This is a genomic window from Candidatus Dactylopiibacterium carminicum (genome assembly GCF_014736495.1).
Lineage (GTDB): Bacteria > Pseudomonadota > Gammaproteobacteria > Burkholderiales > Rhodocyclaceae > Uliginosibacterium > Uliginosibacterium carminicum.
On the sequence record NZ_MDUX01000008.1, the window covers coordinates 1 to 53,823 of the forward strand.

At 64.7% G+C, this 53,823-nt stretch carries 61 protein-coding genes and 3 pseudogenes (1 of these 64 only partly in view); 38 read left to right on the forward strand and 26 right to left on the reverse strand.

Annotated elements, in window-relative coordinates; all coding sequences use genetic code 11:
* Positions 1-597 (reverse strand): annotated as a pseudogene (locus BGI27_RS03660) (hypothetical protein); the annotation flags it as partial.
* Between the two features lie 34 nt (positions 598-631).
* Here BGI27_RS03660 and BGI27_RS03665 point away from each other — a divergent pair.
* A complete protein-coding gene (locus BGI27_RS03665) occupies positions 632-799 on the forward strand; it encodes a hypothetical protein (protein WP_172425478.1) in 168 nt (55 codons plus the stop codon).
* Positions 800-831: 32 nt separating this feature from the next.
* Here the strand turns inward: BGI27_RS03665 and BGI27_RS03670 are convergent, their stop codons facing one another.
* The 6 genes from BGI27_RS03670 to BGI27_RS03695 all read right to left on the reverse strand — a co-directional run bounded on the left by BGI27_RS03670 (position 832) and on the right by BGI27_RS03695 (position 3,232).
* Entirely contained in the window at positions 832-1,140 is a 309-nt protein-coding gene (locus tag BGI27_RS03670; protein WP_095523556.1) for a hypothetical protein, read from the reverse strand.
* Positions 1,137-1,358 carry a DUF7940 domain-containing protein gene (locus BGI27_RS03675; RefSeq protein WP_095523557.1) on the reverse strand — a complete coding sequence of 74 codons (222 nt, stop codon included), beginning with the start codon at positions 1,356-1,358 and terminating at the stop codon, positions 1,137-1,139. Before BGI27_RS03675 ends, BGI27_RS03670 begins: the two co-directional genes overlap by 4 nt.
* Positions 1,355-1,903, reverse strand: a complete 549-nt coding sequence (locus BGI27_RS03680; protein WP_095523558.1) for an N-acetylmuramoyl-L-alanine amidase — start codon at positions 1,901-1,903, stop codon at positions 1,355-1,357. The genes BGI27_RS03675 and BGI27_RS03680 overlap by 4 nt, the downstream gene beginning before the upstream one ends.
* Before the next feature lie 245 nt (positions 1,904-2,148).
* Positions 2,149-2,499 carry a hypothetical protein gene (locus BGI27_RS03685; RefSeq protein WP_141239697.1) on the reverse strand — a complete coding sequence of 117 codons (351 nt, stop codon included), beginning with the start codon at positions 2,497-2,499 and terminating at the stop codon, positions 2,149-2,151.
* Positions 2,472-2,879 (reverse strand): hypothetical protein, encoded by a 408-nt coding sequence (locus BGI27_RS03690; RefSeq protein ID WP_095523560.1) that lies wholly within the window; start codon positions 2,877-2,879, stop codon positions 2,472-2,474. The genes BGI27_RS03685 and BGI27_RS03690 overlap by 28 nt, the downstream gene beginning before the upstream one ends.
* Complete coding sequence (locus BGI27_RS03695; RefSeq protein WP_095523561.1) at positions 2,876-3,232, reverse strand: helix-turn-helix domain-containing protein; 357 nt, start codon at positions 3,230-3,232, stop codon at positions 2,876-2,878. The genes BGI27_RS03690 and BGI27_RS03695 overlap by 4 nt, the downstream gene beginning before the upstream one ends.
* 36 nt (positions 3,233-3,268) lie before the next feature.
* On the opposite strand from BGI27_RS03695, the gene BGI27_RS03700 reads away from it, so the two are divergent.
* The 8 genes from BGI27_RS03700 to BGI27_RS03735 all read left to right on the forward strand — a co-directional run bounded on the left by BGI27_RS03700 (position 3,269) and on the right by BGI27_RS03735 (position 8,393).
* The gene (locus BGI27_RS03700; protein WP_223871580.1) at positions 3,269-3,493 is read left to right on the forward strand and encodes a DNA-binding protein; all 225 of its coding nucleotides are present in this window, start codon (positions 3,269-3,271) and stop codon (positions 3,491-3,493) included.
* Positions 3,493-4,833, forward strand: coding sequence for a DUF3164 family protein (locus tag BGI27_RS03705; RefSeq protein ID WP_095523563.1), 1,341 nt, complete (start codon positions 3,493-3,495; stop codon positions 4,831-4,833). The genes BGI27_RS03700 and BGI27_RS03705 overlap by 1 nt, the downstream gene beginning before the upstream one ends.
* Positions 4,834-4,863: 30 nt before the next feature.
* Positions 4,864-5,232 carry a hypothetical protein gene (locus BGI27_RS03710; protein ID WP_095523564.1) on the forward strand — a complete coding sequence of 123 codons (369 nt, stop codon included), beginning with the start codon at positions 4,864-4,866 and terminating at the stop codon, positions 5,230-5,232.
* 196 nt (positions 5,233-5,428) lie between these two features.
* Positions 5,429-5,827: a hypothetical protein gene (locus BGI27_RS03715; RefSeq protein ID WP_095523565.1), complete on the forward strand. Its 399-nt coding sequence runs from the start codon at positions 5,429-5,431 to the stop codon at positions 5,825-5,827.
* Between the two features lie 2 nt (positions 5,828-5,829).
* A complete protein-coding gene (locus BGI27_RS03720) occupies positions 5,830-7,215 on the forward strand; it encodes a pyocin knob domain-containing protein (protein WP_095530330.1) in 1,386 nt (461 codons plus the stop codon).
* A 9-nt stretch (positions 7,216-7,224) separates the two neighbouring features.
* Positions 7,225-7,797, forward strand: coding sequence for a hypothetical protein (locus tag BGI27_RS03725; protein ID WP_095523567.1), 573 nt, complete (start codon positions 7,225-7,227; stop codon positions 7,795-7,797).
* 146 nt (positions 7,798-7,943) lie between these two features.
* Positions 7,944-8,027: a Com family DNA-binding transcriptional regulator gene (locus BGI27_RS18815; protein ID WP_095523568.1), complete on the forward strand. Its 84-nt coding sequence runs from the start codon at positions 7,944-7,946 to the stop codon at positions 8,025-8,027.
* A 186-nt stretch (positions 8,028-8,213) separates the two neighbouring features.
* Positions 8,214-8,393 carry a DUF6900 domain-containing protein gene (locus tag BGI27_RS03735; protein WP_095523569.1) on the forward strand — a complete coding sequence of 60 codons (180 nt, stop codon included), beginning with the start codon at positions 8,214-8,216 and terminating at the stop codon, positions 8,391-8,393.
* Between the two features lie 117 nt (positions 8,394-8,510).
* Here BGI27_RS03735 and BGI27_RS03740 read toward each other — a convergent pair whose 3' ends face one another.
* From BGI27_RS03740 to BGI27_RS03765, 5 genes and pseudogenes are all read right to left on the reverse strand, one after another.
* A complete protein-coding gene (locus tag BGI27_RS03740) occupies positions 8,511-8,831 on the reverse strand; it encodes a hypothetical protein (RefSeq protein ID WP_223871581.1) in 321 nt (106 codons plus the stop codon).
* A gap of 266 nt (positions 8,832-9,097) precedes the next feature.
* Positions 9,098-10,072 carry an aliphatic sulfonate ABC transporter substrate-binding protein gene (locus tag BGI27_RS03745; protein ID WP_223871582.1) on the reverse strand — a complete coding sequence of 325 codons (975 nt, stop codon included), beginning with the start codon at positions 10,070-10,072 and terminating at the stop codon, positions 9,098-9,100.
* Positions 10,073-10,388: 316 nt separating this feature from the next.
* Positions 10,389-11,381, reverse strand: a complete 993-nt coding sequence (locus BGI27_RS03750; protein ID WP_095523570.1) for a TRAP transporter substrate-binding protein — start codon at positions 11,379-11,381, stop codon at positions 10,389-10,391.
* A gap of 159 nt (positions 11,382-11,540) precedes the next feature.
* Positions 11,541-12,452, reverse strand: a pseudogene (locus BGI27_RS18820) (TRAP transporter substrate-binding protein).
* A gap of 15 nt (positions 12,453-12,467) precedes the next feature.
* Positions 12,468-13,715: a methyl-accepting chemotaxis protein gene (locus BGI27_RS03765; RefSeq protein WP_170942907.1), complete on the reverse strand. Its 1,248-nt coding sequence runs from the start codon at positions 13,713-13,715 to the stop codon at positions 12,468-12,470.
* Between BGI27_RS03765 and BGI27_RS18455 the strand changes: the two genes are divergently transcribed.
* The 12 genes from BGI27_RS18455 (at position 13,714) to BGI27_RS03820 (ending at position 22,259) form a co-directional block, all read left to right on the forward strand.
* Positions 13,714-13,842, forward strand: a complete 129-nt coding sequence (locus BGI27_RS18455; RefSeq protein WP_263406602.1) for a hypothetical protein — start codon at positions 13,714-13,716, stop codon at positions 13,840-13,842. The genes BGI27_RS03765 and BGI27_RS18455 overlap by 2 nt on opposite strands.
* A 13-nt stretch (positions 13,843-13,855) precedes the next feature.
* A complete protein-coding gene (gene ccmA, locus BGI27_RS03770) occupies positions 13,856-14,482 on the forward strand; it encodes a cytochrome c biogenesis heme-transporting ATPase CcmA (protein ID WP_095523574.1) in 627 nt (208 codons plus the stop codon).
* Entirely contained in the window at positions 14,479-15,144 is a 666-nt protein-coding gene (ccmB, locus tag BGI27_RS03775; RefSeq protein WP_095523575.1) for a heme exporter protein CcmB, read from the forward strand. The genes ccmA and ccmB overlap by 4 nt, the downstream gene beginning before the upstream one ends.
* 183 nt (positions 15,145-15,327) lie before the next feature.
* Entirely contained in the window at positions 15,328-16,080 is a 753-nt protein-coding gene (gene ccmC, locus BGI27_RS03780) for a heme ABC transporter permease CcmC (protein ID WP_095523576.1), read from the forward strand.
* The gene (gene ccmD / locus BGI27_RS03785; RefSeq protein WP_223871583.1) at positions 16,077-16,259 is read left to right on the forward strand and encodes a heme exporter protein CcmD; all 183 of its coding nucleotides are present in this window, start codon (positions 16,077-16,079) and stop codon (positions 16,257-16,259) included. Before ccmC ends, ccmD begins: the two co-directional genes overlap by 4 nt.
* On the forward strand, positions 16,256-16,906 hold the full coding sequence (locus BGI27_RS03790) for a class I SAM-dependent methyltransferase (RefSeq protein WP_095523577.1): 651 nt from the start codon (positions 16,256-16,258) through the stop codon (positions 16,904-16,906). Before ccmD ends, BGI27_RS03790 begins: the two co-directional genes overlap by 4 nt.
* A gap of 18 nt (positions 16,907-16,924) precedes the next feature.
* On the forward strand, positions 16,925-17,368 hold the full coding sequence (gene ccmE / locus BGI27_RS03795; protein WP_095523578.1) for a cytochrome c maturation protein CcmE: 444 nt from the start codon (positions 16,925-16,927) through the stop codon (positions 17,366-17,368).
* Between the two features lie 6 nt (positions 17,369-17,374).
* Positions 17,375-19,321, forward strand: coding sequence for a heme lyase CcmF/NrfE family subunit (locus tag BGI27_RS03800; protein WP_095523579.1), 1,947 nt, complete (start codon positions 17,375-17,377; stop codon positions 19,319-19,321).
* Positions 19,318-19,845, forward strand: a complete 528-nt coding sequence (locus BGI27_RS03805; protein ID WP_095523580.1) for a DsbE family thiol:disulfide interchange protein — start codon at positions 19,318-19,320, stop codon at positions 19,843-19,845. Before BGI27_RS03800 ends, BGI27_RS03805 begins: the two co-directional genes overlap by 4 nt.
* Before the next feature lie 7 nt (positions 19,846-19,852).
* Positions 19,853-20,425: a cytochrome c-type biogenesis protein gene (locus BGI27_RS03810; RefSeq protein ID WP_223871584.1), complete on the forward strand. Its 573-nt coding sequence runs from the start codon at positions 19,853-19,855 to the stop codon at positions 20,423-20,425.
* Complete coding sequence (gene ccmI / locus BGI27_RS03815) at positions 20,422-21,591, forward strand: c-type cytochrome biogenesis protein CcmI (protein WP_095523581.1); 1,170 nt, start codon at positions 20,422-20,424, stop codon at positions 21,589-21,591. Before BGI27_RS03810 ends, ccmI begins: the two co-directional genes overlap by 4 nt.
* A 386-nt stretch (positions 21,592-21,977) precedes the next feature.
* Positions 21,978-22,259: a hypothetical protein gene (locus BGI27_RS03820; RefSeq protein ID WP_095523582.1), complete on the forward strand. Its 282-nt coding sequence runs from the start codon at positions 21,978-21,980 to the stop codon at positions 22,257-22,259.
* Positions 22,260-22,262: 3 nt separating this feature from the next.
* Here the strand turns inward: BGI27_RS03820 and BGI27_RS03825 are convergent, their stop codons facing one another.
* The 8 genes from BGI27_RS03825 to BGI27_RS03855 form a co-directional block, all read right to left on the reverse strand.
* A complete protein-coding gene (locus BGI27_RS03825; protein WP_095523583.1) occupies positions 22,263-22,940 on the reverse strand; it encodes a hypothetical protein in 678 nt (225 codons plus the stop codon).
* A gap of 3 nt (positions 22,941-22,943) precedes the next feature.
* Positions 22,944-23,588, reverse strand: coding sequence for a YceH family protein (locus BGI27_RS03830; RefSeq protein ID WP_095523584.1), 645 nt, complete (start codon positions 23,586-23,588; stop codon positions 22,944-22,946).
* 162 nt (positions 23,589-23,750) lie between these two features.
* Complete coding sequence (locus BGI27_RS17885) at positions 23,751-24,137, reverse strand: pseudouridine synthase family protein (RefSeq protein WP_223871585.1); 387 nt, start codon at positions 24,135-24,137, stop codon at positions 23,751-23,753.
* Complete coding sequence (locus BGI27_RS17890; RefSeq protein WP_223871586.1) at positions 24,138-24,479, reverse strand: pseudouridine synthase; 342 nt, start codon at positions 24,477-24,479, stop codon at positions 24,138-24,140.
* Positions 24,472-24,651 carry a hypothetical protein gene (locus BGI27_RS03840; RefSeq protein WP_141239696.1) on the reverse strand — a complete coding sequence of 60 codons (180 nt, stop codon included), beginning with the start codon at positions 24,649-24,651 and terminating at the stop codon, positions 24,472-24,474. The genes BGI27_RS17890 and BGI27_RS03840 overlap by 8 nt, the downstream gene beginning before the upstream one ends.
* Positions 24,652-24,712: 61 nt before the next feature.
* Positions 24,713-25,543 (reverse strand): bifunctional hydroxymethylpyrimidine kinase/phosphomethylpyrimidine kinase, encoded by an 831-nt coding sequence (gene thiD / locus BGI27_RS03845; protein WP_095523585.1) that lies wholly within the window; start codon positions 25,541-25,543, stop codon positions 24,713-24,715.
* On the reverse strand, positions 25,540-26,043 hold the full coding sequence (locus BGI27_RS03850; protein ID WP_170942906.1) for a DUF2062 domain-containing protein: 504 nt from the start codon (positions 26,041-26,043) through the stop codon (positions 25,540-25,542). Before BGI27_RS03850 ends, thiD begins: the two co-directional genes overlap by 4 nt.
* Before the next feature lie 59 nt (positions 26,044-26,102).
* A complete protein-coding gene (locus BGI27_RS03855; protein ID WP_095523587.1) occupies positions 26,103-28,064 on the reverse strand; it encodes a peptidase U32 family protein in 1,962 nt (653 codons plus the stop codon).
* A gap of 237 nt (positions 28,065-28,301) precedes the next feature.
* Between BGI27_RS03855 and nifV the strand changes: the two genes are divergently transcribed.
* The 4 genes from nifV (at position 28,302) to nifM (ending at position 31,119) form a co-directional block, all read left to right on the forward strand.
* Positions 28,302-29,441, forward strand: coding sequence for a homocitrate synthase (nifV, locus tag BGI27_RS03860; RefSeq protein WP_095523588.1), 1,140 nt, complete (start codon positions 28,302-28,304; stop codon positions 29,439-29,441).
* Positions 29,442-29,461: 20 nt separating this feature from the next.
* A complete protein-coding gene (gene nifW / locus BGI27_RS03865; protein WP_095523589.1) occupies positions 29,462-29,791 on the forward strand; it encodes a nitrogenase-stabilizing/protective protein NifW in 330 nt (109 codons plus the stop codon).
* Entirely contained in the window at positions 29,785-30,267 is a 483-nt protein-coding gene (locus tag BGI27_RS03870; RefSeq protein ID WP_223871587.1) for a nitrogen fixation protein NifZ, read from the forward strand. Before nifW ends, BGI27_RS03870 begins: the two co-directional genes overlap by 7 nt.
* Positions 30,268-30,390: 123 nt before the next feature.
* Entirely contained in the window at positions 30,391-31,119 is a 729-nt protein-coding gene (gene nifM, locus BGI27_RS03875; protein WP_223871588.1) for a nitrogen fixation protein NifM, read from the forward strand.
* 24 nt (positions 31,120-31,143) lie between these two features.
* Here nifM and BGI27_RS03880 read toward each other — a convergent pair whose 3' ends face one another.
* The 5 genes from BGI27_RS03880 to BGI27_RS03900 form a co-directional block, all read right to left on the reverse strand.
* Positions 31,144-31,614 carry a DUF3828 domain-containing protein gene (locus tag BGI27_RS03880; protein WP_170942904.1) on the reverse strand — a complete coding sequence of 157 codons (471 nt, stop codon included), beginning with the start codon at positions 31,612-31,614 and terminating at the stop codon, positions 31,144-31,146.
* 7 nt (positions 31,615-31,621) lie between these two features.
* Positions 31,622-32,014 (reverse strand): hypothetical protein, encoded by a 393-nt coding sequence (locus BGI27_RS03885; protein WP_223871589.1) that lies wholly within the window; start codon positions 32,012-32,014, stop codon positions 31,622-31,624.
* A 106-nt stretch (positions 32,015-32,120) separates the two neighbouring features.
* Positions 32,121-33,374 (reverse strand): HD domain-containing protein, encoded by a 1,254-nt coding sequence (locus BGI27_RS03890; RefSeq protein ID WP_095530329.1) that lies wholly within the window; start codon positions 33,372-33,374, stop codon positions 32,121-32,123.
* 165 nt (positions 33,375-33,539) lie between these two features.
* Positions 33,540-33,899: an endonuclease domain-containing protein gene (locus BGI27_RS03895; protein ID WP_223871590.1), complete on the reverse strand. Its 360-nt coding sequence runs from the start codon at positions 33,897-33,899 to the stop codon at positions 33,540-33,542.
* Positions 33,900-34,034: 135 nt separating this feature from the next.
* Complete coding sequence (locus tag BGI27_RS03900) at positions 34,035-34,931, reverse strand: LysR family transcriptional regulator (protein WP_095523638.1); 897 nt, start codon at positions 34,929-34,931, stop codon at positions 34,035-34,037.
* Positions 34,932-35,043: 112 nt separating this feature from the next.
* On the opposite strand from BGI27_RS03900, the gene metE reads away from it, so the two are divergent.
* The 6 genes from metE (at position 35,044) to BGI27_RS03930 (ending at position 44,975) form a co-directional block, all read left to right on the forward strand.
* On the forward strand, positions 35,044-37,338 hold the full coding sequence (gene metE, locus BGI27_RS03905) for a 5-methyltetrahydropteroyltriglutamate--homocysteine S-methyltransferase (protein ID WP_095523594.1): 2,295 nt from the start codon (positions 35,044-35,046) through the stop codon (positions 37,336-37,338).
* A 66-nt stretch (positions 37,339-37,404) separates the two neighbouring features.
* Complete coding sequence (gene glyA, locus BGI27_RS03910) at positions 37,405-38,652, forward strand: serine hydroxymethyltransferase (protein WP_095523595.1); 1,248 nt, start codon at positions 37,405-37,407, stop codon at positions 38,650-38,652.
* A 428-nt stretch (positions 38,653-39,080) separates the two neighbouring features.
* Positions 39,081-39,455 (forward strand): dihydroneopterin aldolase, encoded by a 375-nt coding sequence (locus BGI27_RS03915; protein ID WP_170942903.1) that lies wholly within the window; start codon positions 39,081-39,083, stop codon positions 39,453-39,455.
* 105 nt (positions 39,456-39,560) lie between these two features.
* Positions 39,561-43,001, forward strand: coding sequence for a hybrid sensor histidine kinase/response regulator (locus BGI27_RS03920; RefSeq protein ID WP_095523597.1), 3,441 nt, complete (start codon positions 39,561-39,563; stop codon positions 42,999-43,001).
* Positions 42,988-43,929 carry a response regulator transcription factor gene (locus BGI27_RS03925; protein ID WP_095523598.1) on the forward strand — a complete coding sequence of 314 codons (942 nt, stop codon included), beginning with the start codon at positions 42,988-42,990 and terminating at the stop codon, positions 43,927-43,929. Before BGI27_RS03920 ends, BGI27_RS03925 begins: the two co-directional genes overlap by 14 nt.
* A 143-nt stretch (positions 43,930-44,072) precedes the next feature.
* Positions 44,073-44,975, forward strand: coding sequence for a DMT family transporter (locus tag BGI27_RS03930; RefSeq protein ID WP_095523599.1), 903 nt, complete (start codon positions 44,073-44,075; stop codon positions 44,973-44,975).
* Between the two features lie 50 nt (positions 44,976-45,025).
* Here the strand turns inward: BGI27_RS03930 and BGI27_RS03935 are convergent, their stop codons facing one another.
* Positions 45,026-46,369 carry a diguanylate cyclase gene (locus tag BGI27_RS03935; protein ID WP_095523600.1) on the reverse strand — a complete coding sequence of 448 codons (1,344 nt, stop codon included), beginning with the start codon at positions 46,367-46,369 and terminating at the stop codon, positions 45,026-45,028.
* A gap of 288 nt (positions 46,370-46,657) precedes the next feature.
* Here BGI27_RS03935 and BGI27_RS03940 point away from each other — a divergent pair, with 288 nt between their 5' ends.
* The 7 genes and pseudogenes from BGI27_RS03940 to urtD form a co-directional block, all read left to right on the forward strand.
* Entirely contained in the window at positions 46,658-47,689 is a 1,032-nt protein-coding gene (locus BGI27_RS03940; protein ID WP_095523601.1) for a zinc ribbon domain-containing protein, read from the forward strand.
* Between the two features lie 104 nt (positions 47,690-47,793).
* On the forward strand, positions 47,794-48,780 hold the full coding sequence (locus BGI27_RS03945) for a bile acid:sodium symporter family protein (RefSeq protein WP_095523602.1): 987 nt from the start codon (positions 47,794-47,796) through the stop codon (positions 48,778-48,780).
* A 100-nt stretch (positions 48,781-48,880) separates the two neighbouring features.
* Positions 48,881-49,354 (forward strand): SRPBCC family protein, encoded by a 474-nt coding sequence (locus BGI27_RS03950; protein ID WP_095523603.1) that lies wholly within the window; start codon positions 48,881-48,883, stop codon positions 49,352-49,354.
* Positions 49,355-49,466: 112 nt separating this feature from the next.
* On the forward strand, positions 49,467-50,741 hold the full coding sequence (urtA, locus tag BGI27_RS03955) for an urea ABC transporter substrate-binding protein (protein WP_095523604.1): 1,275 nt from the start codon (positions 49,467-49,469) through the stop codon (positions 50,739-50,741).
* A 261-nt stretch (positions 50,742-51,002) separates the two neighbouring features.
* Positions 51,003-52,526: an urea ABC transporter permease subunit UrtB gene (urtB, locus tag BGI27_RS03960; protein WP_095523605.1), complete on the forward strand. Its 1,524-nt coding sequence runs from the start codon at positions 51,003-51,005 to the stop codon at positions 52,524-52,526.
* A 237-nt stretch (positions 52,527-52,763) separates the two neighbouring features.
* Positions 52,764-53,657 (forward strand): annotated as a pseudogene (gene urtC, locus BGI27_RS03965) (urea ABC transporter permease subunit UrtC).
* A protein-coding gene (gene urtD, locus BGI27_RS03970) for an urea ABC transporter ATP-binding protein UrtD (protein ID WP_095523606.1) crosses the window boundary here: on the forward strand, positions 53,654-53,823 show its 5' portion. 685 nt of this gene lie beyond the right edge of the window; 170 of the gene's 855 nt are visible here — the first part of the coding sequence; it begins with the start codon at positions 53,654-53,656; the stop codon falls past the right edge of the window. The pseudogene urtC and the gene urtD overlap by 4 nt, the downstream one beginning before the upstream one ends.

A 53,823-nucleotide genomic window follows, 5' to 3' on the forward strand; every position in this document is an offset into this window, starting at 1 on the left:
CAGGCCAGGGTGATTTACTCGCTTGTAGAAGGCGCCGCCAATATTGAGCGCCTTGTTGGCCTGGTAAAAGGCCAGCGCTTCCGCTTCGGCGGCTTCCTGCGCCCCGTCTTCATCGTTGGTCGATGCCGAGGTATAGATGCCTTCCCACTGATCCCACAGGTCCATGCGATCCGGCCAGCGCATGATTGACTTGAACACCTTGCGCCGCCATCCAGGCTTGCGCGAGACACGGTTGATCGCCGCGTCGTAGTGCAGCGAGGTGCCCGGCCAGAATATGTCCATCCCACCTGCCGGCCCTGCCAGCCCAACGATGGCCTTGAGCACGAACGACTCCACCTTGTCGCGCACGTTGTCGTCGTTCTCCAGATCGTCCAGGAAGATCAGGTCCGGGCGATGCGGGCCGTGCTTCATCCCGCGCATCTTCTTGCCGGTACCGCCCACACGGATCTTGATGTTGTTGGCCGTGATGACGGTCGTGGCCTGCCAGATGCGGCCCTGGCCAACCGCTTTCGGAAAGTCCGCAGCCAGGCGCGGATTGCTGTCCAGCTCGGCCTTGATTGCCTCCAGCATCTCCGCCGATTGCTCCAGCGTGTTCATGATGATGCCGATCAGATGCTTGCGCGCTTTCTGGTTGGCCGATCTGCGCGGTCAGGTTCTCCTCGATGCGGTTCATCCGCTCGCTCTGCGCGGCCTCCAGGCGCCGGATGTCGCCCTTGATATCTTTGATGCGTTGCGTCAGCCCCGTATGCATGGCCTGCACCGCGCCAGTCAGCTGGCCCAGGCTATGCATGATCTGTGAGTTGTCGCGGCGATCACCGTCGCTCTTGTCCATTACTGCTCCCCTTCCGGATGATGAAAATCGATCAGCGCATTGAGCCGTTCTGCACACTTTGCGTATCGGGCTTTGGCGTCGGCTGCCCAATGCCCGACGTCGGTATCGGTGGCAGCGCTGGTGGCATCTTCTCCAGCAGGTAGGCCGGTGGCGCTGGGCACACCTGGGGCACTGCCACTAGGGAGTAGCGATCCCCAGAGGATGTTGTCCGGCACCGTCTTCGCGTGGACCAAGATCACGCACATGGCGCCAAACACTGCCAGCAACAGCAGAATCATCCAGATAAAAAAACGTAGAGCGAGGATCATTGCCCGCTCCCGTCCTGCGCATCCTGGAGATTCTTCTGCTTGATCACCCGGGCCAGGATGATTGCGGAAGCGATCCACTTCACCCAGCCTTCGGGAAGGTATTGCTGCACGGCCGGCAGGTAGTCGTAGGCAAAGGAAATGAGCGTCATCAGCGCCGCCAGCTGCACGCTCAGGAACTTGTGGGCCTCGCGCCAGTTCTCGATCAGCTTGATCTTCATGGCGCCACCTCTTCATACAGGTGGTTCGCCAGAGGCCGCTTTCCGCCCGCCAGCCAGGCACTCACATCGAAGCCAGGGCACACTTTCAGCCATTCAAACGGCTCGACGATGCCATTGCGGTTCTGATCCGGGCTCATATCCCGATGTCCCTTCCAAGCGGCATTCGGGTATTTCCCGGCCAGAGACGTCTGCAGGTACGCGAGAGACTCCCACTGGGCGCGGGTGAACTTGTCGGTGCCAATCAGGCAGATACCCAGGCTGCGCTGGTTGTAGCCCTGGCAGTGCGCACCAATTTCATCCGTGTGCCTGCCAGTGACGATCTGGCCATTCGTGTAGATCAGGAAGTGATAGCCAATGCTGCGCAAAGAAGGGTTCAGACGCGGCAGTGCTGCGGGATCGCGCCTGAACCCGCGTTGCGCATGCCATCCGTCGATAGCTTCTGCCGGCGTCTGAAACCCGGGCTCGCCGGCCTTGCCGCGAAACAGGCTCTTACCATTCGGCGTAGCCGCGCAGTGGATGAGGATGAGATTGATCGGGCGGGCCATGATCAGGCCGCCCCAAGGGTGGATTTGCGCATCGCCGTAAGCTCCAGAAAAGAAAAAGGGCCTCGAAATCGAGACCTCAGCTTACGCAGGCGCGCGAAGCGCGATTACCCGTGAAACGTTTCCAGCCCTACGCCGTTGCCTTCAGGGATATCCAATGCCCCCGGACAAACACCAGGAGCGTTTCATGAACAGCATGGCAGCAAATCAATGGCTACGACAATGGGCTCAACACCACCGCAGGGCCTTCAAGATAGCGACGGACACGCCATCGCCACAAATGCCACCCACAGCACCAAGGATGCGGCCAAACTGGCGTAGCAGCATTTCTCGGCTGCTCGCACGATCCAGGCGGGCTGCGCGAAAATTGGCTCGCCTGGTTCGTCTTCGCCTTCCTCAAGAGTGCTGCTTATTCGTGCGGCCAGATCTATCGCCAATTGCCGCTGCACGGATACTTCGCCGTATAAAGCGACTGCGCCGGCTAGGATACCTGCCGCATTTGCTGCCAATGCCAGTTGCAAAAACAGCAACTGAGCCGGAGCAAAGTGCCGCCCAGCCAATTGCCCCGCCATCAGGGAAAAGAATCCGGCTGCCAGCAAGACCAGGCTGCTGCACTTTCCCCATAGGAGAAAGCCATGTGCATCGGATTGGTTACAGCCGCCCAGTCCAGCTGTGTCGATATGCGCCCCTCAAGACGATTTGCGAAATCATGCAGATGGCCAATGTATTCACTTCTCATGTTGGCTGCGCTGTAACACTGGCTGGAGGCACCGAACATCTTCTCCACTCGGTCGCGAAGCACCATCGCAGCCTTAACGTAGGCTGCCCGCTCCTGAAACGGTTTTTTGTAGAACAGGCTGGTGTCGTAGAACGGCTGCTTGATCTGGTCATACAGTGCACTGGCCTCCTTGTAGGAGGGCTGTTTTGCCAGTGCAGGCACACTCAATAGCGCTGTCATCAGGATCAGTAGTGCTTTCATTTCTCTTCTTCCTGACCCAACTCCACCCCATAGGCTTTCCTGAGCGCAACCAAGCCGGTCAGACCGGCCTGGCGAGCCTCCGCATTCGGTAGCGCGCGGCAGTTCCTCAGATAGGCCAGCTCTGTCGGGGTGGTTGCTACGTTCCCGGAGCGTATGCCCGAGATGACGAACAGGACGTCGACCCCGATATCAGCCTTGACCAGCGCATCGAAGTACGCCGCGTCTGGCTGGCGCTCTCCGCTCTCGTAGTTGATCTGAGACCGTTTACTTACTCCGCATGCCTCACCAAAGGCCGTCTGACTGAGCTTCAGACGCTCGCGTTCGAATTTTAGACGCTCTCCTGTGGTACTCATTCATCCCCCAAAAAACAAGTTTCAAGGTGCAAATTCATGCACTATGATGAATTACCGATTACGATAGTTGGGATTAGACACATGACACCGGAGCAAGTAAAGAAACGCTTTGAACGCGAAGGTAAAACCTTCACTGGCTGGGCGCGCGAGAACGGTTTTGATCCACGTACCGTGATTGCCGTGGTGAATGGCGTGAATAAAGAACGGTACGGCCGGGCGCACGAAGTGGCTGTTGCCCTTGGCATCAAGGAGGTGGCTTGATGAGCACGCCTGCTGATGTGAAATACCGCAACCCGGAATACCCCTCGCAGACGTGGTCAGGCCGTGGGCGCATGCCCAAGTGGGTCGATGAATACGTAGGGAATGTCGGCCCGATTGAAGACCTGCTGATTTCTGCCAGTGACACCAAGGCCGCCGAAGAAGAAGGGGCCATTGATCTCGGCATCGGGGATGCCGCCACGCCGACGCTCGGCGAACGCTTGTATGCAGACCGGATCGCCGCTGGTACCGCCTCGATGCCGGATGACAATTCGCCGTCCCTCACGCCGGGCACCCTCCTGGCGCTGACCCAAATGGGTATTCCGCACCGCACAGTCATCGACACCCAGTATCAGCCTGGCACGGTGGCGCATGACAGCACCCAAGCGCAACCCGGGGCAGGAAATGCAAAACCGCTACCGGGTAGCGGGTTTAGAAGCAGCAGCGAGGCGACGACGATGCCGGTAGCTGTTTCTGGTGCGGAACTGGACGGGATCACCACAGCAGAACGCGCCCTGGCCGAGTTTCTGGAAGTCGACCTGTCAGCCAGCACGGAGGTGCTGCTGTTCCGCGTCCGCGAGAATTCCCGCGTTCTGCTGGTCGAGGAAATCCGCATGGGTTTGCGCTTGGCTGCCCTCAAGGAACGGCTGAGGCATGGTGAATTCCTGCCCGCCGTCGCTGAAATCGGCATCCCGGAGCGGGCCGCACAGAAGGCCATGCAGACCGCCCGCGCCTTTGCTGCCGAGGGCGATGCCCGGCGGCGTCAGCAATTGCTGGACATGGGCAAAACCAGGGGGGCAGCACTACTGGCCACCAAGCCCGAAGTCCGCGAGCAGATTCTGAGTGATCCCGAACTCTCCCTGGAGGCGATGGAGGCCACCTTTGGCGATATCGAGGCTTTTGTGGATCTCTCCGCAGAGCAGTACGGCACAACCCTACGGGGCGTCGCGGGCAAGGGCAATCTGAGTCTCCTCACCTTCGATGGTCGGTACAAGGTTCAGCGCGCCATTTCCGAGTCGATTACCTTCGACGAGCGCTTACTCGCAGCGAAGGCGCTCATCGATGAATTCATCAATGATCTGACCTCCAAGCCCGGCGTGCCTTCGGACCTGAAGGTGCTGGTCAATGACGCGTTTCAGGTCGACAAGAGCGGCAACCTCAGTGTTGGCCGTGTGCTAGGCCTGCGCCGCTTCGATATCTCCGATCCCCGCTGGCTCTCGGCTATGAAGGCTATCGGAGAGTCCGTCCAGGTCATCGGCAGCAAGTCCTATTTGCGGGTGTACGAGCGCGTTGGCGATACCGACCAGTTCCGTGCGATTCCCCTTGATGTTGCGGGGGTGTGAGATGGGTACGCGCTGCGCAGCAAGCTGTGGGTGCGGGCACATACCTGGTCGGTGCGCGAGAGTACCGACAAGGGTGGTTACTGCACGGTGACCATCGAATTCGTGCCAGGTGGCGAGACTGCGCAGCCGACGCCCGACCGCGTGGATGTGGCAGCAGGCTGCATCACGACGCTGACCGATGGGGTGGTGGATGTGCGCCGCCAGGCGCTCACCAGCGCGGCCAGGCTGGAGGCGCTGGATATGGTGCGCACGGCGCTAACGACACGCGCTCCTGCGCTGACTGACGTCGAGGTGCAAGAGGTGACGCCCGACGATCCGGCTGGAAACGTTTCCAGCGTGTTGATTGAGATTAGCGGTTTGCACAATGGGCGAAAGTTCATTGTGCGAGTCGCTTTGTGACCTATTCCCGTCCCACTTACTCAGACCTGCTGACGCGCATCCAGGCGGACCTGGCCGATGTGCCGGCAGCGCTGCGTTTGCCACTGAGCGCAGCCTGGGGGCGTGCCTGCCATGGCCAGCATGGCCACCTAGAGTGGATAGACGCGCAGTGCTCGCCTCTGACATGCGAAGAGGCGCGTCTGGCCGACTGGCCGCCTTGCTGCCTCCTGGGAAGGCATGGGAATGGCCGGAAGGCAGTTTTGGCGATGACCTGCTTGTGGCCACGGCCACAGAGTTGGCGCGCATCGAATCCGAGGCTTTGAGCCTGCTGGATGCGGCAATCGCGCTCTACAAGCCTCGATACCGTGGCTGGAGTCTTGCGGACTATCAAGACGTCGCCGGTGCGGCGGTCGGCGTTGGAGTTGCGACCGTTGATGGTGGTATCGCGCCCCCTTGCGCGGGACTAAGCCGCGTTGGCGCGCGCACCTGGAGCGAGCGCAGCCGCTACATCCTGCGCGTTCGCTACAGCGGCGGCGCCTCGGTACTGGCTGCCTTGCGGGCGGCACTGGACCCATTCAAACAAGGCCATATCTGGCTGCTGTACGTCGAGGGGTAAGCATGAAAAGAACGCAAGGGGCTGGTAATGTCGCAGGCTTGTTTGTCGAAGAAGATGTTGCGGCTGGACGTCAGCCGACGGTGATCACTGCAGAATTCTTGAATGATCTGCAGGAAGAAATCTGCAATGCCATTACGGCCTATCTAGCGCTCGATGGGGCCAGCCGCACCCAGCTCCGGCAGGTGCTGGCACTCAAGGCAAACCTACTCAGTCCGGCTTTGTCCGGCACGCCTACTGCGCCCACTGCAGCCGGCGATGCCGCGACAACACAGATCGCGAACATGGCTGCAGTGCGTGGCGCGATGGCCCTCTTTGGGCTGGGGCAAGTATCAAGGCAGGTCACGGGCGATCTGAACGACCTGGATAAAAACGGCTTCTATATGGGCCAAAGCCTCGCGAACGCACCGCTCAACTCTACGGCTTGGTTTTATGTGCTGCACCAGCGCCACAACGCAAGCTACGCGTCCCAGACCGCCTGGATGTTCGGCCTGAATGCCACGCGAGTCTTCTTCAGGCAAAGCTCTAGCGGAGTGTGGGGGGCGTGGGTAGAAAACGCCCTGCTGGATTCCCCCGCGTTCGCCGGCATGCCTACAGCACCAACTGCCGCTGCCGACGCGCAGACCGCCCAGCTCGCGAACATGGCTGCAGTGCGCGGCGCGATGGCGCTATTCGGCGTAGGCAACATCAGTGCAGCGGCTACCGATCTGAACGAGATCACGCTGAACGGGATGTACAAAGCTGCGGGCACGGCGCTGAACACGCCACTTGCGCAACCTGTGACCGTCTGGCACCAGCGGTATGACGGCAACTTCTCGGCACAGATCGCTGTGTCGTACAGCGATGGGGGGCGTCTGTTCGTTCGCCGTACCAGCGCTGGAACCTGGCAGGCATGGCAGGAGATTGCAACGTCCGCAGCAGTGGCACTCAAGCAAGACGCACTCGGCTATACGCCTGTGCGACAGGGCACGGGCGTTGGCCAGACCACGAATACGATCCACATCGGCTATTCAGCCGAGGGGAAAATCAAAGCGACGGTTGGGGTAACTGATTTTGGCCCGATCTGGACGGGGTCACACGCCCAGCTTCTGACAGGAGCCAACGGTTATCAAAAACTCCCCAGCGGGCTGATCATTCAGTGGGGCACGATCGCCACGGCAACGCGCCCAATGGAGTCCGGCTTCGGCACGCAGACCTTCTCCGTCGCATTCCCCACGGCGTGTGCTGGAGTCGTCGCGCAAGCCAACAGTGACGCGGCAGTGGGCCTGCATGATCTCTTCACGCAGGTCGGCAGCATTAGCCAAAGCTCTTTCATGCTGGGCACAGACTCCAACACTTCCGGAACCGACCCTAGAACCTTCGGCGTGCGCTGGTTCGCTATTGGCTATTGAGAGGTGCTCATGTTCTATTCCCCATCCTTGCGCGGCTTCTACACCCCAGATCTCCACGGCGCCCTCGTGCTCCACATCGATGACCCTCTATGGGTGCGCCCAACGATCAACATTACACTGCAGCCCGGCGAGTCGTTCCCGACCTCCGATGGCACGATCAAAAACGATACTGAAGTGCCGCTCGATCTAGCCGACATTGAGGACTGGCGAATCGAGCATCCGCAGGTCGAGGTGCCCAACCCGGCATGCCAGATCCCTGCTGACGCGGTGGAAGAAAGCCTTTGGCCTGCCCCTTACAACGATCTCATGGCTGGCCAGGCTGCTGGCCAAAACATCGTGCCCGACGAAAACGGCTTCCCCGTGCTCGTCGCACTCGATCAGCCCACCGCCGCCGAACTGCGGAGTAAAGCCATCCTCGTCGAGTTGGCAACACTGGACGCCGCCGGCGCCCGCCCGGCACGCGCCATTGCCCTGGCCGTGGCCTCTGGCGCGGCGCCCGCTGCGGAAGACCTCACCCGCCTACAGGAGATCGAAGCTCAGGCGGTCGCACTGCGCGAAGAACTTGCAGCGCTTGAAATATAAGCAGTAAGGAAGACGGCGCCGATCCGGGATGCGGGAACATCCCGAACCGGCACCGACCCGCTGACACATCCAGCGAGCCAGCCAAGGCCGCCTGCTCCGTCGACAGAGCGCGGGCAGCCTAGCACACGAAAAAAAGAAGGCTCCTGATGCAAACCATCCGTTGTGGCGCTTGCCACCGCAAACTCGCAGAGGCCGACTACACGGCCCTGAACATCAAGTGCCCCCGCTGATGCGTCAGGCCTTCGCCGGACTGCATATGGATCGCGTAGAAATCAACTACCAGGTCGGTGGCGCTGGCCGGTCAAAGGGCTGCGCTGGGGAACTGATCATTCGCAACTGGTAGGCGGTATCGACTCGACTCGCTGGCCGCGTGGAGCGTTACTGGAGCCATCACAACACCAGCAGGAACCCAAAAGATGGCACCGCAACTAGACACCCTGGCCCAAGCCGAAATCGCCCACATCGCACGCACTCAGTTGCAAATCGAGGCCCTGGCTTCGGACAGCCTCGACTTCCACGACCTGAGCGCGACCAGCATCAAGGCCGCCCTGGAAGCAGCCTACATCTTTGGGATGGTGGATCACATGAAGCGTTGATCATCGGGAGATCCAAAGCAAAGGGCCGGGTAACCCCCGGCCCTTTTTTGTCTTAAATGCCCCATCTGGAAATCATCCAGTTCCACGGATAATTCGCATCCGGTTTTCAAAGCAGTTTCATCCGGAATTCAAAGCCGCTTTACTCCAGGGGCCCAGCAGGTCGTCCGAGAAATCGATGAAGGATTTGTACGAGAGATTGGAGAGCAGCAGCTCACCCATCGCCCGCATCACGAAGAACAGCATCACGCCGATGATCGTATAGACGAACACGATGGAGGGGCCGGCGAGGCTGATGGTCTTGCCCGAGCCCATGAAGAGCCCCGTGCCGATGGCTCCGCCGATGGCGATGAGCTGGATGTGGCGGTTGGTGAGATTGCGGCGCAGGTCTTCCTGGCCGTGCGTTGCCGCAGGGGCGGTGTCGGATGCTGTGCGTGTCATGAAAGAGAGCGGGGGCTGCCCGTCGCACAGACTGCTCGCCGGGCCGGCCCGAACGGGCTGGTCAAGGGAAAAGGGAGCGGAGCATAAACCATCTGTTGCGATATGGCGGTCATCCGTCGATACGAATGGGCCATGTTGTACAGATGTTTTCCCTGATTGCGCCCATCGCTGAAGTCGGCCGGCGAGCAATGGCGGGGATGAGAAGACCGATCCTTGGTCGGTCTTCTCCCGGGATCAGTCTCCTGTTTCAGGAGAAGGGCGCTTGACTATCGGCCCCTTGGCGCGTGCCAGACGATTTCGCTGACGTCGATCTTTTTCGGGATGATCGCCAGGGAAAGAAAGGCATCCGCCAGTTGCTGCTGCTGCAGGACGTGCGTGGGCGTGACCGGGCCGACCGTGAAGCCTGCGCGATCGAAGGCCGTGCGCCAGCTGCCGACGTCTATCCCGGTGGCTTCCGCCGCGATCGATGCCAGCCCGGCGCGATCCCGGCCGGCTTTCTCGGTCAGCCTGGACAACTCGTCGACGATGGCTGCGAGCACCTGCGGATATCTGTCCGCGAACGTCCTGTGTGCCAGGTAATACGAAGCGCTCGCCAGGCGTTTGTCGGAAGTATCGGCAATCACGCGGGCGCCGTAATGCTCCTGGGCAATCGCGTAATACGGATCCCATACCACCCAGGCATCGATGTTGCCGCCGTTGAAGGCTGCCGTCGCGTCGGCCGGAGAGAGGTAGACCGGCTCGATATCCTTGAACGTCAGCCCGGCCAGGGCGAGTGCCTTGAGCGCTACGTTCTGGGCGCTGGAACCTTTGCCGAAGGCAAGCTTCTTGCCTTTCAGATCCGCCAGCGTCCGGATCGGCGAATGCTTCGGCACCAGCACGGCATGCTCGGCCGAGGGCGTCGCGGCCACGTAGACCAGATCCGAGCCGCCGGCCTGTGCGAACACCGGGGGGGTATCTCCCACCGAGCCGAGGTCGATGGCGCCGGCCCCCATGGCTTCCAGCATCGGCGGACCGAACTGGAACTCCGCCCATCTGACGTTGATGCCCAGTGGCTTGAGACGGTTTTCGATCACCTGCTGTCTGCGCGCCAGCACCAGGATGGCGGAGCCCTTCTGGAAGCCGATCCGCACTTCCTTCGGTTGGGCCTGGGCCGATGACGGGGCGCTGAAGGAGAGTGCGGCCAGCGTCGACAAAAGCAGCAATGCGGCACCGAGGTGCCGCCCGATCCGTGTGATATCCAATTCGATCCTCCTGCCTGCAATGCGTGAATGGAACCGGCAGGCTAGGAAGTGGCTCGGCGGACGTCCAATCAGATCTTCATTGTTGGATATGCATACGGGGTTGATATCGACTGAAGGGTCGGGGCATATGCCTGTGCTGCCATGGCCGGTCACCCATCCGGCCAACGGGCATCACGGATGGATGCGCGGGCAACTTGCAGGCCGCTCACCCCGCAGATGGCGGGATGAACGGCCTGGTGCGCGCTTTGTACGGCTTGGCCTTCAAACGTATGACAGCGCTGGGCCGTCCTGCGCTACGCCTGGACGCAATACCGTATCAATACGCCAGCACCTGCTGCCAGGTCGTCACCGTCCATTTGGTCTTGAACAGCTCGTTGATGCTGGGTTCGGTAGCCTTGCGGATGGCGGCCGCATCGGGAGTGACCACGCTCATGCCACCGGCCTTGAGTGCATCGATCACGGATGTTTCGCGTTCCTGAATGGTGCGCGATCCCCATTGCGCGGCTTTCTCCAGCGCCTGAGCGACCTTCTTCTGGTCAGCTTTGGAGAGTTCCTTGTTGTAGAAGCAGCCGTTGGCCAGTTGCATGCCGAACCCGACGAGGTGATTGGTCAGCACCAGCTGGCTTTGCACTTCGTTGAGCTTCATGGACTGGATCTGGGTGAGATCGCCCTCGGAGGCTTCTGCGGCGCCACTCTTGAGCGCGTTGTAGATCTCCGGCAGGGCAACCTGCACTGGCGCGACGCCCAGCGATTGCCATACGGCGATCCAGTCGGGCACGGGCGGCAGACGCAGTTTCACGCCCGTGAAGTCGGCCGGCGTGTGGATCGGCTTGTTGGCCGTGAACTGGCGATAACCGCGATACACCGGATCGAAGCTGACCATGTTGCCGTTCTTCTCCAGCAGGGTGCCCAGCTGCTTGCCGATCTTGCTGTGCCACACGCTCTGCAGATGCTTGAAATCACGGATCACGTAGGGGCCGTTGAAGAAGAAATATTCCGGTGCGTAATCCTGGATCGGCTGGCCGCCGGTGAGCAGGATCTCGCCCACGAGCTCCTCGCGTGTGCAGGCCTTGAATGCCGGGTCGATGCTCTGTTCGTTGAGCACTCCGGTCTGGATGGCGACGGTGATGTGCCGCGCCTGTTTCTCAAGTTCTTCCTTGAATTTGGCTGCGGTATCGGCCAGCAGGTGGCCGCTGGCGAAGGGGGTGACGACACGCACGGTGATCGGCGCGGGGTCGGCGGCCAGGGCGGGGCCGGCGAGAAAAACGGTGGACAGGGCCAGGGCGAGACGCTTGATGGCGGATTTCATGGGCAGGCTTCCTCCGGATCGGTCAGCTGGGATATGCCGGTGGAAATACCGGCGGCATCGATGCTAGCCGATCAACGGGTAGGTTTACAGTGCCCTTTCTGACATTTTTTTGCATTTCATCGTGCCTGCCGGCCGGGTACTCCGGCCGGCAGGCATCTTTCAATGCAACTCCTGGATCGTACGCAGCAGAGCCTTCTGTTCGGTGGTGGTGACGAACTGGTCATATACCCGCTTCATGGCGTTCTGGAAGGACTGCTTGTCCACATCCTGCACGAAGCGGGCACCTGCCTCGGTGACGATCTTGCGCGCCTGGCTTTCGCGTTCCTGCCAGAAGCGGCGCATGCTGGCCACCGATTCGCGTGCGCTCTCGGCGATGAGCGCCTGATCCTCGGGAGCCAGCCCATCCCAGCGGGCCTTGGAGAACACCAGGATGTCCGGCGCCATCGAGTGTTCTGTGCAAGAGAAGTACTGGAACAGCTCGTTGTGCTACTGGAACAGCTCGTTGTGCTTGAAGCCCTGGTAGGAGGGCAGGTTGTTCTCGGCCGCATCCACCAGGCCCATGCGTGCGCCGGTGACGATCTCGTCGATCGACATCGGTGTGGGCTGGGCGCCCATGGCCTTGGCGATCGCGATCCAGAGGTCGGACTGCGGCACGCGCAGCTTCATGCCGCGCACGTCGGCCAGCGAGCGCACCGGCCGGGTGGCGTAGATCGAGCGCGCGCCGCTGTCGTAGAAGGCCAGGCCCACGTATCCACCGGGCGCACAGGAGGCGAGGATGTCCTGCCCGGGCTTGCCGTCCATGGCGCGCTGCATGTGCTCGATGGAGCGGAACAGGAAAGGCATGCCCGGCACCACGGTGGCGGGGCAATCCTGATTGAGCTGGGAGACCATCACCCGTGTCATGTCCAGCCCGCCGCGCTTGAGCTGGGCCAGCGCTTCCTTCTCGGCGCCGAACGCGCCGCCCGACATCACCTTCAGCACGATGCGGCCGTTGCTGCGTTCGCGCAGCCGCTCGGCCATGCTGCGCAAGGCGCGTACAGCGGGGTGATCGTCGTTGTGGATGTCGGCCACACGCAATTCCAGGCGCTAGGCCTCGTTGTCGATGCGATAGCGCGCCAGGGCACTGGCGATTTCGCGCCCGGCTTCCGAGATGCGGCTCACTGCGGCGGCCGAGGCAGAGGCGGCGCTCGAATTCTGCTCGCTCATCTGCGCGATCTGCTCGATGTTCTGCGCGATTTCGGTGGAGGCGGTCTGCTGTTCGCGGATCGCGCTGGAGATTTCCTCGACCACGCCGGCGGCGGCAGCCGACCCATCCTGGATGCGCTGGATGGATTCGCCGGCCTGCTGCGCATTCTCCACGCCCTGGCCTACCGACTGCTCGGTGGCTGCCATGCTGTCGACGGCCAGGCGTGCGCTGTCCTGCATGCGGCCAACGAGGCTGGTGATGTCCTGCGTGGATTTCGCGGTGCGCTCGGCTAGCTTGCGCACCTCGTCCGCCACCACGGCGAAGCCGCGTCCCTGTTCACCGGCGCGTGCGGCCTCGATGGCTGCGTTCAGGGCCAGCAGGTTGGTCTGGTCTGCGATTTCGCGGATGATCCCGGCCATCGAAGCGATGTCGTCACAGTCCGCGCGTAGTGTCTTGATGCGCGAGGCTGCTTCGTGCACCGATTCCGAGATCGTGCGGATGCTGCTCACCGTGCCCAGAATGCTGCCGGCACTGCGCTCCGCGATGTCGCGCGAATCCTGGGTGTGCTGCGAGGCATCGGTAGCCTGCCGCGCCACCACCGAGATGCTCACCGTCATTTCTTCCACGGCGGCGGCCATGTTGGTGGAGGCATCGCTCTGGATTTGCGAGTTGCGCGCGATCTTGCGCGAAGAGACGTCGACCTCTTCGGTCACATCGAGCATGTGCGTGGTTGCCTGGCGGATTTCCTGGAAGCTCTGGCGCAATCGTTCGAGCAGGCGGTTGTAGGCCGACAGGGTCTGCCCCAGCTCATCGTGGCTGTCGACCTGGATCGTGGCCGTGAAGTCCAGCTGTTCGGCAGCCTGCGCGATGGTCTGTTGCATGCCGCGCAACGGCAGCACGATGGCTTTCCAGGCCAGATAGCCCAGCAGCGTGAGCAGCACAAAAGCCAGGCCAAGTGCGACCCAGGCCACCGTGCGTGCGCCGCCGAGTACCGCCGTGATCGCCGCGGCATCCGCCGGCGCACTGGCGGATAACCTGCCGGCAAGACTGTCGAAGCCGGCGAGTCCGTACAGGGAAGCGCCGAACATGGCGGCGCAGATGACGAGGGAAGAAAGGATCAACAGGACGATCTTCTGGGTAACGCTCATGGTGTTGCTCCATCGGGTGCGGATTGGAATGCCTGAATTTCCGTTCACCAGCATCATCGTCGTCCTGGTGCTCGATTTGATCCGTGGGTTCTCCCGCATTGCGCTGGCCCGGATAACGCGCCTGTGATTGAATGCGCGCCATGCTCGAACTCCGACAACTCGCCTGTCAGCGTGACGAACGCCTGCTGTTTCGCCGTCTGGCGCTGAATCTCACGTCCGGCGGGCTGCTGCGCGTGGAGGGCGACAACGGGTGCGGCAAGAGCAGCCTGCTGCGCCAGCTCGCAGGCCTGCTGGAGCCTGCAGCCGGTGAAATTTTGTGGCGCGGCAGCGATCTGCGGCGGCAGCGCGAAGCCTTCCCGGCAGAGCTCTGTTATCTGGGCCATGCGAGTGCCACGCATGACCGCCTGGATGCCGTCGAGAACCTGCGCTTTGCCTGCGCCGCGGCAGGCCTGGATGCCCCGGCGGAAGCGTGCCGCGCAGCCCTGGCCGAAACAGGGCTGCAGCGTCAGCTCGGCTTGCCCTGCCGCGTACTGTCGCAAGGGCAGCGCCGCCGTGTGGCGCTGGCGCGGCTGGCCTTTGCGGTCGACCGGCCGCTGTGGCTGCTCGACGAACCTTTCGCATCGCTGGACGTGAATGCCGTCGCTGCGCTGGCCGCGCGCATCGATGCGCATTGCGCGCATGGCGGGCTGGTGGTGTTCAGCTCCCACCAGGAGGTGCCGTTGCGCATGCCGGTGCAGCGCCTGCAACTGGCGGAGTACGCGCCATGAATCTGTTTTTCGCGGTATTGCGGCGCGATCTGCTGCTGGCCTGGCGCACGCGCGCCGAGCTGGGGGTGGCGCTGGCCTTCTTCGTCATCGTGGCGAGCCTGTTCCCGTTCGCCATAGGTGCCGAAACGGCGCGGCTGCAGGCCGTGGGCGCCGGTGTGGTGTGGGTGGCAGCGCTGCTGGCCGGGCTGCTTGCATTGCCCCGCCTGTTTGCTGCGGACCATGACAGCGGCGTGCTGGAGCAGTTGTTGCTCTCGCCTGAGCCGCCGGTGCTGTGGGTGACCGCCAAGATCCTGGCGCACTGGCTGGCCACCGGGCTGCCGTTGGTGCTGCTCTCTCCCTTGCTGGCGATGATGTATCAGTTGTCCGCCGAATCCGGCGGTGTGCTGATGCTGGCCTTGTTGCTGGGCACGCCGGTGTTTTCGCTGCTTGGCGCCGTGTGTGCCGCGCTCACGCTGGGGTTGCATGGCGCCGGTGCCTTGCTGGCGCTGCTGCTGTTGCCGCTGTGTGTGCCGGTGCTGGTTTTCGGCGCTGGTGCGGTCAGCGCCTGGTCTGCCGGTGTGGGGCTTGCCGCGCATCTTTCACTGCTCGGTGGCGGGCTGCTGGCCGCCATCGCGCTGGCCCCGTGGGCCTGTGCCGCAGCCCTGCGTCTGGGGGTCGATTGAAGTCCCGGCAACACCCTTCGACAAACCCGGGGCGAACGGTGTCGTGGCAGGTGACGGTCAACAGACCCGAATAAGCGGCAACGCAGGGCGATTTCTTCGTATCATCTGGCGTTTGCGACATCGCCAGACCCAAGCCTGTCCTGTCCATGGACTTGACCGGTTTGCAGACCACAAGCCACGTCGATGAACCTTTTTCGTCTTTCCTCGCCGCAGACCTTCTATCCCTTTGCCGGGCGGCTGGTGCCGGTGTTCGCCATGCTCGCGGCCCTGTGCTGCGCCGCCGGCCTGGCGCTCGGGCTGGCGATGGCGCCCACCGATGCCATCCAGGGCGAGGTGTACCGCATCATCTTCATCCATGTGCCGGCGGCCTGGATGAGCATGTTTATCTATCTCGTGATGGCCTTCTGGGCTGCCGTGGGCCTGGGGCTGGGCACGCGCCTGTCCTTCTACATGATGCGTGCGCTGGCACCCACCGGCGCGCTGTTCTGCTTCATCGCGCTATGGACCGGTGCGCTGTGGGGCAAGCCGACCTGGGGCACCTACTGGGCCTGGGATGCGCGCATGACGTCGCAACTGCTGCTGCAGTTCCTGTATTTCGGCTTCATGGCGCTGACCGCCGCAATCGAGGACCCGCGCCGAGGGGACAAGGCCGGTGCAATCCTGGCCCTGGTCGGCGCGGTCAATGTGCCGGTGATCTATTTTTCGGTGCAGTGGTGGAACACCCTGCATCAGGGCGCCTCCGTGAAGCCCGGGCAGTCGAGCATGGCTACCCTGATGCTCGCTGGCATGCTGGTGATGGCGTTTGCAGCCTGGTTCTACAGCCTTGCGGTGAGCTGGGCGCGGGCGCGCCGCATCATCCTCGAACGCGAACGGCATACCGACTGGGCACACGCCGAAATCGCGCGATCCGGAAGTGGTGAAGGGGGGCGTCGATGATGCAATGGCAATCCTGGAACGACTTCTTTGCCATGGGCGGACGTGGTTTTTACGTCTGGGGCAGCTTCGGCGTGAGTTTCGTGCTGATCGTGGCCGAATTGTGGTGGCTGCGCCTGGCACGCCTTGCCAGCCTGCGCAGGCTGCGCCAGCTGCAGCAACTGGAGAGTGACAGCGAATGAGTGATGAGGCCCTGCGCAACTACTACAGGGAACGGGCGGCGGAATACGACGAGATCTATCGTCGCCCGGAACGCCAGGCCGGACTGCGCGCACTGGAAGCCTGGATTCCGCAGCAATTGGCGGGGCGCCATGTACTGGAGATCGCCGCAGGCACCGGATACTGGAGCCAGTTCATCGCCCTGCAGGCCGCTTCGATCACGCTGACGGATCTCAATCTGGAGCCGCTGGCCATTGCGCGCGATCGTGTGCAGGGGCGGGCGGTGTTCGTGCAGGCCGATGCCTGGGCTTTGCCCGAGGCCATGGGCAGCTTCGATGCCGCGTTCGCAGGCTTCTGGTTCTCGCATGTGCCGCTGGCGCGTCGGCGCGAATTCATCGCCGGGCTGAATGCGCGGCTGGCACCGGATTCGCCGGTGCTGCTGATCGATAACCGTTACGTGGAAGGCAGCAGTACGCCGATCGCCGAGCGCGATGACGCGGGCGATTGCTGGCAGCTGCGCAACCTGTCGGATGGCAGCCAGCACCGGGTGCTCAAGAACTTTCCCGATGAAACGGAACTGCGGGAGGCGATCGAGGGTCTGGGCGAAGCCGGCGTGTACCGCGTCAGCGAGCATTTCTGGAGTTTCATGTACTTCACGCCCGGCATTTGATCCTCGGAGCCAATCCTCTTGAAAGCCCGCCACAAACGTTTCCTGCTGATCGCCGTCGCCCTGGGCCTGCTGGCTGCGGCCACCGCACTGGTGCTCAACGCCTTCCGTGACAATCTGGTGTTCTTCCACACGCCGAGCGAGGTCGCCGAGGGCAAGGCGCCGCAGGGGCGCCCGTTCCGTGTCGGCGGCATGGTGTTGCCCGGCAGCCTGGAGCGCGATGCCGACGGGCTGACCGTGCGCTTCATCATCTCCGACACCGCCCAGATCGTGCCGGTGGTGTATCGCGGCGCCTTGCCGGATCTCTTCAAGGAGACCAAGGGCGCCGTGGCGCAGGGCTCGCTGGGGGCCGACGGTGTGTTCGTGGCCACCGAGGTGCTGGCCAAGCACGACGAGAACTACATGCCGCCCGAGGCGCAGGACGCCATCGACCGCGCGCACAACACCGCCAAGACCTTGCAGTGACGCCCCATGATTCCTGAATTCGGCCATTTCGCCCTCATCCTCGCTGCTCTGGTCGCCCTGGTGCAGGGCGTGTTGCCACTGTGGGGGGCGCAGCGTGGCCAGCCCGCGCTGATGGCCGTGGCCGCGCCGGCTGCACGGGCACAGTTCGCGCTGGTGCTGCTGGCTTTCCTGTGCCTGACCTGGGCCTTCGTCGCCAACGATTTTTCGGTGGCCTATGTGGTCTCGCATTCCAACACCCAGTTGCCGCTGATCTACCGCATCACCGCCGTGTGGGGCAGCCATGAAGGCTCGCTGCTGCTGTGGCTGCTGATGCAGGCCGGCTGGGCCGCGGCGGTGAGCCTGTCGCGTCGGTTGCCAGGCGTGTTCGCCGCGCGCGTGCTGGGCGTGCTGGGCCTGGTGAGCGTGGGTTTCATCGCCTTCACGCTGGTGAGCTCCAACCCCTTCGAGCGCCTACTGCCGGGCGTGCCCGAGGGCCAGGATCTCAACCCGTTGCTGCAGGACCCGGGCATGATCATCCATCCGCCGTTGCTCTACATGGGCTATGTCGGCTTCTCGGTGGCCTTCGCCTTCGCCATCGCGGCGCTGATCGGTGGCCAGTTCGACGCCGCCTGGGCGCGTATTTCGCGGCCGTGGACGCTGGCCGCCTGGGTCTTCCTGACCCTGGGCATCGCGCTTGGCTCCGGCTGGGCGTACTACGAGCTGGGCTGGGGCGGCTGGTGGTTCTGGGATCCGGTGGAAAATGCCTCCTTCATGCCCTGGCTGGTCGGCACGGCGCTGATCCACTCGTTGGCCGTCACCGAGAAGCGTGGTGCCTTCAAGCGCTGGACGGTGCTGCTGGCCATCGCTGCTTTCTCGCTGTCACTGCTCGGAACCTTCCTCGTCCGCTCCGGCGTGCTCACCAGTGTGCATGCCTTTGCCACCGATCCCTCGCGCGGCGTCTTCATCCTCGTCCTGCTGCTGCTGGTGATCGGCGGCTCCCTGGCGCTGTACGCCTGGCGCGCGCCACGCCTGGAAGGCGGCGGCAGCTTCCAGCCGTTCTCGCGCGATGCGCTGCTGCTGTCCAACAATGTGTTGCTCGTGGTGGTAGCCACCAGCGTACTGCTGGGCACGATGTATCCGCTGCTGGTGGATGCGCTGGGCGGCGGCAAGCTGTCCGTCGGTCCACCTTATTTCGACGCGGTGTTCTTTCCGCTGATGACGCCGGTGGTGGCACTGATGGTGCTGGCCCCCTTCGTGCGCTGGAAGGGGCAGGCTCTGCCGCCCCTGTTGCGTCGGCTGGCGCCCGCGCTGGGGCTGAGCCTGCTGCTGGGGGCGGGTATTGCCTGGGCCAGCGGTGCACCGGGCTGGCGTACCGTGCTGGGTCTCACGCTGGCGGCCTGGGTATTGTTGGGCAGCGTGCAGTTGCTAGTGGAGCGTTTGCGCGGCGAGGGGGGCGCGATGGCGCGCCTGCGTGGGATTCCCGGCGCCTGGTGGGGCATGTGGCTGGCGCATCTGGGCGTGGGCGTGTTCATCATTGGCGTGAGCATGGTGCGAACTCACGAAAGCCAGCTCGATGTCGCGGTTCAGATTGGCGGGCAGGCACGGCTGGCGGGGTATGAATTCACGCTGGAAGAGGTGAACGAGCTGCGCGGGCCGAACTACATGGCTGCACAGGCCTGGGTGCGCGTGACGCGCAACGGGCGCGACGTGGCGCGCCTGCATCCGGAAAAGCGCCTGTATCTGGCGCGCCAGATGCCGATGACCGAGGCGGCCATCGATGTCGGCCCGTTCCGTGATGTCTACGTCTCGCTCGGTGAAGCCACGACGGCGGATACCTGGGTGCTGCGCCTTTACCACAAGCCTTTCATCAGCTGGATCTGGGCCGGTTGCGCACTGATGGCTCTGGGGGGGCTGAGTGCCGCGCTGGATGCGCGCTATCGCGATGCCCGCCGCCAACGGAGTCCCCGCGCATGAAACTCAAGTCATTCCTGCCTCTGGCGCTGTTCCTGGGATTCGCCGTGCTGCTCGGCATCGGTCTGACGCTGAAGCCGCGGGAGCTGCCCTCGCCGTTGATCGACAAGCCCGCCCCTCAGTTCTCGCTGCCGCGCCTGCAGCAGGACGGCGCGCTGGCGCTCGCCGACATGCGTGGCCAGGTGTGGCTGCTCAACGTCTGGGCTTCCTGGTGCGTGGGCTGCCGCGAGGAACATCCGGCGCTGCTGCGGCTGGCGCAGCGCAAGTTGCTGCCCATCGTCGGCCTGAACTACAAGGACGAGCGCGCGGATGCGCTGCGCTGGCTGAAGGAGCACGATGATCCCTATACGGTGTCGGTGGTGGATGCCGACGGGCGTGTGGGTATCGACTACGGCGTATATGGCGTACCCGAGACCTTCATCATCGATGCGGCCGGGCGCATCCGCTACAAGCACATCGGCCCGCTGACGGATGAATCCGTCGAGCGTGAGCTGCTGCCGCGCATCCGGGCGCTGCAAGGTGGGTAAGCGCGCCATGATGCGCAACGCATCCCCTCGCATCCTGTTCTCCGTGGTGACTGGCGCCGCGCCCGTAGGGAGCGCCGCGCGCACTCATCCGGCCAATGCGTCCGGCGCTTCGGTGCGCATGGCGCACCCTACGCTGCATTTCTTGCGGGGATGCCTTCTCGCGCTGTGCTGCCTGCTGGCCGTGCCCACCAGTTGGGCGAATGCCGATGCCTCACTGGATGCACGCGCCCAGCGGCTGGCCGAGCAACTGCGCTGCGTGGTCTGCCAGAACCAGTCGATTGCCGAATCCGATGCCGATCTGGCGCGGGATCTGCGCCGCCAGGTCAGCGAGATGCTGGCTGCCGGGCAGGACGAGGCCGCCGTGCGCGCTTTCATGGTCGAGCGGTATGGCGATTTCGTGCTCTACGATCCACCGCTCAAGGCCGGCACCCTGCTGCTCTGGCTCGGGCCTTTGCTGTTGTTCGCCAGCGCTGTCGGGGCTTTTGCCTGGCGGCTGCGCCATCTGCCGCGCGGCCCGCAGGCCGATGCTGCCGCCCGTGCCCGGGCGCGGGCGCTGTTAAAGGAAGATGATCCCGCATGAGCCTTTTCGTGATGCTTGCCGTCCTGTTGCTGGCTTGCCTGCTGGTCGTGCTGTTGCGGCCCCTGCTGCGCCCCGCCGAGACCACGGAAGGCACCGCGCTGCCGACACTGGCCGTACTGCGTGAGCAGCGCCGCGAACTGGAGGCAGAGCGCGATGCCGGCCGGCTGGATGCGGCCGGCTTCGAGGAGGCCATGCGCGAACTCGAACAACGCGTGCTCGACGAGATGCCGGATACCGCCACAACACCTGGCGCCGCTCGGGCCACGCGTGGCTGGCGGATCGCGCTGGCGGCCGGTCTGCCGCTGACGGCCGTGGCGGTCTACCTGTTGCTGGGTAATCCCGCGGCACTGGATCCGGCGCACCGCGCGCCGCTCACGCCGCAGAGCCAGCTGGCGGCCATGATCACCACGCTGGAAGCTCGTGTGCAACAGATGCCGGACGACAGCGAAGCCGCTGCGATGCTGGCGCGTGCCTACATGCTGCAGGGGCGGCATGCCGAGGCCGCGCAGCGTTTCGCGGCACTGGCAGAAAAGCGTCCTCAGGATGCCCAGCTGCGTGCCGATTGGGCCGATGCGCTGGCCAGCGCGCAAGGCAACCGCGTGGCTGGAGAGCCCGAGCAGCGCGCGCAGGAAGCGCTGGCGCTGGAGGCTGACAACATCAAAGCCTTGGCACTGGCCGGAACCGGCGCTTTCGAGCGCGAGGACTACAAGGCCGCCATTGCCCTGTGGCAACGCCTGGCCGCGCGCGTGACGCCGGGCAGTGAAATGGCGGCCAGTGTGCAGACCATGCTCGATCAGGCGCACCTGCGCGCGGGCGATGCCCAGGGGGCGCAAGCCGGGCCGATGCCGCAGGGCAGGCTGAGCCTGGCGCCCGCGCTGCGAGATCGCGTGCAGCCGGAGGATGTGGTTTTCGTGGTGTTGCGCCCGGCGGGCGGCGGCATGCCTGTCGCGGCCTTGCGCTACAAGGCCGGTGAGCTGCCCTTGCAGTTCGATTTCGCCCAGGCCGCGCGTATGGGCGGTACGGAGCATGGCGCGCTGCAACTGGTGGCGCGCATCTCGCGCAGCGGCGATGCGACACCGCGTGCCGGCGATCTCGAAAGTGCACCCGTGTCGCTGCAGGGGCAGACCGGGCCGGTCACGCTGCAGATTGATCGGGTCCGGGAATAGCACCGAAATCACCCGGCTCAGCCTCGTCACACGGCCTGCTCTTGCCTTCGCGCTTTCGGGGCGCGCCCGATCCCGTGAGTCCCTCCGCTGATCCAGGGCGTCAACGCAACAGGATGCCTTGATAAGGAATTATCCATCCGCGGCGGTCCGGCGCAAGGCGATATGAAGACGGGCTAAAGCAGTGCGGCGGATTGGTCGCCTGTGTTGTATGAGGGGGCGAAAGACACAGTTGTTTGATTGTTCGTTAGTGTGATTTTTGTCACGATGCGCCCCCCCGACGCTGATCCCGCACGCGGGCCCTTTGGTCAAATGCCTCCCTGGACAAGGCAGATCGCCAGAGCCCTTCGGCTAGAGTTCAGTTGTCATCCAACGGACAAGATCTGCCCATGTTTGATGTCGCCATCTACCGCAAAACCACGCTCGGCCGTGCCGAGATCGCCGAGCGTCGCCTCGGCATCGGACCGCGTCTGCGCAGTGCACTGATCATGGTCGATGGCCGTACGCCTTTCGGCAAGTTACGCCCGCTGCTGGCGCAGATCGGCGATCCGAAGCAGCTGATCTCCCAGTTGTCGGATCTGGGGCTGGTGGAGTCCGATCATGACCTGCCGCCCATGCCGGTCTTCGGTCGCGGGCTTGATGAGCCCACCACGCTGATGGAACTGCGCTGAGCGTTAACCGGCACGTTGTGCGTACCAGCCCACGAGGTGGTGCTGCCGGGGTGTGATCGACCAGATCGTGGCCGCCTGGGTTGGCAGCGTTTGCCAGCTGCCGTGATCGTGCAGGTCCAGTTCTCCCGCAGGCCAGAATCCGGTCAGCAATGCCTCCAGCGTTTGCCCTTCCGAAACGTCACGGGGCGATGTGTTGTCTGGCGTTCTGGTACTGGCCACGAGGTCGTGGCAACTGGCCCAGCTGCGCTCCGCCAGTGCCTGACGCAGTGCCGGTACCCAGCCCGGATCGGCCGGTAGGTACTGGCCGATCACATTGGCGAACAGGAAGACGGCGTCCGGATAGGTACAGGCCAGCCAGCCCGGCGCCTGCGCATCGGCGAAGCAATCCAGCGCACCAGCTTCGAAACGCACGCGCGGAAAACGCCGCAGCAACAGCCAGCGTGCCAACGGGTCGGGCTCCAGGATGAAGACTCGTGAGAATCCTTCGAGAAAATCTCCGGGCAGCGTATGGCCCGCGCTGGGGCCGATGATCACGAGCTGCCGCTGTGGCGGTTGCCAGGCCTGCAGCCAGCCGGCGAGTGCGGCGCGATAGGGTTGCCACTGCGCGCCATGGCGCCAGGCGCGCAGGTGGTAGCCCAGGCCGCCACCTGCATCCAGCCACTGCGTGCGCAGCGCCCGCATGAATTAGTCCGTGATACCCAGCTGTTCGCGCAGGCTGGCGAGTCCTGCACGCAGGCTCGCGACTTCCTCGCGCAGGGCTGCCACTTCTTCCCTCAGCCCTGCTTCCTGGCCGGCAGATGTTGCGACCAGGGGGCTTGCCGGCAAATCCGGCTCGCCACACAGCAGATGTGCCCAGCGGCTCTCACGTGCACCCGGCGCGCGAGGCAGCAACAGGGTCAGCGCACCGGCCGCGCGTGTGGCCAGTTCTTCGAGGAAGGCTTCGACCGAAGAAGTGTCGGCGAAGCGATACAGGCGTTCGCAATTGGCTCGCAGCTCTGCAGCTGTCTGCGGGCCACGCAGGATCAGCTGTGTCAGCAGCGCCACGGCTGGCGTGGGCAGGCCATAGACGCGGCCAAGGTTGTGCCCGTAGCGGGTGACGCGACCGCCTGAGGATTCGATCACCAGACTGTGGCCGCGCAACTCGTCGATGGCCGCAAGCAGCTCTGCTTCGCTCAGCGTCATCACCGGGTCGCGTGCGCTCTTCTGGTTGCAGCCCGCCTGCAGCGCGTTCAACGAGAGCGGGTAGGTGTCGGGCACGGTGGCTTCCTTCTCCACCAGGACGCCGAGGATGCGGGCTTCTGTCGGGCTGAGCTGTTGCGGGGCGGCCATGGGGACTCCTGAGTGTGCGGGAGGCCCGTTTTACCGCAAGGTGGCGATGTCGCCAAGCAGGTGCCTGAATGCAGGTCCTGCAGCACGCCCGACAGGGCGCGTCGTGCACACCTTGCCGTTTACGCTCCAATCATTTGGCCCATGAGGGATCGGGGCAGGTTCTCAGTGCTCGCCGCTCCAGGGGAGCGTCCACAGTGGGCATAGCGAGAGGATCTGCTCATGCACCATGGGTTCCGCGAATACGCTGCCCTCGCAGGGGAGTTGCTCGAAGCAGTAGCAGGCCCCGGCCCATTCGAAGCGCAATGCACAGGCATGCAGGTAGCCACGGTCGGCAGGGCTGCCGCCGTAGCGGCCATCGCCCAGGATGGGCGCGGAGAGACTTTTCAGTGCCACGCGCAACTGGTGGGTGCGGCCGGTATGCGGATGCAGGACGAACAGGCGCAGCCCGGGGCGTACCGAATAACTGTGGAATTCCGTGCGCGCCAGATATTCGCCCTCGCGCGCGAGCCGCCAGCAGCCGGCGCGTGCGCGCACCATGGCTCCGCGCACTCAGCCTTGCTTGCGCGAGGGCTTGTGGTCGGAGAGTGCGAGGTAATACTTGTCGATCAGGCCCGCCTCGAACATCTCGCCGAACTGGCGTGCCGCGTCGGCATGGCGGGCGAGCAGGATGAGGCCGGATGTGATGCGGTCGAGCCGGTGCACCGGGTACAGGTCTGCGCAGCCAGGCAGGCGCTTGAGACGGGTGATGAAACCGGCCGTGTCGCCTTCGTTGTGGAAATTCTCGCCAGCAGGTTTATGGGCGACGAGGAAATCCGGGTGTTCGTCCCAGACGATGGGGCCGCCTTGCGCAATTTTTATACAGGCGACGGGTTCTACTTTGGTTTCAGGCATTTGGCGGAACAATCCAGTGGCTATCCACAGGCTTGCCCACGCTTTGTGTGGAAATCCCGGCCCGCTTGTTTGAAAACCGCGCCAGGCAAGGCTTTTGGGACGATTTTTCAAGGCTGATGGCATATTGCTCAAAGCTTGAGCAAGCGTTCCGGTGGCCTTTGGCGTCAATCACTTGGCACGCCTTTCCAGACCCTGTCCACAGGCTTGCCCACGCTTTGTGTGGATGCCGGGCCTCATTTCCACAAGGCGTGGAAGTGATGCACCGGGCCATGGCCCTGGCCGGCCGCAAGCTCGCCGGAGCGGGCGATGGCCTGGCGTAGCCATTGCGTGGCGCGGCGCACGGCCTCTTCCACCGGCGCCGGGCTTGCAGTGGTCTGCGGCAGCAGGGCGGCGATCGCCGAGGAAAGGCTGCAGCCCGTGCCGTGCGTGTTCCGGGTGGCGATGCGCGGCGCGGGCATCTCGATCATGCGGTCGCCATCGAAGAGCAGGTCCACGATCTCGTTGCCGGGCAGGTGTCCTCCCTTGAGCAGCACCCAGCGTTCGGACTGGGTGGGCAGCATGTCGCGCAGGCGTTCGGCCGCGCGATACATCTCCTTCACCGTCTCGGGGGCACGCGCTTCGAGCAGCACGCCGGCTTCGGGCAGATTCGGCGTGATCAGGAAGGTCTGCGGCAGCAGCGCCTCGATGAGCATGGCTACGGCACTGCGGGCGAGCAGGTGGTCGCCGCTCTTGGCCACCATCACCGGATCGCAGACCACGAAGGGTGCCCGCCAGTGCGCCAGGCGTTCGGCCACCGTGGAGACGATCTCGGCCGAGCCGAGCATGCCCAGCTTCACGGCATGGATCGGCACGTCGGCGAACAGCGTGTCGATCTGCAGGCGCAGGAAATCGGTGGGAGGCACGTGTACGCCGGTCACGCCCTGGGTGTTCTGCGCGGTCAGCGCAGCGATCACGCCGCAGCCGTACGTGCCCTGTGCGGTGAAGGATTTGATGTCCGCCAGCACGCCGGCGCCGCCGGAGGGGTCTACGCCAGCGATGCTGACGACATTGGGAATATTGCTCATGAGGCTTCCTGTGGAATTTTGGTCCGGGATGTCTTCTGGCGTGCGTGGGCCACGCCCCAGCCGATCAGATAGCCCAGCGGGGCAGCCAGGAAGGAGATGGCGACCACCCCCAGGAGTACCTCGGTGCTGGCCGTGCCAAGGGTGCTGGCGAGATCGTTGGAGACGAGCACGGCATCCTCGGCGAGATCCTCGGCCTGTTCGATCAGCGGTTGCGGCAGCCAGGAGAGCATCCAGCCGCCCAGCTTCCAGGCAACCAGGTAGACCAGCGGCGTGGTCAGCGGATTGGTGATGAAGGTGCTGGAGGCGGCGACCAGCAGGTTGCCGCGCAGGAAAATGGAGAGGAGTACGGCGAAGAAGATCTGCCCGACCGGGATCAGGAAGCCGAAGAAGAAGCCGACGGCCATGCCCATGCCGACGGCGTGCGGCGTGGCACGCCACAGGCTGCGATCCAGCAGGTGCGGCGCGAAGCGGCGCAGCGGGCGGGCGCGGATGATGCGCATCGGGGATAGGCGGAAAGAGGACAGACGAAACATGGCGGCTTGGGGACGGAGGCGTCCGCTCAGGCGGGGCGCCGGCGATGGAAGGATACCGGCGCCTCGATGGGGCTGCCCGGTGGCGGGCTGCGCAGCACTTGCGGCTTGATCTTGCCGATCACGTGCATCTCGCAGGGTTTGCAGTCGAAGCGCAGGGTCAGGCGTTCCTTGCCGTTGATCAGGGTCATCGGTTCGGCACGTACCTGGCCTTGCACGCCGGTCACCCCCTTGGCCTGTTTCGGACACAGGTTGAAAGCGAAGCGCAGGCAGTGCTTGGTGATCATCAGGCTGGCCTCGCCGGCCTCCTCGTGCGCCTCGTAGGCCGAGGCCATGAGGCTTACGCCATGGCGCGCGTAGAAGCGGCGCGCGGCTTCGTTGTAGACATTGGCGAGGTAACTCAACGATTCCTCCGGATAGACTGCCGGCGGCGTGGCGGGTTCAAATCGTGGCGGCCTGCCCAGTGCCGCCGCGCGGGCCACTTCCAGCGCCTCGATGGCATCCCGGCGCAGCGCGTTGAGCTGTGAGGCCGGCAGGAACCAGGGCTGCTGCCAGTCGATGCCGATCGTGCGTGCGGTGAAGATCGTGGCGCCCAGCTTGGAGAGATGCTCGTGCAGGCTGGCCGCGCTTTTCTCCGGATGCTGTGCGGGCTGTTTGTCGCAGGTGAGTCGGGCCGTGGCTTCGGCGCCGGATTCATCCATCACGCGCAGCGCGAAGCCATCGGTGGTTTCGCCGAAGTGCAGGTCCAGCGCGATGCGGCGTTCGGCGGAAGGCTTCTGCAAGACCTGCTCGCAGGCATGGTCGCGATTGCGCGAGATCACGCAGCCGGGCGCGAGACCGGGCAGTTCGGCGATCTTCTGATGAGGCATGACGCGCCACAGGCCTTGGCCCATGTCCTGCACCCGGTCGGCCTGCGCGCCCTGCAGGCGGCGCTTGAAAAGCCAGGAGAGACCATCGCCGTTGGCGAGCGCTTCGCCCGATTCCAGTTCGAACCAGTCCACGCCCAGTCGCGTCACCACCCCCAGGCGCTGGCCCTCGTGGCTGGGCGCATCGAAGGCGCCGATGTCCGCCTTGCGGCCCTGCACGAAATAGTCCGTGCTGCTGCGGTTGAAGGTCTTGTCGGGATCAGGGCGGAAGGCAAACGTGCTGCTGCCGTGCGAGGACTTCGCCAGTTCCGGGCGCTCCGTCAGGATCTCGTCGAGCAATTGGCGGTAATGGGCGGTGATGTTCTTCACGTAACCCATGTCCTTGTAGCGGCCTTCGATCTTGAAGCTCTGCACGCCGGCATCGACCAGCGCGCGCAGGTTGGCGCTCTGGTTGTTATCCTTCATCGACAGCAGGTGCTTGTCGTAAGCCACCACGCGGCCCTGCGCGTCGGCCAGTGTGTAGGGCAGGCGGCAGGCCTGCGAGCAGTCACCGCGATTGGCACTGCGCCCGGTGTGTGCGTGGCTGATGTAGCACTGCCCCGAGAAGGCCACGCACAGTGCACCATGGATGAAGAACTCCAGCGGCACGGCCGGATTCACGGCGGCGCGGATCGCGGTGATGTCGTCCAGCGTCAGCTCGCGCGCCAGCACCAGTTGCGAGAAACCGGCTGCGCCGAGGAAGCGGGTTTTCTTCACGCTGCGGATGTCGCACTGCGTGGACGCATGCAGCGCGATGGGTGGCAGGTCAATCTCCAGCAAGCCCATGTCCTGCACGATCAGCGCATCGACGCCGGCGTCGTACAGCTCGTGCACCAGCCGGCGCGCGGGCGCGAGTTCCGTATCGTGCAGGATGGTGTTCAAAGTTACAAAAATGCGCGCACCGAAACGGTGGGCGAAGCCCACCAGGTCCGCGATTTCGCTGACCGGATTGTCGGCCGCGGCGCGGGCGCCAAAAGAGGGGCCGCCGATGTAGACAGCATCGGCGCCATGAAGGATGGCTTCACGTCCGATGGCCGTCGTCTTGGCGGGCGCAAGGAGTTCGAGATGGTGGCGCGGCAGGCTCATGTGTATGGGCGGGGCTGGGGGGCGCTGCGGAGTGTACAGCGAAGCCCCCGGATCATTGTGGATCAGGCTGTGTCGACACCGCTTTGGCTGTGGCTTTGCGGGGTTTCCCTCAAGTCTGTGTGTGCTCTGCGCCAAGGAACAGCCGCCGGGGCGACGACCGGAGACGAATTTACGGGCCTTCGCGCGGCTGGCACCCAAATTGCTGAGTGAAGGGTGAAACCTAGCGGGAGTCCTTTCATGGCCCGGGCGATCACGATCAATGACACCACCTTGCGCGACGGCGAACAGACCGCGGGCGTGGCCTTCAATCTGGAAGAGAAGCTTGCCATCGCACGTGGCCTGGACGCCATCGGCGTGCGCGAGCTGGAGATCGGCATCCCCGTCATGGGCGAGGCCGAGCGCGACGGCATCCGCGCCGTGGCTTCCCTGGGCCTGCGTGCGCGGCTGATGGTCTGGGCACGCCTGAGCCAGCATGACGTGGCCGCCTGTGCCGGCCTGGGTGCGCATCTGGTGGACATCTCGGCGCCGGCCTCCGATCAGCACATCGCCGGCAAGCTGCAGCGCAGCCACGTGTGGCTGCTGGCGCAGGTGCACACTCAGGTGCAGCGTGCGCGCGATCTCGGCCTGGAAGTCTGCGTGGGGCTGGAGGACGCCTCCCGCGCGCGCCCCGAATTCCTCGCGCAGGTGGCGGAAGTCGCCCAGCGCGCCGGTGCGCGCCGGCTGCGCTTCGCCGACACCCTGGGCATTCTCGACCCCTTTGCCACGAAGCGTGCCATCCGCGCGCTACGCCGTGCCACCGATCTGGAGATCGAGATGCACGCGCACGACGATCTCGGCATGGCCACCGCCAACTCCCTGGCGGCCGTGCGGGCGGGGGCGACGCATGTGAATACGACGGTCAATGGCCTGGGGGAGCGTGCCGGCAACGCAGCGCTGGAAGAGGTGGTGCTGGGGTTGCAGCAATGCTACGGGCTGAAGACTGGCGTGGCACTGGAGCAACTGGGGCCGGTGGCCGAGCTGGTGGCGCAAGCTTCGGGTCGGCCGATTCCGGTACAGAAAAGCGTGATCGGCGCCAACGTGTTCACTCACGAGGCGGGCATCCATGTCGATGGCCTGCTCAAGGATCCCGTCAACTACCAGGGCTTCGACCCCGCCATCGTCGGCCGCAGCCACCGTGTGGTGCTGGGCAAGCACTCGGGCACGCGTGCAGTGAAATCCGTGTTCGCCGCGCTGGGGCGCCAGATCGGCGACGAGGAAGCCGGCCATCTGCTGGGCATGGTGCGGCACTTCGTGGCGCGCGAGAAGCGCAGCCCGGACGAATCCGAACTGATGCTGCTGGCTTCCGGCCTGCGGCAGGCCTGCCAGTCGCCCTACTGAAACGAGAAAGCGAGCGGAAAATGAGCCACGAGACCCCGGACAGCGATTTCATCGACGACATGGCCGATCTGGTCAGCGCCGAGGATTTTCTCGACTACTTCGGCGTCGAGTACGACGCCCGCGTGGTGCAGGTCAACCGTCTGCACATCCTGCAGCGCTTCCACAATTATCTGCAGGGCGCCGGCGGCGAGCCGGACCGCGAAACCTGGCGCGCGCTGCTGGTCCGCGCCTACGAGGACTTCGTGCATTCCGATGCGCAGACCGAAGCCGTGTTCCGCGTCTTCCAGCGTGCGCAGGGCATCGCCAAGGTTTCCATCTCATCCATCGGCAGGAAACCCTCATCATGCTGAGAACCAAATGGCAGATCGGCGACAGCCTGCGCGTGACGCGCAACGTGCGCGATGACGGCACCTTCCCCGGCGCGTTCCGGGGCGATCTGCTGGTGCGGCGCGGGCGTGTGGGCCACGTGGTCGACATCGGCACCTTCCTGTTCGACCAGATCATCTATTCGCTGCACTTCATCGAGGAAGACCGCGTGGTGGCCTGCCGCGAGGAAGAGCTGATCGGGCTGGACGAGCCCTGGGCCGAATCCCGTTTCGAGACCCGTGAGCGCGTGCTCAGCGCGCGTGCCCTCTCCATCGATGGCGAGGTGCGCGTTCCAGTGGGCGCCACGGGCGAAATCCTCAAGGTGCTGCGCGACGTGCCCGGCGGCGTTGCCTATCACGTGCATTTCGAATGCCTGCCGGGGCGCCCGTTGATCGTGCGGGAGACCGCACTGGATGAAGTTGCTGAAAAAGAAGCCCGGATCGAGAACACCCATGCCTGAAGTCGCCCGCCCGCTCGCAGTCGAGCCATCTCCCTACCATCTCATCAAGCACGCCCAGGCCTTGTTCGGAGCGGCTCCCGCAGCACTGAGCGCCGAGCAGCGCCAGCAGGTGCAGGCGCAGGCGTGCCGTGCCGGCGAGATCGAGCGGCGCATCCTCGCCAGCCCCCCGGCCGCCCAGGTCGTGGTGGCACGGGAAACGGTGGATGCCGCGGTCGCGGAGATCGCCGCGCGTTTTCCCGGAGAAGACGAATTTCATCACGACCTCGAAGCCAACGGGCTGACCCTGGGGACGCCCTGCGCGAGGAACTCGCGCGCGAGCAGCGCGTGGAAGCCGTGCTGGATGCCGTCGGTTCGCGCGTACCCGCCGTCAGCGCGCGCGATGTCGAAATCTTCTACCTGCTGCACCGCGAGCGTTTCCAGAGCCCCGAGCTGCGTACCCTGCGCCACATCCTCATCACCATCAACGAGGATCTCTCCAGCAACACCCGCGAGGCCGCATTCCGGCGCATCACCCAGATCCATGCCCTGTTGCAGCGCCATCCCGAGCGTTTTGCCGAACAGGCCCTGCAACATTCGGAATGTCCCACCTCCATGCAGGGCGGCCTGCTGGGCCAGCTGCCGGCCGGCAAGCTCTTCCCCTCGCTGGACGTCGTGGCGGCCACCCTGCGCTCGGGCGAACTCTCCGGTCCGGTGGAGTCCCCGATGGGCTTCCACCTGCTGCGCTGCGAAAACCGCCGCCCGGCCAGCATGCTGCCACTGGCCTCCGTGCGTACGCGCATTGCCGAGCAGATCCTGGCCGTGCGCAGCGAAAACGCCCGCCGTCGCTGGATACGCAGCCTGCTGGCTCAGTAAGGTTCGCCGCTGTTGGCTGCGTTTTCAACGCACCCTGCGTATCTTCCAGTGACCGTCTTCGATGATCAGATCCACCTGCAAGCGGTGCAGGGTTGCGGCGGAATTTCCCAGCGTTACCCGGAGTGTTGCCGTCTGTCCCTGCATGCGCACGGAGGACGTTGCGATATTTCCTAGCCATTCATCCAGGTAGTCCTGTGCGCGGATGAAATAGTCGCTGTCCAGACCATCGGGGTCGTGCATGCGACGATGGATCTCGGCCACCAGCGCCCGCGTGACAAAGGCTTCGAGCATCCGCGGCTCATCCTGGATTGGATCGCGGTTTTGCGTCAGTGCTTGCAGATACCAGTCATAGAAACGGATGGTGACGGCCTCCGGCACCTTGCCGGGCGCGCCGTCTGCTGCCTGACTGTTTGTGCAGACGAACAGGCCGGCCATGCACAGCAGCGCGATGGGGAGGAAGCGGGCTGGAGAAAAAAGGAATGGTCGGGTGGACATGGCGTGATCAGGCCGGATAGCGATAGCAATGTACTTCCGGCTGCAGGCGCCGATAGGATGCCCCAGGGTAGTAGCCGTGCTGTTGCCGGAAATCGGAAACCCAGGCGAGGCCATTGAACATGGCCATATGACCATGAGGATGTCCCGGAATGGGCTGAATGATGACTACATCCCCGGCTTTTGGCAGGATGACGTGTTGCTGTATGAAGCCGGCGGCAACAAGGCTTAGTCCGTAGTCCTTGGCAGACAGACGTCGTTGCAGCCTAAGCCCGCCGGCTTCGATGGCTTTCCGGACAAATTCCGCACATCTTCCCAGGCTGTGGGGGCTGGCATTCGAGTCAAGATGGCTGATGGCTTTTTCCTTGTCCCACATGGATTCTTCCCGAAGTTGTTTTGCCAAGCCTGTTTTTTCTCTTCACTTATGGCAAGTTGTGTATGACAAGGGGTTTGCGCGGAGGGCTGGCTGGCAGCATTCCTGTCGTAAGTCCCTTGTGCCGACGAGACAATCAGCGGTGCTCTGACTGGATGCCGAACAATGCCTCGCAGACCTTGCCGGCCTTGGCTACGGCGGCTTCCGGCACAAAGATGAAGAATCGCCACAGGCCGGCGTAGCGATCCTGCAGTGCCTGGATTTCGCCGTGCGCTTCGTCGTCCGGGTGGTTCAGGTGCATGAGTCCGCGGCTGTTCTCGATGGGCACGGCGGCTTCCTTCATCACCGTGAGGGCCGGGCAGTAGAGCACCACGTCCTCGAACGGCAATCCGAGTGCATGGGCGATCTCGCGTTCGGCGGCGGCGCGGTTGCTGCGCGAGGCGTGATGGCGCGCGACCCATTCCGTCCGCAGCGTTGCGGGAACGCTGCGCGAGGAAACGACGTAGGCGCGCTTGAGCAGCGCGCGCCGTTGCACGCGTTGCGCCAGTGCTTCGGCCTGCGGCAGGCCGCAGGTCTGCAGGCGTTCCAGCAGCGTCCAGTCGTTGAGCGAGAGAAAGTCTTCCTCGCGCAGCAGGCCGTGATCCAGCGCGAGTTCCACCGCCTTGGAGATCATCGCGCCAGCAACGACCTTGGTGTGGTGGTAATAGACGCGTTCGGTGAGGAAATAGCGCAGGCGCAGCACGCGGATGATTTCCGAGCGCGCGTCCGGCCGATCCATGCCGTGCTTGACCAGGCGTATGACGAGGCGATCGTCGTGCACCGCGAAGGCGCGGAAGATGCGATCGTCGTAATCGTGCGAGAGGCCGGCAAAGAAGCTGTCGCGGCGCAGATAGTCGAGCAGGTCGGCATCGATGGCGCCGGAGACGATGTCCCGCATCCAGTGTGGAGACGTCAGCGGCGCGGCATCGAGCAGGCCTGCGACGGTTTCTTTCAGCCCCTGCGCTGCCAGCGCGTGGCCGAGTTCGCCCGCGAGGATGCGGGACAGGCGTGAGCCCTTGTCGTGGCGAGGAAACAGGCGCCGCTCGTCCTCCAGCGTGTGGCCGAAGGGAATGTGTGTCACGTCGTGCAGCAGCGCTGCCGCGCCGATGGCGGCTTCTTCCTCCGCCGAGATCGGCTGACCCGCGCGACGCAAGCCTTCGACGATGCGGTGTGCCACGGCGCACACGCCGATCGAATGATCGAAACGCGTGTGCAGCGCGCCGGGATATACCAGATAGGCCGTGCCGAGCTGTTTGATGCCGCGCAGGCGCTGCATCACGGGCAGGTCGAGCAGGGTGGTTTCCAGCGGGCTCAGTTCGATGTCGCCGTGGATGGGGTCGCGCAGGAGCATGGTGTGCGTCACCTTTTTATTCAGAGGCTGATTGTCGGGGTTTTCATAGGGGCGCCCTCTCCCCCGGCCCCTCTCCCCTGAAGGGAGAGGGGAGCCAGAAGCCGAGAGAGGGTCTGAAAGCCCCTCCCCCGTTCGGGGGGAGGGGTTGGGGAGAGGGCATCTCTGTCATCCTTTTCCTTCGACGCGTTCGTGCAGGAGTGCCCAGAGCCGCTCCAGCACCGCTTCACGCTGTTGCACCCATTCGTGGTTCCAGACCCGGAATACGCGGTAGCCCTCGGCCTGCAGCCAGGCGTCGCGGCGGGCGTCATAGGCGTGGGCTTCCGTATGCTGGCCGCCGTCCAGCTCCACGATGAGCCGGGCGTGCAGGCAGGTGAAGTCCGCGATGTAGGGGCCGATCACTTGCTGGCGACGGAACTTGAAGCCGGCAAAACGATGCGCCCGGATCGCCTGCCAGAAGCTCTGCTCGAAGGGCGTGGCCGTTGCGCGCAGCGTGCGGGCGCGATCGCGCATGGATTCGTCGATCATCCGGTGATGCTCCTTTGTTGTGATGCAAGGTTTGTGGGCTGGGAAAGACACCCTCTCCCCCGGCCCCTCTCCCCTGAAGGGAGAGGGGAGTCCAAAGCCCCCCGTCCGGGGGGAGGGGGAGAGGGCTGGAGTCACTCAGAGGATGCGATGCGCGCGTGCCAGTTCGACGAAGGCGTGCACGTAGTCGATGTCGGCGTCCGCTTCGCGGATGCCCAGGAAGATCTGCTTGGGAACGCCTTGCTGGCCCAGGCGCACGGCGGCGATGTCCAGCTTCTGCGCGTACTCTTCCACCAGCCAGCGGGGCAGTGCGGCCACGCCACGGCCGCTGGCGACCATCTGCAGCATGATGTCGGTGGTCTCGATCGGTTTGTGGCGCTTCGGTGCGATGCCGGCGGGGGTGAGGAACTGGGTGTAGATGTCCAGCCGGTCGATGGCGACCGGATAGGTGATCAGGACTTCGCCGGAGAGCTGCCGGGGCTCGGCCCAGGGCGCGTCGCGCAAGGGGTGTTGCGGCCCCACTACCAGCACCTGTTCGTAATCGAACACCGGCTCGAAATGCAGGCCGCTGCGATACAGGGGATCGGGCGTCACCAGCATGTCGATCTCGTAGCCGAACAGCGCGCCGATGCCGCCGAACTGGAATTTCTGCTTCACGTCCACATCCACGTCCAGCCACGCGGCGAGATAGGGCGAGACGATCTTCAGCAGCCACTGGTAACACGGATGGCATTCCATGCCGATGCGCAGCGTGCCGCGCTCGCCCTGGGCGAACTGCTGGATGCGCTCTTCGGCCAGCGCAAGCTGCGGCAGGAGGCGGTTGGCCACCGCGAGCAGGTATTCGCCGGCCTGCGTGGGGCGCAGGCTGCGCCCCTCCCGATACCAGACGGGTACGCCGAGCTGATCCTCGAGCTTGCGCACCGCGTGGCTCAGCGCGGATTGCGTGAGATGCAGCGTTTCAGCCGCTGCGGTGAGCGAGCCCTGTCGGTCGACCTCCCGCATGATGGCCAGGTGGATGCGTTCAAGGATTGGCATGAGAACATGTTTTGTGTGAATGAATTTCATTGAATCATAAGATAAAACTATTTTTATTCATGAATCGATGATTTTACGATCCTGCCATTCCCCACCACATCTGGCAACGATCATGGCAATCACACACAACCTGGGTTTCCCCCGCATCGGCGCGAAACGGGAACTGAAGTTCGCGCTGGAGTCGTACTGGAAAGGGCAGTCTTCGCGTGAGGCACTGCAGGCGCTGGGCGCTGCACTGCGTCAGCGGCACTGGCAGGATCAGGCCGCGCTGGATCTCGCGCCGGTCGGCGACTTCGCGTTCTACGATCAGGTGCTGGACATGAGTTTCACGCTGGGCAACCTGCCCGAGCGCGTGCAGGGTTTTCACGGCGATGCGCTGGACAACTATTTCCGCGTCGCCCGGGGGCGCTCCGCGCAGTCCGCCGAGGTGCACGCGGATTGCTGCGGTGGCGTCGCGGCGGGCGAGATGACCAAGTGGTTCGACACCAACTACCACTACATCGTCCCCGAATTCACCGCCGCCACCGGGTTCAGTCTGGATGCCTCGCGCCTGCTGGCGCAACTGGCCGAAGCGCGCGCCACGGGCGTGAAGGCCAAGCCGGTGATCATCGGCCCGGTGACCTATCTGGCGCTGGGCAAGGCCAAGGATGGCTCCGACAAGCTGGCATTGCTGCCCCGCCTGCTGCCGGCCTATGCGGCCCTGTTGAACGCGCTGGCCGACCAGGGCGTGGAGTGGGTGCAGATCGACGAGCCCATTCTGGTCACCGAGCTGGACGCCGACTGGAAGCATGCCTTCAGCACGGCCTACCATCAGCTCAAGAGTTGCCGCGTGAAGCTGCTGCTCGCCACCTACTTCGGCCAGTTGCGCGAGAACCTGGAATGGGCCGTGAAGTTGCCCACGGCCGGCTTCCATCTGGATGCCGTGAATGCGCAGGATGAAGTGCTGCCCGCGCTGAACCATCTGGCCAGCCACAAGGTGCTGTCGCTGGGCGTGATCAACGGCCGCAACATCTGGAAGACCGATCTGGACGCCGTGCTGAGCTGGCTGCAGCCCGTGGCCGAGCGGCTGGGCGAACGCCTGTGGGTCGCGCCTTCCTGCTCGCTGCTGCACGTGCCGGTGGATCTGGCGAGCGAAGAGCGGCTGGATGGCGAGATCAGATCCTGGCTGGCGTTCGCCCGGCAGAAACTGGATGAGCTGACGGTGCTCGCCACCGCCTTGAATCAGGGGCGCGAAGCCGTGGCGGCCGAGCTGGAGGCCAACCGGGCAGCCTGCGCCTCGCGCCGCGACTCGCCCCGGGTGCACAACCCGGCAGTGAAGGCCGCACTGGCGGGAATCGACGCGCGGCTTGGCCAGCGCAAGCGCCCCTATGCCGAGCGCGCCGCCAGGCAGGCCGCGTTGCTGAAGCTGCCGCAGTTTCCGACCACCACCATCGGCTCCTTCCCGCAGACGGCCGAGATCCGCCAGGCGCGCAGCCAGTTCAAGGCCGGCGAGATCGACGAGGCGGGCTACAGGGCAGCCATGCAGGCGGAAATTGCCCGCAGCGTGCGCGAGCAGGAAGCGCTGGGGTTGGACGTCCTCGTGCATGGCGAGGCCGAGCGCAACGACATGGTCGAGTATTTCGGCGAGCAGCTCGAAGGCTACGCCTTCAGCCAGTTCGGCTGGGTGCAGGCCTACGGTTCGCGCTGCGTGAAGCCGCCCATCCTGTTCGGTGACATCAGCCGCCCGCGCGCGATGACGGTCGAATGGATCCGGTACGCACAGTCGCTCACGAGCAAGCCGATGAAGGGCATGCTCACCGGCCCGGTCACGATCCTCAACTGGTCCTTCGTGCGCGACGATCAGCCGCGCTACTTCACCTGCTACCAGCTCGCCCTGGCCTTGCGCGAGGAAGTGCTGGACCTCGAGCGCGCCGGCGTGCGGGTGATCCAGATCGACGAGGCTGCGCTGCGTGAAGGCCTGCCGTTGCGCCGTACGCAATGGCCGACCTATCTGGAGTGGGCGGTGGAATCCTTCCGCATCACCGCCAACGGCGTGGCCGACGAAACGCAGATCCACACCCACATGTGCTACTCGGAGTTCAACGACATCATCGCCTCGATCGCTGACATGGATGCCGATGTGATCACCATCGAAACCTCGCGTTCTGACATGGAGCTGCTCGACGCCTTCGAGCACTTCAACTATCCGAACGAGATCGGCCCGGGCGTGTATGACATCCACTCGCCCAACATCCCGAGCGAGGCGCACATCGTGCAGCTCATGCAGAAGGCCGCCGAGCGCATTCCGGCCGGGCGTCTGTGGGTGAATCCCGACTGCGGCCTGAAGACGCGGCAATGGAGCGAAGTGATTCCAGCGTTGACCCACATGGTGGCCGCGGCGAAGACCCTGCGCGCCACGCTCGCCTGACTCTGCGCCATTTCCCGTTCCACCCGTCCCGGCCTTGTGCCGGGGCATCCGTTCGAGAGGTTCCCGATGTTTGAACGCAACCGCCACACCGTCGAGCAGATCGATCCCGAGATCTTCGCCGCCATCCGGCAGGAGGATCGGCGCCAGGAAGAGCATATCGAGCTGATCGCCTCCGAGAACTACACCTCGCCGGCCGTGATGGCCGTGCAGGGCTCGCAGCTCACCAACAAGTACGCCGAAGGCTACCCCGGCAAGCGCTATTACGGCGGCTGCGAGCATGTCGACGTCGTCGAGCAACTGGCCATCGACCGCGTGAAGGAACTCTTCGGCGCCGAGGCCGCCAACGTGCAGCCCAACTCCGGCTCGCAGGCCAACCAGGGCGTGTTCTTCGCCACGCTCGAACCGGGCGACACCATCATGGGCATGAACCTCGCCGAAGGCGGCCACCTCACACACGGCATAGCGCTCAACATGAGCGGCAAATGGTTCAAGGTGGTGAGCTACGGCCTCGACGCGCAGGAAGATATCGATTACGCCGCGCTCGAAGCGAAGGCGCGCGAACACCGGCCGAAGCTCATCATCGCCGGCGCCTCGGCCTTCGCCCTGCGCATCGACTTTGAACGCATCGCGCGTCTGGCGAAGGAGATCGGCGCGTACTTCATGGTCGACATGGCGCATTACGCCGGCCTCATTGCGGCGGGCGTCTATCCCAATCCGGTGCCGCACGCCGACTTCGTCACCACCACCACGCACAAGAGCCTGCGCGGTCCGCGCGGTGGCGTGATCCTCATGAAGGCCGAGCACGAGAAGGCCATCAACTCGGCGATCTTTCCCGGCATCCAGGGCGGCCCGTTAATGCACGTGATTGCCGGCAAGGCCGTGGCCTTCAAGGAGGCGATGACGCCCGATTTCCGGCGCTATCAGCAGCAAGTGGTGAAGAATGCCGCCGCGCTGGCGGAAACGCTGATCGCACGTGGCCTGCGTATCGTCTCCGGCCGTACGGAAAGCCACGTCATGCTGGTCGACCTGCGTCCCAAAGGCCTCACCGGCAAGGAGGCGGAACGCCTGCTGGGCCTCGCGCACATCACGGTCAACAAGAACGCCATCCCGAACGATCCCGAAAAGCCCTTCGTGACCGCCGGCATCCGCCTTGGCACGCCCGCCATGACGACACGCGGCTTTGGCGAAGAAGAAGCCCGCGCGGTTGGCCACCTGATCGCGGACGTGCTGGATAATCCTGCCGACGAAGGCCGCATTGCCGAAGTTCGCGCCCGCGTGCAGGTGCTCACCCGGCGTTTTCCGGTCTATCTTTGAGTGCTTGGCAGTGATGATTGGGGCCTTTTGCCCTCTCCCCTTGAGGGAGAGGGTGGCCCGCAGGGCCGGGAGAGGGGGTCGTTCAATCCGTGCTCTTTTTGGTCGATCGGGGCTGTACCGTCACCCTCATCCGGCCCGAAGGCCACCTTCTCCCCTCAAGGGAGAAGGAATGGTTGCGGCGTGCTTGCTAGACTCCTCGGGGGCCGGAGCCATTTCCGGTCGCGATACCTGCCTTTTCCCTCTCCCCCTGAGGGAGAGGGTGGCCCGCAGGGCCGGGAGAGGGGGTTGTGCAATCCGTGCGCTTCTTTGTTGATCGGGCCTGTATCGTCGTCACCCTCGTCCGGTCTGGCGGCCGCCTTCTCTTCACAAGGGCGAAGGAACTGCCGTGATCGGCAGGGCCTTGCATCTTTTATCTGGGAGCATCCGATTTGGAATTCCTCAATCGGCGGATCCATATCCGCGAATTCAGTCTGCCCGTTTCCATCGGCTTCTACGAAGCGGAAAAGCTGCGCCCCCAGCGCGTGCTGATCGATGTCGATCTGCTCCTCGCGCCTTTGCGCGGAGCGATGCCCGACGATGTGCGCGCCACCGTGAACTACGATCTGATCCATCAGGCGATTCCGCCGCTGGTCGCCGGCCGCCACTTCGACCTGCAGGAAACCCTGTGTCACGAGATCCTGAGCCTGTGCGCCGGCCTGAAGGGCGTCACGGGCGCGCGCGTCTGGGTGCGCAAGCCCGATATCTATGCGGACTGCGAGAGCGCGGGCTATTCGGCAGAGATCGTCGTGCCGGATGCTGTCTAGCCATCTTGTCCTTCCCCCTGCATGGCAGGGGCGCGTACGCAGTTTGACGTATCCGGGGCCGGAACGCTTGCGCCCGCAGGCACTAGCCCTGCATGCTCCGCGCGCATGAACCCGCACGATACCGACCCCTCCCTGGCGCCAGCCGATGGCGATGCCGTGCAGCGCGTGGTCAAAGTGCGGCGCGACTACAACAGCTGGGTCGCCAGCGAGAGCATCGAGGATTACGCGCTGCGCTACACGCCGCAGCGTTTCCGCCAGCGCTCGCCCTGGCAGGTCGCCAATACCGCCTTCGGTGCGGCCGCCTTCCTCATCCTGGAGGCCGTGGGCGCCGCGTTGCTGGTGAGCCACGGTTTCACCAACGCCGCGCTGGCGATCCTCGCTACCGGCGTGATCATCTTCCTGTGCGGCACGCCGATCAGCCTGTATGCCGCCCGCCACGGGCTGGACATGGACCTGCTCACGCGCGGCGCCGGTTTCGGCTACATCGGCTCCACCATCACCTCGCTGATCTACGCCTGCTTCACCTTCATCTTCTTCGCGCTCGAAGCGGCGGTGATGGCCTATGCGCTGGAGCTGGCCTTCGACATCCCGCCAGCCTGGGGCTATCTGCTCTGCGCGCTGGTGGTGATCCCGCTGGTGACGCACGGCATCACCACCATCAGCCGGCTGCAGGCGATCACCCAGCCGGTGTGGCTGATCCTGCTGGCGCTGCCCTTCATCTTCGTGCTGTGGCAGAACCCCGGCGTGCTCGGCGATCTGGCCGCCTATGCCGGGGCCGACGGGCAGGCTGGCGGCTTCGACCTCAAGCGCTTCGGCGCCGCGCTCGCGGTGGGCATCGCGCTGATCACGCAGATGGGCGAACAGGCGGATTACCTGCGCTTCATGCCGGTGCGCACCGAGGCCAACCGGCGCAGCTGGCTGCCGGCCGTGCTGTTGGGCGGGCCGGGATGGGTGGTGATGGGCGTGGCAAAGATGCTCGGCGGCTGCCTGCTGGCCTATCTGGCGATCAGCCACGCGGTGCCGGTGGATCGCGCGGTCGATCCGAACCAGATGTACCTGATCGGCTTCGAGGCGGTGTTCGCGCATCCGGGCGTGGCGGTGGCCGTGACGGCGCTGTTCGTCATCATTTCCCAGCTCAAGATCAACGTTACCAACGCCTATGCGGGCTCGCTGGCGTGGAGCAACTTCTTCGCCCGCCTCACCCACAGCCATCCCGGGCGTGTGGTGTGGATGCTGTTCAACATCGCCATCGCCCTGATGCTCATGGAGCTGAACGTGTTCCAGGCGCTGGAGGCCGTGCTGGGGCTGTATTCCAACATCGCCATCGCCTGGCTGGTGGCGGTGGTGGCGGATCTGGTGATCAACAAGCCGCTGGGCCTGTCGCCACCGGGCATCGAATTCCGCCGCGCCTATCTCTATGACGTGAATCCGGTGGGGGTTGGCGCCATGCTGATCGCCTCCACGCTTTCCGTGCTGGCCTATCTGGGCGTTTTCGGTGCGCTGGCTCAGGCCTGTACCACCTTCATCGCCATCGGCACGGCGCTGGTCGCCGCGCCGCTGATCGCCTGGGCCACGCGCGGGCGTTTCTATCTGGCACGTCCGGCCGAGTCCTGCGGCAGCCGATGCGGCATCACCGCGGGCGCACCGCCCCGCGTGCAGCGCTGCGTGGTCTGCGAGCGAGAGTATGAAAGCGAGGACATGGCGCATTGCCCGGCCTACCAGGGCACGATCTGCTCGCTGTGCTGCTCGCTGGATGCGCGCTGCCACGATCTGTGCAAGCCCGACGCACGCCTGGGCATGCAGTGGCAGGCACTGCTGCGCAAATGGCTGCCGCGCGCGGCATGGCCTTACATCGACAGCGGCCTGAGCCATTACCTGCTGCTGATGGGCGCCGTGATCGCCGGGCTGACCACGCTGCTCGGCGTGATCTACGCGCAGCAGAGCCAGCATCTGCCGGATCCGGCCCTGCTGCCGGCGTTGCGCACCGGCTTTTTCCAGCTCTACTGCATGTTGCTGCTGGTGGCCGGCATCATGGCCTGGTGGCTGGTACTCACGCACAAGAGCCGGCAGGTGGCGCAGGAGGAATCCAACCGCCAGACGCATCTGCTGATGCGCGAGATCGCCTCCCACCAGCGCACCGACCAGGCGCTGCAGCAGGCCAAGCAGGCAGCCGATGCCGCCAATCAGGCGAAGAGCCGCTACATCACCACGGTGAGCCACGAACTGCGCACGCCGCTGAACTCCATCCTCGGCTACGCGCAGATCCTCGATGGCGACCCCACCATCCCGGCGCATCGCCAGCAGGCCGTCAGCGTGATCCGGCGCAGCGGCGACCACCTGCTGTCGCTGATCGAAGGCACGCTGGACATCGCCCGCATCGAAAGCGGCAAGCTCACGCTGGACATCCGTGCCATCGACTTCGCCGGTCTGCTCGATCAGTTGGTGCACATGTTCGCGCTGCAGGCGCACAACAAGGGTATCGGTTTCGAATTCAGCTGCCAGGGTGAGCGGCCGCTGGCGGTGCGCGCCGACGAGAAGCGGCTGCGCCAGATCCTCATCAACCTGCTCGGCAACGCGGTGAAATTCACGCGGCGCGGCGGAGTGCAATTCCGCCTGCGCTACGCGCGCGACATGGCCACCTTCGAGATCGAGGACAGCGGCCCCGGCATCTCGGCCGCCGAGCTGGAGCGCGTCTTCGAACCCTTTTCGCGCGGCGAGGCTGCCAGTGCGGGCAGCAGTGGCGGCACCGGGCTGGGGCTGACCATCGCGCGCATGCTGGCCGACCTGATGGGCGGCGAGCTCACCGTGCGCAGCACACCGGGGCAGGGCAGCTGCTTCACGCTGCGTCTGTTCCTGCCCCAGGTGGCTGCCGCGCAGGCCAGCCAGGCGCTGCCACAGCGCCGCTACAGCGGCTATCGCGGCGCGCGCCGGCGCATCCTGGTGGTCGACAACGAAGCCGTGGATCGCGAACTGCTGGTCAGCGCCCTGGCGCCGCTGGGCTTTGTGCTCGATCAGGCCGCCTCCGGGCTCGAATGTCTGGAAGTGCTGCCGCGCTTTGCGCCGGATCTGGTGTTCATGGATCTGGCCATGCCCGGCATCGATGGCTGGGAGACCATCCGCCGTATCCGTGCCGGGGGTGCGAATGCCGGCCTGCCGATCGCCATCATCTCCGCCAATGCCTTCGACAAGGGGCTGGATAACGATGTCGGCATTCCCTCGGAGGATTTCTTCCTCAAGCCCGTGCGCCTGCCCGAGCTGCTGGACTGGATCGGCCGCCGCCTGAAGCTCGAATGGCTGGAGGAAGCTCCGGCGATACATCTGGCGCCATCGTCCGTACCGGCGGGTCTGCCGCCACGCTCGCAGCTCGAAGCACTCGCGCGCCAGCTCGGTCTGGGGTACGTTCGCGGCGTGCAGGCGGCGCTGGATGCCATCGCCGCCGACGCCACCCATGCCGATTACGTCGCGCCGCTGCGCGAACAGCTCGCCCGCTTCGAACTGGATGCGCTGCAGGAACGCGTGAAAAGGGATCTGGATGCAAGCGCTTGACCTCGACCGCAGCCGTACCGAGATCATCCTGATCGTCGACGATGTGCCCGAGAACCTCTCGGTGCTGCACGACGCACTGGATGAATCCGGCTTCACGGTGCTGGTTGCCATCAACGGCGAGTCGGCGCTCGCGCGTGCTCGCCAGAGCCTGCCGGACATCATCCTGCTCGACGCCATGATGCCCGGCATGGACGGCTTCGAGGTGGCACGCCGGCTCAAGGCCGATTTCTCCACGCGCCACATCCCCATCATCTTCATGACCGGCCTCACCGAGACCGAGCACGTCGTCGCCGCCTTCGCCGCTGGCGGCACCGACTACGTGATCAAGCCGGTGCGTACCGGCGAGGTGATCGCGCGCGTGCATACGCATCTGGCCAGTGCGCGTGAGATGAAACAGGCGCGCAGCGCCCTGGATGCCTTCGGCCAGGCCACGCTGGCGGTGCGCCCCGAGAGTGGCCGCATCACCTGGCAGACGCCGCTGGCGCGCCGCCTGATCGCCGATTATTTCTCCGGGGAATCCCGTGCAGAACATGCGCCGGCCACCGTGATGCACTGGCTGGACCAGGTGCTGACCACCACGCGCGGGCTGCCGCCGCAGGCTCCGATGTCGCTGAACATCGTCCATGACGCACGCCGCCTCAGCTTCACGCTGCACGAGCAGACCGCCGATGGCGAATGGCTGATCGTGCTGCGCGAGGAGAACGACGCCGCGCAGATCGAAGCCCTGCTGGCCGCCTTTCCGCTCACGCGCAAGGAAGCCGAGGTGCTCTACTGGGTCACGCGGGGCAAGACCAGCCCGGATATCGGCGAAATCCTCGGCTCCAGCCCGCGCACGGTGAACAAGCACCTGGAGCACGTCTACGAAAAGCTCGGCGTGGAAAACCGGACCGCCGCCGCCAAGCTGGCGCTGGAGCGGCTGCGCGGCTGAGCCGCCTGCGGACGCTCGGAATCCAGACCCATGGTGCGCGTGGCGCACCCTACCGCCAAAATCCGTGCCGATCGCGTAGGGTGCGCACCGCGCACCTCAACCGGACACGCCCTGTCCGCGCCCGGAAACTTTTGTTCCAGGGCATGGGCAGCAAGGGCTGGCGCGCTATCCTCCTGCGCTTGCTGTCCATCGCCATCAATTCCGTGAACATCTTCTGGATGCTGCTTTCGTGCTTCATGTTCGCCACCATGGGGGCCTGCGTGAAGCTTGTCGCGCCGTTTTTCAATGCCGGGCAGACCGTGCTGACCCGGGGCCTCATCCCCGTGGTGCTGATCGGCGGCTGGATGCTGTGGCAGGGCGCCAGCCTGCGCACGCCGCACTGGCGCAGCCACCTTGCGCGCTCGGCGGCGGGGGCGACCTCCATGATCATGTTCTTCGCTGCGATCTCGTTGCTGCCGCTGGCCGCCGCGGTCACGCTCAACAACACCTCGGCACTGATCATGGCGGGCCTGTTCGCCTTCCGCCAGCGTCCGCCGGCTTATCTCGTCTTTGGTCTGGTGCTGGGGCTGGTGGGCGTGGCGATGCTGCTGCAGCCTTCGTTCTCCTCCAGTCAATGGGTGGGCGTGCTGCTCGGGGTCTGCTCGGCCTTCCTTTCCAGCGTGGCCCTGCTCAACCTGCGCGATCTCGCACGGGCCGGCGAGCCGGAATGGCGCACGGTGCTGATCCTTTCCATGATGATGAGCACGCTCTCCTTCCCCGTGTCTCTGAGCATGCCCTCGAACGCCGCGGCGGCCGGTCTGAATGAATGGAGCCTGTTGCTTGCCGTGGGGATTTGCGGCGGTGTGGGGCAGCTCTCGCTCACACGCGCCTACCGCTATGGCCGCACCCTGGTGACCGCCAGCCTTGGCTACGCCACGGTGGTGTTCTCCAGCCTCTACGGGGTGTTCGTCTGGGGCGAACACCTGTCGCCCGCCGCCTGGGCCGGCATTGTCGCCATCGTGATCGCAGGCCTGATCACGACCTGGCAGCCGCAGAGAAAGAAATAGGGCGCAACCCGGCCTGGACCTCGGTGTGGGTCAGGCGGAGAGGCGTTGCCTCACCCCCGCTTCAGCCACGGGTAGAACTGCCGGTCTTCACGCAGCATGTGATTGGCAATGACGTCGACGATCAGGAAACGCGCCAGTTGCGATACCTGCGGCCAGGCGGGCGTTTGCCGCAGGGCTTCGCGCAGGGCCTGGGCCTGGGCGATCAGGTAGTAGTGGGCTTCCTTGTGCCGCGGCAGCCCCGGCCAGGCCAGTGAGGCGAGCACCGTTTCCTCGCTAGCGAAATGTGCGCGGGTGTCGGCCATGAGCTGGTCTATGGCGGCGCAGGTTTCTTCGAATGAGAGGTTGCTCGTATCGGCCAGCAGGGTCTGAAGCCGGTCGATGCTTTCGAACAGGCGGCGGTGCTCCGCGTCGATCCGGCTGTGGCCGGATTCGAAATGGCGCCGCCACAGCAGGCGCACCACATGCAGTTCCGGTGCATCGTCTTCCGGTGCGTCGCTCGGTGTATGGATGGCAACCCTGTTGCGGCCCTGAGCCTTGGCCCGGTAGAGCGCCTCATCTGCCTTGGTCAGCGCGAGTTCGATGTCCTCGACATCCAGATGCCATTCTGCGACGCCGATGCTGATGCTCGCTTTGAGCCCTTCATCGAAACCTTGTGCGGCTACGGCCCGGCAGAGTTTTTCCGCGGCTTCGGCGGCGTGGGTGAGATCGGCGTGTGGCATCAGCACGGTGAATTCGTCGCCGCCCCAGCGCGTGACCAGATCCGATTCGCGGGTGTTGTGCCGCACCACCTGGGCGACCTGCTGCAGCATGCGGTCGCCGGTTTCATGGCCGCAGCTGTCATTGATCGATTTGAAGTGGTCCACGTCGAAGATCAGCAGGGAGATCGGATGCCCGTAGCGCTGGGCGCGTTCGCGTTCGACCTCGGCCATGTGCTCGAAATGGTGTCGGTTGCAGACGCCGGTGAGTGCGTCGGTCTCGCCCTGATGGCGCAGTTGCAGTTCCAGTTCATGGCGTGCGGTGATGTTGCTGGCTACCCAGATGACGGCTTCCTCTCCCTTGATGCAGAAGGGAAGCGGCTGGATGCGCCCTTCGAACCAGATCGGCTGTGACGGCCCCGCGCTGGCCAGACCCCTTATATCGTTTGCCGCCAGTGCGTATTCCACGACCTGTAGCTGCCTGCTTTCCAGGGTTTTCGCGATTTCGCCGACGAACCAGTCGGCTTTCTCCCGTACCAGCACGTCATGTACGGTCTTGCCGATGAGAAAGCTGCCGTCGTGGTAATAGCGCGTATCCGTGCCTCCCAGTACCGCGATGTAACGGCCATCACGACTCAGGACGAAAACCGGGTCGGGCAGGGCGGCAAGAACCGCGTTGAGCTCGGCGAGTGAAAACATGCTGGGTGCAAGGGTGGCCGAAGGGTGCTTTCAGGCTGGAGCATCCGGGGATCAGCGTCAAGCCTTCGTCGCGGTCCGCCAGGGCGTGCGGCACGGTTCGTTCGATCGGCCAGAAGCGCGCTGGGGGAGACGGCCGGCGATGACCCTGTTGCGGGTGGCGTCTTATACTTCCGCGCCAGAGTGGCCAGAAAGGCCTTCAGCTTATAAAAAGGGTCGCCAGATCAGTGTCTTGGCGACACCAGAACGATACTTACGGGGTACTGTGTCTGCGAAGCTTCCGGAGGGAGGATGTACGACATCGTATTCCATGGGCTTTTGCTCGATGGGTTTGAAGCACGGGCGGTGAGGGTTGCCGTGGCGGCACGCCTGGGGCTGGGGGCCGCGCAGCTGGAGCGCCTGTTCTGCGGCCAGCGGGTGACGCTCAAGCGTGGTCTGGGGGAGGAGTCCGCCAGACGCTATCTTGCCGTGCTGCGCGGGCTGGGCTTGCAGGCCGAGGTGCAGCCCAGTGGCGGCCGCGAGATCATGGCGCGTTTCAAGCTGGTGTATTGGGGAGGCGTCGTCCAGGGCTTCACCCGTCCTGCCGTCATGGCCGCCGCCGTCAAGACGTTCCGTCTGCCGCCGTCTGAGCTGCTGGCCCTGTTCAGCGGGAACAAGGCGGTACTCAAACGGGGGCTGAGTGCCCGCGACGGGGCGGGGTACATCGTCCGGCTGGCGCATATGGGCATGTTGGCGGAGTTGGAGGTCGAGCGTGCGGGCGGCGAAAACCCGGCGCCCGCGACGGCCCGTGCCGGCAAACGGCCCGGGCATCGTCAGCTTCCGAAAAGGGATGCCGAACTGGCGTTGCTACGGACCGAATACGAGTTGCCGAGGGTTTCCGCCAGCGTGGAAGAGTTCGACCGGCCAGCTCCCGTCGTTGCCCCGCGGCCGCCGTCAACGCGTGCCCAGGCCACGGTGGCGGGGCGCCCGGCACTGTCGCCCGCGGTGGCGAGGCCTGTGCCGGATGCCTATACGCGCTGCGCGCAGTGCGGGCACCGCCAACCACTCGCTGCGCGGTGCAAGGTCTGCGGCAGCGAGCTGGTACGCCGCAAGGTGCGAGGCGCGGCAGGGCATCGTCCGCTGCCAATGGATGCTTCCGCCCATGGCGCGCCTACCACGGTGCTGGGCGGGCAGGGAGCGCCTGCCGTGCAGATCGGTCGTGGACGGAGAGCGGCGGGCCCGGAGCCGGCCATCGTGCGCTTCCAGATATCCCTGAGCCGGGAGCAGGTGTTCTATGCATTGGCCGTAGGCGCCTTCCTGGCGGTGTGGTTCTGGTTCTGGTGACGCCGGAGTGGCTATTTCGCGACATCTTCTGTCGTCATGGCGATAGCCGGCAGCGCTGACCTGGCCTAGCATGCAGGACTGTTTCTGCGTACTTCCCCTTTCCCATGCTAGACATTCTCAAGAAACTCGCGCGTGACTGGTTCCTCGCCGGCATGCTGCTGTCGGTGATCGTTGCCTCTTTTGTCCCCGATATCGGCCGCAGCGGCGGCTGGATACATGCCGACACGTTGTCCGATTACGGCATCTTCCTCATTTTTTTCCTGCACGGCATCGGGCTTTCCACCGAGAATCTGCGCCGCGGTATCTCGCGCTGGAAGCTGCATGTGCTGGTGCAGGTATTCACCTTCGGGGTGTTTCCCTTGCTGTGGTGGGTGCTGAATCTGGGCGTGGGGCGCTGGCTGCCGCAGGATCTGATGTTCGGCTTCTTCTATCTATGCGCGTTGCCCTCCACGATCTCATCTTCCGTGGCGATGACCAGCCTCGCGCGCGGCAACGTGCCGGGCGCGATCTTCAACGCAACCTTGTCGACCCTGCTGGGCATTTTCCTCACGCCGCTGCTGGTGAGCCTGCTCATGGGGCAGAGCGGCCAGCTCGACCTGGGTGAGGCGATGTTCAACATCGCGCGCCTGCTGCTGCTGCCCTTCGTTGTCGGCCAGGTGCTGCGTCCGCTGTGGGGGGCGTGGTTCGCACGCTACAAGAAGTACACCAACGTCATCGATCGCGGCGTGATCCTGCTGCTGGTGTTCTCAGCGTTCAGCGATTCGGTGGCCGACGGGCTGTGGAGCAAGCATGGCGTCTGGCTGATCGTGCAGACGCTGATCGGTGCTGCCGTGATCCTTGCCATCGTGCTGTGGCTGTCGCGTTTCGCGGCGCGCCGCGCGGGCTTCGAGATCGAGGATGAGATCGCGGCGGTCTTCTGCGGCTCGAAGAAGACGCTGGCTTCCGGCGTGCCGATGGCCAAGCTGCTCTTCGGCAGCCAGCCTGCCATCGGCGTGATCGTGCTGCCGATCATGTTCTACCACCAGCTGCAGCTTTTCGTCTGCGCGCTGATGGCGCGGCGCTATGCCGCCAGGGTGGATCCGGACGCCTGAGCCGGCCGTCAGCGGGGATCAGCCCTGCTGGCGGAGGGGTTGTGCTCCGCGCCGGGCGCGCTAGGCTGAAGTTGTTGCCGGCTCCCGCGAGGATTGAAGCATGTACCCCAATGCCGAACTCGATCTCCATGTCGACCGTCTGCTGCGCGCGTCGCGCACCCGGCTCTGGCAGGCCTGGTCAGACCCCGCGCAGCTCAAGGAATGGTGGTGCCCGAAGCCTTGGGTCACCGAGGTCCGCGCCTTCGATTTCCGGCCCGGTGGGGCCTTCCACACCTTCATGCACGGCCCCGATGGCGGCACCAGCGACAACCCCGGCTGCTTCCTGGAGATCGTGCCCTTCCAGCGCATCGTGTGTACCAGCACCCTGCTCGCGGGCTGGCGCCCGGCGCCGAATCCCTGGATGCCGATGACGGCGATTTTCACCTTCGCCGATGAGGAAGGCGGCACGCGTTATCGCGCCCACGTGATGCATGCGACCACCGAGGCGCGCCTCCAGCATGAGCAGATGGGCTTCCACGAGGGCTGGGGCATCTGCATCCAGCAACTCGACGAGCATGCGCTGACCCTCGCCTGATTACGCATCCCTACGCACTCTGACGTATTCAATCCGGCTGGGCGCCTCCCTACAGTGGCGACACGCGGCAGACGGCTGCCGCCTGCCACCACCACTTTCCAGGGAGCCTCACATGCAATCTCGTCGCAGCTTCATCAAGGTCTCGGCCGTGTCCGCCGCCATGGCGATGGCCGGTCTTGTCTCGTTCGGCGTTCAGGCTGCCGACACGATCAAGGTCGGCGTCCTGCATTCGCTGTCGGGCACGATGGCCATTTCGGAAACGGTGCTCAAGGACACCGCGCTGATGGCGATCGACGAGATCAACGCCAAGGGCGGCGTGCTGGGCAAGAAGCCCGAACCGGTGGTGGTCGATCCCGCCTCCGACTGGCCGCTGTTCGCCGAAAAGGCCCGCCAGCTGATCTCCCAGGACAAGGTGGCGGTGACCTTCGGCTGCTGGACCTCGGTGTCGCGCAAGTCGGTGCTGCCGGTGTTCGAGGAACTCAATTCGCTGCTCTTTTACCCGGTGCAGTACGAGGGTGAGGAACTCTCCAAGAACGTTTTCTACACCGGCGCCGCGCCCAACCAGCAGGCCATCCCGGCGGTGGAATACCTGCTCTCCAAGGACGGCGGCTCGGCCAAGCGCTTCGTGCTGCTGGGCACCGACTACGTGTACCCGCGTACCACCAATAAGATCCTGCGCGCTTTCCTGAAGTCCAAGGGCGTGAGTGACGCCGACATCCTGGAGGAATACACCCCCTTCGGTCACAGCGACTATCAATCCATCATCGCCAAGATCAAGAAGTTCGCTTCCGAAGGCAAGAAGACCTCCGTGGTCTCCACCATCAACGGCGACTCCAACGTGCCTTTCTACAAGGAGCTGGGCAACCAGGGCCTGAAGGCCACGGATGTGCCGGTAGTGGCCTTCTCGGTGGGTGAGGAAGAGTTGCGCGGTGTGGATACCAAGCCGCTGGTGGGCCACCTGGCCGCCTGGAACTACTTCATGAGCATCAAGAACCCGACCAACACCGCGTTCGTGAAGCAATGGAGTGCCTATGCCAAGGCCAAGAACATCCCCGGCCACAAGGACAAGCCGCTGACCAACGACCCGATGGAAGCCACCTACATCGGCATCCACATGTGGGCGCAGGCGGTCGAGAAGGCCAAGAGCACCGATACCGACAAAGTGATCGCCGCCATGGCCGGCCAGACCTTCAAGGCGCCGGGCGGCTTCGTGTCCACCATGGATGCGAAGAACCACCACCTGCACAAGCCGGTGTTCATCGGCGAGATCCGCGCGGACGGCCAGTTCGACGTGGTGTGGAAGACCAAGGGTCCGGTCAAGGCGCAGCCCTGGAGCCCCTACATCCCCGAGAACAAGGGCAAGAAGGACGAACCCGAGAAGAAGTAAGCCACCTTCGGGGGAAGCCGGTCGGTTGGGCGCCACCCTGCATGGGGTGCGTCATTCCGGCGAAGGCCGGGATCCAGATCCGCGTGAAGCTTCTGGATTCCGGCATCCGCCGGAATGACGGAATCGTTCCGGCCGGCGGGCTCCCCCGGCAATGTACCGCGCGGCCGGAGGTATCCGGCCGCAACCTGCGGAGCCTTGCATGGCTTGCGCAGCCTTCGCGCCCCGGGCGCGATCCTGTTTCAACAGAGAAGCCGGACTGTCATGACGCCTGCCCGAATCCTTGCCCGCCTCGTTCTTGCCCTCGGCCTGTTGCTGGCCTTCGCGGGAGCCCGAGCCGCCTTGCCCGAGCCCCTGCTGCTGCGCCTGGCCAGTGGTGACAACGATGAGAAGGTCGCCGCGCTGGGCGAGATCGCCGTTTCCGGCGACCCCGTCGCGCTCCATGTCCTGCCCTCTGGCGAGATGCTGGCCGAGCAGCCCGAGGATGCCGAGGACGTGCGCGTGAACAACCGCGTGCGTAATGCCATCAGCGCGGCGATCGCCGCCATCCAGCTCGACGCCGCGGACCCCGCCGTGCGCCTGGAGGCCGCGCGCCGCATCCGCAGCGATGCCACGCCGGAGCTGCTGCCCCTGATCGACAGGGCGTTGGCGCGCGAGCAGCCGGCCAGCATCGAATCCCTGTTGGCCAGCGCCCGTGCGCGCGTGCTGGTGGAAAGCGAGGACGCCAGCGTGCGCCTGGCCGCCGTGCGCACGCTGGGCGAGAGCGACGAGGCCGAGCTCAAGCAATTGCTGCTGCCCCTGCTGGAAGAGGGCAACGAGCCCGAGGCCGCCGTGCGTGCCGAGGCCAAGGCCGCGATCGGCGCCATCAATGCGCGCCTGCAGCGCGACGAATATGCCGGGCTGGCCTTCACCGGGCTGTCGCTGGGCAGCATCCTGTTGCTGGCCGCGCTGGGGCTGGCGATCACCTATGGCCTGATGGGGGTGATCAACATGGCGCACGGCGAGCTGATCATGATCGGCGCCTATGCCACTTACGTCACCCAGAACCTGGTGCGTGCCTGGGCGCCGGGGATGTTCGAGTTCTACCCGCTGCTGGCGATTCCCGTGGCCTTCACGGTGGCGGCGCTGGTCGGCGTGTTGATGGAGCGGCTGGTGATCCGCCATCTCTACGGCCGTCCGCTGGAAACCCTGCTTGCCACCTGGGGCATCAGCCTGGTGCTGATCCAGAGCGTGCGCTCGCTGTTCGGCGCGCAGAACGTGCCGATCGAGAATCCGCAATGGCTTTCCGGTGGCGTGCAGCTGATGAGCAACCTGATCCTGCCCTGGAACCGCATCGCCATCATCGTGTTCGCGGCGCTGGTGGTCATCGGCATGACGCTGATCCTCACCCGCACGCGGCTGGGGCTGTTCGTGCGCGCCGTCACCCAGAACCGCCAGATGGCCGGCTGCGTCGGCGTGGCCACGCCGCGCGTGGACACCGTGGCCTTCGGCCTGGGCTCGGGCATCGCCGGGCTGGCCGGCTGCGCGCTGAGTCAGGTCGGTAACGTGGGGCCGGGCCTGGGCCAGGGCTACATCATCGATTCCTTCATGGTGGTGGTGCTGGGCGGCGTCGGCCAGCTCATCGGCACCGTGTATGCCGCGCTCGGCCTGGGCGTGGTCAACAAGCTCATCGAGGCGCAGGCCGGCGCTGTGCTCGCCAAGATCGCCGTGCTGGTCATCATCATCGTCTTCATCCAGAAGCGGCCGCAGGGGCTGTTCGCGGTGAAGGGGCGCTTCGTGGAGCAGTGACATCCGTCACGCATCACCGATCACTGGTCATCCGAAACCGAAACCATGGACAAGACACTCATCACCCGCCTCTTCGGCCCCCGGGCCTGGACCGCGCTGGTCGCGTTCGCCGCACTCGCGCTGATCGTCGTGCCGGTGCTGAACCTGGCCGTGCCCGAGGGCAGCGCCTTCCATCTCTCCACCTACTGGGTGACGCTGATCGGCAAGATCATGTGCTACGCCGTGGTGGCGCTGGCGATGGATCTGGTGTGGGGCTACACCGGCATCCTCTCGCTGGGGCATGGCATCTTCTTCGCGCTCGGCGGCTACGGCATGGGCATGTACCTGATGCGCGCCATCGGTCGCGAGGGCAACTACCAGAGCGACCTGCCGGATTTCATGGTCTTCCTCAACTGGAAGGAACTGCCCTGGTACTGGGCCGGCACCGATTCCTTCTTCTACTGTCTGCTGCTGGCCGTGCTGGTGCCGGGGCTGCTGGCCTTCGTGTTCGGCTTCTTTGCCTTCCGTTCGCGCATCAAGGGCGTGTATTTCTCCATCATCACCCAGGCGCTGACCTTCGCCGCCATGCTGCTGTTCTTCCGCAACGAAACCGGCTTCGGCGGCAACAACGGTTTCACCGACTTCAAGCGCATCCTGGGCTTTCCCATCGCCGCGCCGGAAACCCGCGTGGCGCTGTTCGCCCTCACCGCGCTGCTGCTGATCGGCAGCCTGCTGCTGGCGCGCTAAATCGTCACCAGCAAGCTCGGCCGCGTGCTCGCCGCGATCCGCGATGTCGAGTCGCGGGTGATGTTCTCCGGCTATAACCCGCTGCCCTACAAGCTTTTCATCTGGACGCTGTCCGCCATGCTGTGCGGCCTGGCCGGCGCCTTGTTCGTGCCGCAGGTGGGCATCATCAACCCCGGCGAGATGAGCCCGGCGAATTCCATCGAGATCGCCATCTGGACGGCCGTGGGCGGGCGCGGCACGCTGATCGGCCCGCTGGTGGGCGCCGGTCTCATCAGCGGCGTGAAGAGCTGGTTCACCGTCGCCTTCCCCGAGTACTGGCTGTACTTCCTCGGCCTGCTCTTCATCCTCGTCACGCTCTACCTGCCACGCGGCGTGGTGGGCCTGTTCAACAAGGAGCGCTCATGAACGCCGCCCTCAGCAGCAAGACCGCACCGCAACCGCTGGGCAGCGGGCAGAGCGTCAGCGACCGCCCCGTGGGCCTGGAGCGCCCGGTGGACCGCAAGCAGCTGGACACCACCCACGGTGTGATCCTGTATCTGGAAGACATCACCGTCAGCTTCGATGGCTTCCG

What these genes read in the sequence shown, in the direction of transcription:
- BGI27_RS03670 (WP_095523556.1), bottom strand. Translation starts at nt 1,140, where the DNA reads ATGATCCTCGCTCTACGTTTTTTTATCTGGATGATTCTGCTGTTGCTG.
- BGI27_RS03675 (WP_095523557.1), bottom strand. Translation starts at nt 1,358, where the DNA reads ATGAAGATCAAGCTGATCGAGAACTGGCGCGAGGCCCACAAGTTCCTG.
- BGI27_RS03680 (WP_095523558.1), bottom strand. Translation starts at nt 1,903, where the DNA reads ATGGCCCGCCCGATCAATCTCATCCTCATCCACTGCGCGGCTACGCCG.
- BGI27_RS03690 (WP_095523560.1), bottom strand. Translation starts at nt 2,879, where the DNA reads ATGAAAGCACTACTGATCCTGATGACAGCGCTATTGAGTGTGCCTGCA.
- BGI27_RS03695 (WP_095523561.1), bottom strand. Translation starts at nt 3,232, where the DNA reads ATGAGTACCACAGGAGAGCGTCTAAAATTCGAACGCGAGCGTCTGAAG.
- BGI27_RS03700 (WP_223871580.1), top strand. Translation starts at nt 3,269, where the DNA reads ATGCACTATGATGAATTACCGATTACGATAGTTGGGATTAGACACATG.
- BGI27_RS03705 (WP_095523563.1), top strand. Translation starts at nt 3,493, where the DNA reads ATGAGCACGCCTGCTGATGTGAAATACCGCAACCCGGAATACCCCTCG.
- BGI27_RS03720 (WP_095530330.1), top strand. Translation starts at nt 5,830, where the DNA reads ATGAAAAGAACGCAAGGGGCTGGTAATGTCGCAGGCTTGTTTGTCGAA.
- BGI27_RS03725 (WP_095523567.1), top strand. Translation starts at nt 7,225, where the DNA reads ATGTTCTATTCCCCATCCTTGCGCGGCTTCTACACCCCAGATCTCCAC.
- BGI27_RS18815 (WP_095523568.1), top strand. Translation starts at nt 7,944, where the DNA reads ATGCAAACCATCCGTTGTGGCGCTTGCCACCGCAAACTCGCAGAGGCC.
- BGI27_RS03735 (WP_095523569.1), top strand. Translation starts at nt 8,214, where the DNA reads ATGGCACCGCAACTAGACACCCTGGCCCAAGCCGAAATCGCCCACATC.
- BGI27_RS03740 (WP_223871581.1), bottom strand. Translation starts at nt 8,831, where the DNA reads ATGACACGCACAGCATCCGACACCGCCCCTGCGGCAACGCACGGCCAG.
- BGI27_RS03750 (WP_095523570.1), bottom strand. Translation starts at nt 11,381, where the DNA reads ATGAAATCCGCCATCAAGCGTCTCGCCCTGGCCCTGTCCACCGTTTTT.
- BGI27_RS18455 (WP_263406602.1), top strand. Translation starts at nt 13,714, where the DNA reads ATGGTGTTGCTCCATCGGGTGCGGATTGGAATGCCTGAATTTCCGTTC.
- BGI27_RS03765 (WP_170942907.1), bottom strand. Translation starts at nt 13,715, where the DNA reads ATGAGCGTTACCCAGAAGATCGTCCTGTTGATCCTTTCTTCCCTCGTC.
- ccmA (WP_095523574.1), top strand. Translation starts at nt 13,856, where the DNA reads ATGCTCGAACTCCGACAACTCGCCTGTCAGCGTGACGAACGCCTGCTG.
- ccmB (WP_095523575.1), top strand. Translation starts at nt 14,479, where the DNA reads ATGAATCTGTTTTTCGCGGTATTGCGGCGCGATCTGCTGCTGGCCTGG.
- ccmC (WP_095523576.1), top strand. Translation starts at nt 15,328, where the DNA reads ATGAACCTTTTTCGTCTTTCCTCGCCGCAGACCTTCTATCCCTTTGCC.
- ccmD (WP_223871583.1), top strand. Translation starts at nt 16,077, where the DNA reads ATGATGCAATGGCAATCCTGGAACGACTTCTTTGCCATGGGCGGACGT.
- BGI27_RS03790 (WP_095523577.1), top strand. Translation starts at nt 16,256, where the DNA reads ATGAGTGATGAGGCCCTGCGCAACTACTACAGGGAACGGGCGGCGGAA.
- BGI27_RS03800 (WP_095523579.1), top strand. Translation starts at nt 17,375, where the DNA reads ATGATTCCTGAATTCGGCCATTTCGCCCTCATCCTCGCTGCTCTGGTC.
- BGI27_RS03805 (WP_095523580.1), top strand. Translation starts at nt 19,318, where the DNA reads ATGAAACTCAAGTCATTCCTGCCTCTGGCGCTGTTCCTGGGATTCGCC.
- BGI27_RS03810 (WP_223871584.1), top strand. Translation starts at nt 19,853, where the DNA reads ATGATGCGCAACGCATCCCCTCGCATCCTGTTCTCCGTGGTGACTGGC.
- ccmI (WP_095523581.1), top strand. Translation starts at nt 20,422, where the DNA reads ATGAGCCTTTTCGTGATGCTTGCCGTCCTGTTGCTGGCTTGCCTGCTG.
- BGI27_RS03820 (WP_095523582.1), top strand. Translation starts at nt 21,978, where the DNA reads ATGTTTGATGTCGCCATCTACCGCAAAACCACGCTCGGCCGTGCCGAG.
- BGI27_RS03825 (WP_095523583.1), bottom strand. Translation starts at nt 22,940, where the DNA reads ATGCGGGCGCTGCGCACGCAGTGGCTGGATGCAGGTGGCGGCCTGGGC.
- BGI27_RS03830 (WP_095523584.1), bottom strand. Translation starts at nt 23,588, where the DNA reads ATGGCCGCCCCGCAACAGCTCAGCCCGACAGAAGCCCGCATCCTCGGC.
- BGI27_RS17890 (WP_223871586.1), bottom strand. Translation starts at nt 24,479, where the DNA reads ATGCCTGAAACCAAAGTAGAACCCGTCGCCTGTATAAAAATTGCGCAA.
- thiD (WP_095523585.1), bottom strand. Translation starts at nt 25,543, where the DNA reads ATGAGCAATATTCCCAATGTCGTCAGCATCGCTGGCGTAGACCCCTCC.
- BGI27_RS03850 (WP_170942906.1), bottom strand. Translation starts at nt 26,043, where the DNA reads ATGCGCATCATCCGCGCCCGCCCGCTGCGCCGCTTCGCGCCGCACCTG.
- BGI27_RS03855 (WP_095523587.1), bottom strand. Translation starts at nt 28,064, where the DNA reads ATGAGCCTGCCGCGCCACCATCTCGAACTCCTTGCGCCCGCCAAGACG.
- nifV (WP_095523588.1), top strand. Translation starts at nt 28,302, where the DNA reads ATGGCCCGGGCGATCACGATCAATGACACCACCTTGCGCGACGGCGAA.
- nifW (WP_095523589.1), top strand. Translation starts at nt 29,462, where the DNA reads ATGAGCCACGAGACCCCGGACAGCGATTTCATCGACGACATGGCCGAT.
- BGI27_RS03870 (WP_223871587.1), top strand. Translation starts at nt 29,785, where the DNA reads ATGCTGAGAACCAAATGGCAGATCGGCGACAGCCTGCGCGTGACGCGC.
- BGI27_RS03880 (WP_170942904.1), bottom strand. Translation starts at nt 31,614, where the DNA reads ATGTCCACCCGACCATTCCTTTTTTCTCCAGCCCGCTTCCTCCCCATC.
- BGI27_RS03890 (WP_095530329.1), bottom strand. Translation starts at nt 33,374, where the DNA reads ATGCTCCTGCGCGACCCCATCCACGGCGACATCGAACTGAGCCCGCTG.
- BGI27_RS03895 (WP_223871590.1), bottom strand. Translation starts at nt 33,899, where the DNA reads ATGATCGACGAATCCATGCGCGATCGCGCCCGCACGCTGCGCGCAACG.
- BGI27_RS03900 (WP_095523638.1), bottom strand. Translation starts at nt 34,931, where the DNA reads ATGCCAATCCTTGAACGCATCCACCTGGCCATCATGCGGGAGGTCGAC.
- metE (WP_095523594.1), top strand. Translation starts at nt 35,044, where the DNA reads ATGGCAATCACACACAACCTGGGTTTCCCCCGCATCGGCGCGAAACGG.
- glyA (WP_095523595.1), top strand. Translation starts at nt 37,405, where the DNA reads ATGTTTGAACGCAACCGCCACACCGTCGAGCAGATCGATCCCGAGATC.
- BGI27_RS03920 (WP_095523597.1), top strand. Translation starts at nt 39,561, where the DNA reads ATGAACCCGCACGATACCGACCCCTCCCTGGCGCCAGCCGATGGCGAT.
- BGI27_RS03925 (WP_095523598.1), top strand. Translation starts at nt 42,988, where the DNA reads ATGCAAGCGCTTGACCTCGACCGCAGCCGTACCGAGATCATCCTGATC.
- BGI27_RS03930 (WP_095523599.1), top strand. Translation starts at nt 44,073, where the DNA reads ATGGGCAGCAAGGGCTGGCGCGCTATCCTCCTGCGCTTGCTGTCCATC.
- BGI27_RS03935 (WP_095523600.1), bottom strand. Translation starts at nt 46,369, where the DNA reads ATGTTTTCACTCGCCGAGCTCAACGCGGTTCTTGCCGCCCTGCCCGAC.
- BGI27_RS03940 (WP_095523601.1), top strand. Translation starts at nt 46,658, where the DNA reads ATGTACGACATCGTATTCCATGGGCTTTTGCTCGATGGGTTTGAAGCA.
- BGI27_RS03945 (WP_095523602.1), top strand. Translation starts at nt 47,794, where the DNA reads ATGCTAGACATTCTCAAGAAACTCGCGCGTGACTGGTTCCTCGCCGGC.
- BGI27_RS03950 (WP_095523603.1), top strand. Translation starts at nt 48,881, where the DNA reads ATGTACCCCAATGCCGAACTCGATCTCCATGTCGACCGTCTGCTGCGC.
- urtA (WP_095523604.1), top strand. Translation starts at nt 49,467, where the DNA reads ATGCAATCTCGTCGCAGCTTCATCAAGGTCTCGGCCGTGTCCGCCGCC.
- urtB (WP_095523605.1), top strand. Translation starts at nt 51,003, where the DNA reads ATGACGCCTGCCCGAATCCTTGCCCGCCTCGTTCTTGCCCTCGGCCTG.